Annotated in this window: 42 protein-coding genes; 21 read left to right on the forward strand and 21 right to left on the reverse strand. The window is 72.3% G+C overall.

The window, feature by feature from the left end:
- The 4 genes from sucB to J7E97_RS27880 form a co-directional block, all read left to right on the forward strand.
- A partial coding sequence (gene sucB, locus J7E97_RS27865; protein WP_215032794.1) for a 2-oxoglutarate dehydrogenase, E2 component, dihydrolipoamide succinyltransferase occupies window positions 1–1,000 on the forward strand: 1,000 nt, incomplete at its 5' end.
- A gap of 262 nt (window positions 1,001–1,262) precedes the next feature.
- Window positions 1,263–1,886 (forward strand): GntR family transcriptional regulator, encoded by a 624-nt coding sequence (locus J7E97_RS27870; RefSeq protein WP_215032902.1) that lies wholly within the window; start codon window positions 1,263–1,265, stop codon window positions 1,884–1,886.
- A 235-nt stretch (window positions 1,887–2,121) separates the two neighbouring features.
- Window positions 2,122–4,806, forward strand: a complete 2,685-nt coding sequence (gene aceE / locus J7E97_RS27875) for a pyruvate dehydrogenase (acetyl-transferring), homodimeric type (protein ID WP_215032797.1) — start codon at window positions 2,122–2,124, stop codon at window positions 4,804–4,806.
- A gap of 263 nt (window positions 4,807–5,069) precedes the next feature.
- Window positions 5,070–5,591 carry a DUF4240 domain-containing protein gene (locus J7E97_RS27880; protein WP_215032800.1) on the forward strand — a complete coding sequence of 174 codons (522 nt, stop codon included), beginning with the start codon at window positions 5,070–5,072 and terminating at the stop codon, window positions 5,589–5,591.
- A gap of 63 nt (window positions 5,592–5,654) precedes the next feature.
- Here the strand turns inward: J7E97_RS27880 and J7E97_RS27885 are convergent, their stop codons facing one another.
- Window positions 5,655–6,425 (reverse strand): SDR family NAD(P)-dependent oxidoreductase, encoded by a 771-nt coding sequence (locus tag J7E97_RS27885; protein WP_215032803.1) that lies wholly within the window; start codon window positions 6,423–6,425, stop codon window positions 5,655–5,657.
- 86 nt (window positions 6,426–6,511) lie between these two features.
- Between J7E97_RS27885 and J7E97_RS27890 the strand changes: the two genes are divergently transcribed.
- Complete coding sequence (locus J7E97_RS27890) at window positions 6,512–7,165, forward strand: TetR family transcriptional regulator (RefSeq protein WP_215032806.1); 654 nt, start codon at window positions 6,512–6,514, stop codon at window positions 7,163–7,165.
- Window positions 7,166–7,186: 21 nt separating this feature from the next.
- Here J7E97_RS27890 and J7E97_RS27895 read toward each other — a convergent pair whose 3' ends face one another.
- The gene (locus J7E97_RS27895; RefSeq protein ID WP_251055264.1) at window positions 7,187–7,504 is read right to left on the reverse strand and encodes a MazG-like family protein; all 318 of its coding nucleotides are present in this window, start codon (window positions 7,502–7,504) and stop codon (window positions 7,187–7,189) included.
- Window positions 7,505–7,630: 126 nt separating this feature from the next.
- Window positions 7,631–7,912 (reverse strand): hypothetical protein, encoded by a 282-nt coding sequence (locus J7E97_RS27900; protein ID WP_215032808.1) that lies wholly within the window; start codon window positions 7,910–7,912, stop codon window positions 7,631–7,633.
- A 156-nt stretch (window positions 7,913–8,068) separates the two neighbouring features.
- On the opposite strand from J7E97_RS27900, the gene J7E97_RS27905 reads away from it, so the two are divergent.
- A complete protein-coding gene (locus tag J7E97_RS27905) occupies window positions 8,069–10,270 on the forward strand; it encodes a hypothetical protein (RefSeq protein ID WP_215032824.1) in 2,202 nt (733 codons plus the stop codon).
- Window positions 10,271–10,354: 84 nt separating this feature from the next.
- Here J7E97_RS27905 and glnA read toward each other — a convergent pair whose 3' ends face one another.
- Entirely contained in the window at window positions 10,355–11,764 is a 1,410-nt protein-coding gene (gene glnA, locus J7E97_RS27910; protein ID WP_215032827.1) for a type I glutamate--ammonia ligase, read from the reverse strand.
- 185 nt (window positions 11,765–11,949) lie between these two features.
- On the opposite strand from glnA, the gene J7E97_RS27915 reads away from it, so the two are divergent.
- Window positions 11,950–12,417 carry an RDD family protein gene (locus tag J7E97_RS27915; protein ID WP_215032830.1) on the forward strand — a complete coding sequence of 156 codons (468 nt, stop codon included), beginning with the start codon at window positions 11,950–11,952 and terminating at the stop codon, window positions 12,415–12,417.
- Between the two features lie 100 nt (window positions 12,418–12,517).
- Here J7E97_RS27915 and J7E97_RS27920 read toward each other — a convergent pair whose 3' ends face one another.
- From J7E97_RS27920 to J7E97_RS27940, 5 genes are all read right to left on the reverse strand, one after another.
- Window positions 12,518–13,216 carry a DUF4191 domain-containing protein gene (locus tag J7E97_RS27920; RefSeq protein ID WP_215032833.1) on the reverse strand — a complete coding sequence of 233 codons (699 nt, stop codon included), beginning with the start codon at window positions 13,214–13,216 and terminating at the stop codon, window positions 12,518–12,520.
- A gap of 10 nt (window positions 13,217–13,226) precedes the next feature.
- Window positions 13,227–13,424, reverse strand: coding sequence for a hypothetical protein (locus J7E97_RS27925; protein ID WP_214950030.1), 198 nt, complete (start codon window positions 13,422–13,424; stop codon window positions 13,227–13,229).
- A 269-nt stretch (window positions 13,425–13,693) separates the two neighbouring features.
- Entirely contained in the window at window positions 13,694–14,641 is a 948-nt protein-coding gene (gene lipA, locus J7E97_RS27930) for a lipoyl synthase (protein WP_215032836.1), read from the reverse strand.
- A 109-nt stretch (window positions 14,642–14,750) separates the two neighbouring features.
- A complete protein-coding gene (gene lipB, locus J7E97_RS27935; protein WP_215032841.1) occupies window positions 14,751–15,551 on the reverse strand; it encodes a lipoyl(octanoyl) transferase LipB in 801 nt (266 codons plus the stop codon).
- Between the two features lie 88 nt (window positions 15,552–15,639).
- Entirely contained in the window at window positions 15,640–15,942 is a 303-nt protein-coding gene (locus tag J7E97_RS27940; RefSeq protein WP_374224261.1) for a hypothetical protein, read from the reverse strand.
- 174 nt (window positions 15,943–16,116) lie between these two features.
- On the opposite strand from J7E97_RS27940, the gene J7E97_RS27945 reads away from it, so the two are divergent.
- On the forward strand, window positions 16,117–17,556 hold the full coding sequence (locus J7E97_RS27945) for a regulator (protein ID WP_215032844.1): 1,440 nt from the start codon (window positions 16,117–16,119) through the stop codon (window positions 17,554–17,556).
- 120 nt (window positions 17,557–17,676) lie between these two features.
- On the opposite strand, the gene J7E97_RS27950 is transcribed toward J7E97_RS27945, so the two are convergent.
- The 3 genes from J7E97_RS27950 to J7E97_RS27960 all read right to left on the reverse strand — a co-directional run bounded on the left by J7E97_RS27950 (window position 17,677) and on the right by J7E97_RS27960 (window position 20,947).
- Window positions 17,677–18,936 carry an NAD(P)/FAD-dependent oxidoreductase gene (locus tag J7E97_RS27950; RefSeq protein WP_215032847.1) on the reverse strand — a complete coding sequence of 420 codons (1,260 nt, stop codon included), beginning with the start codon at window positions 18,934–18,936 and terminating at the stop codon, window positions 17,677–17,679.
- 207 nt (window positions 18,937–19,143) lie between these two features.
- Complete coding sequence (locus J7E97_RS27955; RefSeq protein WP_215032850.1) at window positions 19,144–20,046, reverse strand: TIGR01777 family oxidoreductase; 903 nt, start codon at window positions 20,044–20,046, stop codon at window positions 19,144–19,146.
- Window positions 20,047–20,260: 214 nt separating this feature from the next.
- The gene (locus J7E97_RS27960) at window positions 20,261–20,947 is read right to left on the reverse strand and encodes a VIT family protein (RefSeq protein ID WP_374224264.1); all 687 of its coding nucleotides are present in this window, start codon (window positions 20,945–20,947) and stop codon (window positions 20,261–20,263) included.
- Between the two features lie 161 nt (window positions 20,948–21,108).
- On the opposite strand from J7E97_RS27960, the gene J7E97_RS27965 reads away from it, so the two are divergent.
- Window positions 21,109–22,263 carry a PP2C family protein-serine/threonine phosphatase gene (locus J7E97_RS27965; RefSeq protein ID WP_215032914.1) on the forward strand — a complete coding sequence of 385 codons (1,155 nt, stop codon included), beginning with the start codon at window positions 21,109–21,111 and terminating at the stop codon, window positions 22,261–22,263.
- Window positions 22,264–22,276: 13 nt separating this feature from the next.
- Here J7E97_RS27965 and J7E97_RS27970 read toward each other — a convergent pair whose 3' ends face one another.
- Window positions 22,277–22,540 (reverse strand): hypothetical protein, encoded by a 264-nt coding sequence (locus J7E97_RS27970; protein ID WP_215032853.1) that lies wholly within the window; start codon window positions 22,538–22,540, stop codon window positions 22,277–22,279.
- 106 nt (window positions 22,541–22,646) lie between these two features.
- On the opposite strand from J7E97_RS27970, the gene J7E97_RS27975 reads away from it, so the two are divergent.
- Window positions 22,647–23,018, forward strand: a complete 372-nt coding sequence (locus J7E97_RS27975) for an ArsC/Spx/MgsR family protein (protein ID WP_215032856.1) — start codon at window positions 22,647–22,649, stop codon at window positions 23,016–23,018.
- A gap of 108 nt (window positions 23,019–23,126) precedes the next feature.
- Here J7E97_RS27975 and J7E97_RS27980 read toward each other — a convergent pair whose 3' ends face one another.
- Window positions 23,127–24,050: a ketopantoate reductase family protein gene (locus J7E97_RS27980; RefSeq protein ID WP_215032859.1), complete on the reverse strand. Its 924-nt coding sequence runs from the start codon at window positions 24,048–24,050 to the stop codon at window positions 23,127–23,129.
- Between the two features lie 160 nt (window positions 24,051–24,210).
- Between J7E97_RS27980 and J7E97_RS27985 the strand changes: the two genes are divergently transcribed.
- Window positions 24,211–24,792 (forward strand): hypothetical protein, encoded by a 582-nt coding sequence (locus tag J7E97_RS27985; RefSeq protein ID WP_308346823.1) that lies wholly within the window; start codon window positions 24,211–24,213, stop codon window positions 24,790–24,792.
- 187 nt (window positions 24,793–24,979) lie between these two features.
- Here J7E97_RS27985 and J7E97_RS27990 read toward each other — a convergent pair whose 3' ends face one another.
- Window positions 24,980–25,924, reverse strand: a complete 945-nt coding sequence (locus J7E97_RS27990) for a Gfo/Idh/MocA family protein (RefSeq protein ID WP_374224265.1) — start codon at window positions 25,922–25,924, stop codon at window positions 24,980–24,982.
- Between the two features lie 295 nt (window positions 25,925–26,219).
- On the opposite strand from J7E97_RS27990, the gene glnII reads away from it, so the two are divergent.
- Together glnII and J7E97_RS28000 are read left to right on the forward strand one after the other, a co-directional pair.
- Window positions 26,220–27,239, forward strand: a complete 1,020-nt coding sequence (gene glnII, locus J7E97_RS27995) for a glutamine synthetase (RefSeq protein WP_215032862.1) — start codon at window positions 26,220–26,222, stop codon at window positions 27,237–27,239.
- A gap of 444 nt (window positions 27,240–27,683) precedes the next feature.
- On the forward strand, window positions 27,684–28,286 hold the full coding sequence (locus J7E97_RS28000) for a winged helix-turn-helix domain-containing protein (protein WP_215032865.1): 603 nt from the start codon (window positions 27,684–27,686) through the stop codon (window positions 28,284–28,286).
- 122 nt (window positions 28,287–28,408) lie between these two features.
- Here J7E97_RS28000 and J7E97_RS28005 read toward each other — a convergent pair whose 3' ends face one another.
- Window positions 28,409–29,914, reverse strand: a complete 1,506-nt coding sequence (locus J7E97_RS28005) for a PepSY domain-containing protein (protein WP_215032867.1) — start codon at window positions 29,912–29,914, stop codon at window positions 28,409–28,411.
- Between the two features lie 79 nt (window positions 29,915–29,993).
- Complete coding sequence (locus tag J7E97_RS28010; protein ID WP_215032870.1) at window positions 29,994–30,698, reverse strand: hypothetical protein; 705 nt, start codon at window positions 30,696–30,698, stop codon at window positions 29,994–29,996.
- A 65-nt stretch (window positions 30,699–30,763) separates the two neighbouring features.
- On the opposite strand from J7E97_RS28010, the gene J7E97_RS28015 reads away from it, so the two are divergent.
- The 7 genes from J7E97_RS28015 to J7E97_RS28045 all read left to right on the forward strand — a co-directional run bounded on the left by J7E97_RS28015 (window position 30,764) and on the right by J7E97_RS28045 (window position 37,775).
- A complete protein-coding gene (locus J7E97_RS28015; protein WP_215032873.1) occupies window positions 30,764–31,405 on the forward strand; it encodes a rhomboid-like protein in 642 nt (213 codons plus the stop codon).
- A 60-nt stretch (window positions 31,406–31,465) separates the two neighbouring features.
- Window positions 31,466–32,314, forward strand: a complete 849-nt coding sequence (locus J7E97_RS28020) for a tyrosine-protein phosphatase (RefSeq protein WP_215032876.1) — start codon at window positions 31,466–31,468, stop codon at window positions 32,312–32,314.
- A 73-nt stretch (window positions 32,315–32,387) separates the two neighbouring features.
- On the forward strand, window positions 32,388–34,313 hold the full coding sequence (locus tag J7E97_RS28025; protein ID WP_374224262.1) for a hypothetical protein: 1,926 nt from the start codon (window positions 32,388–32,390) through the stop codon (window positions 34,311–34,313).
- A gap of 52 nt (window positions 34,314–34,365) precedes the next feature.
- Window positions 34,366–35,268, forward strand: coding sequence for a metal-dependent hydrolase (locus tag J7E97_RS28030; RefSeq protein WP_215032879.1), 903 nt, complete (start codon window positions 34,366–34,368; stop codon window positions 35,266–35,268).
- Window positions 35,265–36,320: a PDR/VanB family oxidoreductase gene (locus J7E97_RS28035; RefSeq protein ID WP_215032882.1), complete on the forward strand. Its 1,056-nt coding sequence runs from the start codon at window positions 35,265–35,267 to the stop codon at window positions 36,318–36,320. Before J7E97_RS28030 ends, J7E97_RS28035 begins: the two co-directional genes overlap by 4 nt.
- 69 nt (window positions 36,321–36,389) lie before the next feature.
- A complete protein-coding gene (locus J7E97_RS28040) occupies window positions 36,390–37,118 on the forward strand; it encodes a TetR/AcrR family transcriptional regulator (RefSeq protein ID WP_215032885.1) in 729 nt (242 codons plus the stop codon).
- Between the two features lie 120 nt (window positions 37,119–37,238).
- Entirely contained in the window at window positions 37,239–37,775 is a 537-nt protein-coding gene (locus J7E97_RS28045) for a GNAT family N-acetyltransferase (protein ID WP_215032888.1), read from the forward strand.
- Between the two features lie 86 nt (window positions 37,776–37,861).
- Here J7E97_RS28045 and pulA read toward each other — a convergent pair whose 3' ends face one another.
- Together pulA and J7E97_RS28055 are read right to left on the reverse strand one after the other, a co-directional pair.
- On the reverse strand, window positions 37,862–43,351 hold the full coding sequence (gene pulA / locus J7E97_RS28050) for a pullulanase-type alpha-1,6-glucosidase (protein WP_374224263.1): 5,490 nt from the start codon (window positions 43,349–43,351) through the stop codon (window positions 37,862–37,864).
- Window positions 43,352–43,391: 40 nt separating this feature from the next.
- The gene (locus tag J7E97_RS28055; protein WP_215032891.1) at window positions 43,392–45,170 is read right to left on the reverse strand and encodes a carbohydrate-binding module family 20 domain-containing protein; all 1,779 of its coding nucleotides are present in this window, start codon (window positions 45,168–45,170) and stop codon (window positions 43,392–43,394) included.
- Between the two features lie 793 nt (window positions 45,171–45,963).
- Here J7E97_RS28055 and J7E97_RS28060 point away from each other — a divergent pair.
- The gene (locus J7E97_RS28060; protein WP_215032894.1) at window positions 45,964–46,407 is read left to right on the forward strand and encodes a DUF2867 domain-containing protein; all 444 of its coding nucleotides are present in this window, start codon (window positions 45,964–45,966) and stop codon (window positions 46,405–46,407) included.
- On the opposite strand, the gene J7E97_RS28065 is transcribed toward J7E97_RS28060, so the two are convergent.
- Together J7E97_RS28065 and J7E97_RS28070 are read right to left on the reverse strand one after the other, a co-directional pair.
- Window positions 46,355–47,401, reverse strand: coding sequence for a LacI family DNA-binding transcriptional regulator (locus J7E97_RS28065; RefSeq protein ID WP_215032897.1), 1,047 nt, complete (start codon window positions 47,399–47,401; stop codon window positions 46,355–46,357). The genes J7E97_RS28060 and J7E97_RS28065 overlap by 53 nt on opposite strands.
- The coding region (locus tag J7E97_RS28070) for an alpha-amylase family glycosyl hydrolase (RefSeq protein ID WP_215032899.1) at window positions 47,386–48,198 on the reverse strand (813 nt) is incomplete at its 5' end. The genes J7E97_RS28070 and J7E97_RS28065, both read right to left, overlap by 16 nt.

Genomic DNA, 48,198 nt, shown 5'->3' on the forward strand with positions numbered 1-48,198 from the left:
CGCTCCGGCTCCGGCCGCCCCCGTGGCCCCGGCCGCGCCCGTCGCCCCCGCCGCCCCGGTTTCCGCCGGTGACGAGGGCGCGTACGTGACCCCGCTGGTGCGCAAGCTCGCCTCGGAGTCCGGCGTCAACCTGTCCTCGGTCTCGGGCACCGGTGTCGGTGGCCGCATCCGCAAGCAGGACGTCCTGGCCGCCGCCGAGGCCGCCAAGGCCGCTGCCGCCGCCCCGGCTCCGGCCGCTGCCGCTCCCGCCGCCAAGGCTCCGGCCGCCGCGGTCTCCGAGCTGCGCGGCCAGACCGTCAAGATGACCCGCATGCGCAAGGTCATCGGCGACAACATGATGAAGGCCCTGCACTCGCAGGCTCAGCTCAGCTCCGTGGTCGAGGTGGACATCACCAAGATCATGAAGCTGCGCGAGAAGGCCAAGGCCTCCTTCCTGGCCCGCGAGGGCGTCAAGCTCTCGCCGATGCCGTTCTTCGTCAAGGCCGCGGCCCAGGCGCTGAAGGCCCACGCGGTCGTCAACGCCCGGATCAACGAGGACGAGAGCACCATCACCTACTTCGACTCGGAGAACATCGGCATCGCCGTGGACTCCGAGAAGGGCCTGATGACCCCGGTCATCAAGGGTGCGGGCGACCTCAACCTGGCGGGCATCTCCAAGGCCACCGCCGACCTGGCCTCCAAGGTCCGCGGCAACAAGATCACGCCGGACGAGCTGTCGGGCGCGACCTTCACCATCAGCAACACCGGCTCGCGCGGTGCGCTGTTCGACACGGTCATCGTGCCCCCGAACCAGGTCGCCATCCTGGGCATCGGTGCCACGGTGAAGCGCCCGGTGGTCATCGAGACCCCCGAGGGCACGAACATCGGCATCCGCGACATGACGTACCTGACCCTGTCCTACGACCACCGCCTGGTGGACGGCGCGGACGCGGCCCGGTACCTCTCGGCCGTCAAGGCGATCCTCGAGGCCGGCGAGTTCGAGGTCGAGCTCGGTCTCTGACGAGACCGAGAGGATCCAAACGAGGTCGACCTCGGCCTGTAAGGCTCTGCGCGACAGCGACTGCCGCACACGGCGCCCCCGCCCGGACACGTTCCGGGCGGGGGCGCCGTCGTCGTACGCTGGGCGCTCGCGCGGGCCCCTGTAACCAGCCTCACCCTGCGCCCCTGACCAGGAACGCATCGCGACGACCGGCGCCGCCGTATTGTCTACGCATCAGGCCCCGCGTGACCCTGCACACCCACCAGGAGATGAAGCCCCGATGATCACCCCACCCGTCGTGCACTCGCTGCGCGAGCAGATCCGCGAGCACATCGTGGAGGGGATCGTCAGCGGGCGCTGGAAGCCGGGCGAGCGGATCGTGGAGCGCCGGATCGCCGTGGAGCTGGAGGTCAGCCAGACCCCCGTGCGCGAGGCCCTGCGCGAGCTGGAGACGCTGCGGCTGATCGAGTCGGCGCCGAACAAGGGCGTCCGCGTACGGAACCTGTCGGCGGCGGACCTGGAGGAGATCTATCCGGTCCGGGCGGGCCTGGAGCAGATCGCGGCCGAGCTGGCCGCGCCCCGGCTGGCGGCCGACTGCACGGCCCTGGAGCCGCACGTGGCGGCCCTGTGGGAGGCCGACCGCAGCGCGGACGGCACGGCCCAGGTGCGGCACACGGTGGGCTTCCACCGGGAGCTGGTGCGGGCGGCCGGCAACAGCGTGCTGCTGCACACCTGGGAGTCGCTGGGCATCGAGGTCTTCACGGCCCTGTCCATCCGGTGGCTGGGAACCGTCCAGAAGTCCTACGCCGAGGAGCACGAGGCCCTCGTACAGGCCTTCCGGAACCAGGACCCGGACATCGGGCTGCTCGTGAAGCGGCACGTTCTGGGATGCGCTCCGCGGGCTTGAAGCCTGCGACAAAACATGCCCGGCTCGTCCCGATTTGCCCGGCACCGGGTGCCTGTTTTCCTGGCACCCGGTGCCGACTTTCGTCATATGGACGTTTCTTCGTCACTTTCATTTGATCGATCATCGATCAGCGCCTTACAGTCATCCGCGGACCCCACCCGGGTCCGACGACCCTGTCCTGCCCGTCAGGGATTTCTTCACCACCTCTCCTTTGTCCGGAAGGCGGCGCACACCGATGTCCGACCCCGTAGGAAAGCTTCCGAGCGAGCTCGACCAGCTCCCGGACCGCGACACCGAGGAGACCGCCGAATGGGCGGCCTCCCTCGACGCCGTCGCCAAGGCCGCCGGTACGCGCCGCGCCGAATACCTGCTCCGTCGCACCCTCCAGCACGCCGAGGCCGCCGGCCTCGCACTGCCGAAGCTGCTCGAGACGGACTACGTCAACACCATCCCCACCTCCGCGGAGCCCGAGTTCCCCGGTGACGAGGCGATGGAAGCCCGGATCACCGCGTGGAACCGCTGGAACGCGGCCGCCATGGTGACCCGCGGCTCCAAGTACGGCGTCGGCGGCCACATCGCCACCTTCGCCTCCGCCGCGTGGCTGTACGAGACCGGCTTCCAGCACTTCTTCCGCGGGAAGGAGGCCGACGGATCGGGCGACCAGCTCTACATCCAGGGCCACGCCTCCCCCGGCATCTACGCCCGCGCCTTCCTCGACGGCCGGATCTCCGAGCAGCAGCTCGACAAGTTCCGCCAGGAGGCCGGCGGCAACGGCCTGCCGTCCTACCCCCACCCGCGGCGCCTTCCGTGGCTGTGGGAGTTCCCGACGGTCTCCATGGGCCTCGGCCCGCTCTCCGCGATCTACCAGGCGCGCTTCAACCGCTACCTGCAGAACCGGAGCATCAAGGACACCGCGGGCTCGCACGTCTGGGCCTTCCTGGGCGACGGCGAGATGGACGAGCCCGAGTCGACCGCCGCCCTGGCCCTGGCCTCCCGCGAGCAGCTCGACAACCTGACCTTCGTCATCAACTGCAACCTGCAGCGCCTCGACGGTCCGGTCCGCGCGAACTTCCGCGTGGTGCAGGAGCTGGAAGCCCAGTTCCGCGGCGCCGGCTGGAACGTCATCAAGTCCCTGTGGGGCTCCGCCTGGGACGAGCTGTTCCAGCTCGACACCACGGGCGCCCTGGTGCGCCGCCTGCGCGAGGTACCCGACGCGCAGTTCCAGACGTACGCGACCCGCGACGTGGCCTACATCCGCCAGCACTTCTTCGGCGCCAACGCCGAGCTCGTGCAGCTGGCCGGCGTGCTGTCCGACGCGAAGATCGCCGAGTGCTTCCACACCTCCCGCGGCGGCCACGAGCCCCGCAAGGTGTACGCCGCGTACAAGGCCGCCCTGGAGCACAAGGGCGCGCCGACGGTCATCCTCGCGCAGACCGTCAAGGGCTACACGCTGGGTGCCGGGTTCGAGTCGAAGAACGCGAACCACCAGATGAAGAAGCTGACGGTCGACGAGTTCAAGGACATGCGCGACCTCCTCGGCCTGCCGATCCCGGACAGCGCCTTCGCCGACGGCCAGGTCCCGTACGGCCACCCGGGCGCGAACAGCCCCGAGGTGCGGTACCTGAACGAGCGCCGCGCGGCCCTCGGCGGCCCGGCCCCGGCCCGCAAGGTCAAGCACGTGGCCCTGCCGGCCCCGGCGGACCGTTCCTTCGCCCCGCTGCTCAAGGGCTCCGGCAAGCAGGAGATGGCCACCACCATGGCCTTCGTCCGGCTCGTCAAGGACCTGATGCGGGACAAGGAGACCGGCAAGCGCTGGGTGCCGATCGTCCCCGACGAGGCCCGCACCTTCGGCATGGAGTCCCTCTTCCCGTCGGCCGGCATCTACTCGCCGCTGGGCCAGACGTACGAGCCGGTCGACCGCGACCAGCTCATGTACTACAAGGAAGCCAAGGACGGTCAGATCCTCAACGAGGGGATCACCGAGGCCGGCGCCATGGCCGACTTCATCGCCGCCTGCACGTCGTACGCGACGCACGGCGAGCCGATGATCCCCTTCTACATCTTCTACTCGATGTTCGGCTGGCAGCGCACGGCCGACCAGATGTGGCAGCTCGCCGACCAGCTCGGCAAGGGCTTCATCGTCGGCGCCACCGCCGGCCGCACCACGCTGACCGGCGAGGGCCTGCAGCACGCCGACGGCCACTCGCACCTGATCGCGTCCACGAACCCGGCGTCGCTCAACTACGACCCGGCCTTCGCGTACGAGATCGCGGTGATCGTCAAGGACGGTCTGCGCCGGATGTACGGCGAGAAGCCGGAAGACGTCTTCTACTACCTGACCGTCTACAACGAGCCGAAGGTGCAGCCCGCGATGCCCGAGGGCGTCGAGGAAGGCATCCTCAAGGGTCTGTACCGCTTCAACACGGCGGCCGACCTGGCGGAGGCGGCCCCCGCCGCCGATGCCCCGAAGATCCAGCTGATGGCCTCGGGTACGGCGATCCACTGGATCCTGGAGGCGCAGAAGCTGCTCGCCGCCGACTGGAACGTGGCCGCCGACGTCTGGTCCGCCACCTCCTGGGGCGAGCTGCGGCGTGACGCGCTGGAGTGCGACGAGGCGCTGCTGCGCGGCGAGCTGCGCACCCCGTACGTCACCCGCGCGCTGGAGGGCGTCACCAGCCCGGTGCTGGCCGTCTCCGACTGGATGCGTCAGGTCCCGGACCAGATCAGCCAGTGGGTGGAGCAGGACTACACCTCGCTGGGTACGGACGGCTTCGGTCTGTCCGACACCCGTGAGGGCGCCCGCCGCCACTTCGGTGTGGACGCCCAGTCGATCGTGGTGGCCGCGCTGGCCCAGCTCGCCCGCCGCGGCGAGGTCCCGGCGTCCTCCGTCAAGGAGGCGCGGGAGCGCTACGGGCTGTAAGGGCTGGGGCCCGTACGGCTGAGTGACCGTGAGGCGGTCCGTCCCCTGGGGGGCGGACCGCCTTTCGCGTGCACGGGGGGCGACTCGGGTCCGATCCGAGGCCGGTCCGTCTCCGGTCCGGTCCGAGCCTCCGGTCCGGTCCGAGCCTCCGGTCCGGTCCGAGCCTCCGGTCCGGTCCGAGTATGCGGCCGTGCGGGGGCGTCCACCGGCCTTTCGTGGCACGCGCGGTGGCGGCGCGGGGGCGGACCCGTGATGCTTGAGCGGTGATGGACGAGACGGAGTTCTGGGAGATCGTCGACCGTACCCGCGAGGCCGCCGATGGCGACCCCGAGGAGCACGCCGAGCTGCTCGTGGAGCGGCTGGCGCAGCTCGATCCGGACTCCGTCCTGGACTTCGCCCGGCACTTCGAGTCGCGGTACAACCGGGCGTACACCTGGGACCTGTGGGGCGCGGCGTGGGTGCTGCTGGACGGGGCGAGCGACGACGCGTTCGACTACTTCCGGTGCTGGCTGATCGGCCAGGGCCGGGAGGTCTTCGAGGGCGCGGTGCACGATCCGGACCACCTGGCGGAGCTGCTCGGGGAATTCGACGAGGAGATCGACGGGGACGGCGAGGAGCTGGGGTACGCGGCCGACGAGGCGTACGAGCAGCTGACCGGGGCGGTGGCGCCGGAGCTGGGCGTCCCGCTGCAAGCGGCGGAGCCGGAGGGTACCCCGCTGGACTTCGAGAACGAAGCGGTGCTCGCGGAGCGCTTCCCCCGGCTGTGGAACCGCTTCAGGGCCTGAGGCCCGGGCGGGCGCTGCCGTCGCCGTTCCCGGCGGGCCGTGCCGGGCCGGCTGACCGGCCGGCTAGTAGTGCGTGCCGCCGTCTATACGGATCTCCGTGCCGGTGATGAACGCGCCGTCCTCGGAGCCCAGCATGGCGACGACTCCGGCGACGGTCTGCGGGCCGGCGAAGCCCTGACCGAGGGCCGGGGCGAGCTTCGCGAAGAGGCTCCAGTCGGTGTCCTCGGGCAGGCCGGGGCCGTTGCCGGTGGTCATGCCGCTCTCGATGGAGCCGGGGGCCACGGAGACGAAGCGCAGGCCCTGCTTGCTGTACTCGGCGGCCAGCGCGTGGGTCATGGACTGGATGCCGCCCTTGGTGGCCGCGTAGGCGGACATGTAGGGGTGGGCGAAGGTCGCCGAGGTGGAGCTGAAGTTGACGACGGCCGGCTTGTCGCCTTCGAGCAGCGCCGGTATCGCCTCGCGGATGACCAGGAACGTACCGGTCAGGTTCACCGCGATGATCTGGTTCCACGATTCGAGCGTGGTCTCGTGGGTGTGCGACGAGCGCAGGATGCCCGCGGCGTTGACCAGCACGTCGAGCCCGCCGAGGGTGGCGACGGCCCAGGCCGTGCCGGTCTTGACGGCGGCCTCGTCGGAGATGTCGAGCACCGCCGTGGTGAGGCGGTCGGCGTGTCCCTCGGCGGCCGCCCGCTCGGCGGTGATCTTCAGGCCGGCTTCGTTGACGTCCACGGTGTGGACGCGGCCGCCCTCGGAGAGGATGCGGTGCACGGTGGCCTGGCCGATGCCGGAGCCGCCGCCGGTGATGAGGACGCGACGTCCTTCGTAACGGTTCATGAGGAGCAGCGTACTCTGCGCATGACACGTTTTGCCAGACTGTCAAAGCACGCATCCCGCTCACGGTCTGAGGGTAGGCTTCCCCCGTGAGATCCCCTCGCCCGTACTCCCCGCAGCCCGGCCCCGGAGCCCAGTCGCTGAACGAGCGCCGCAAGGCCGCCACGCAGCTCGACATCGCCCGCGCGGCCTGCGAACTGTTCGCCGAGCACGGCCCGGACGGTACGACCGCCGAAGACATCGCCCAGCGCGCGGGTGTCGCGCTGCGCACGTTCTACCGCTACTTCCGCAACAAGCAGGAGGCCGTGGCCCCGCTGCTCGCGGTCGGCGGCGACGTCTGGCGCGCCCTGCTCGCCGAGGAAGACCCCGGCAGCCCGCTCGCCGCGGCCCTGGAACGCGCCGTCACCCGCTCCCTCGCCGACCCCCAGGCCCTCGACGAGGGCCTGGAGGTCACCCGCGGCCTGCTCCGCGCCGCCGCGACCGACGAGACCCTGCGCGCGGTCTGGTACCGCGTCAACCAGGACTCCGAGGAGCGCCTGGTGCCGGTCGTCGCCCGGCTGGCCGGCCAGGAGGCCGACACCCTCGGCGTCCGCCTCCTCGCGGCGGCGGCCACGGACGCGATCCGCATCGCCCTGGAACTCTGGTCGGCCACGGACGCCCCGCCCTCGGGCCCCGGCTCCCCCTCCGAACTGGCGGTCCGCTGCCTGCGCGACCTCACGGGCGCGATGCCCTTGCTGCGCTGAGGCGGGCCCGGCCGGCTCGGCTCACAGGAAGCGCTGCGACTTCTCCCTGAGGTGCTCCGCCAGGTAGGCGGGAGCGTCGGGCCTCATCCGGGCGAGGGCGACCATCGCCGTGATGATGACGTCGGCGACCTCCGCCTCGACGTCGCCCCAGGTGTGCGAGTGGCCCTTGCGGGGATTCGTACCCTTGGCCCCGATGACCGCCTGAGCCGCCTCCCCGAACTCCTCGCCGATCTTCAGGATCTGCAACGTCACGCTCTCCTCGCGCCCCATCCCCCGCTCCCGGTCGTGCACGTCGAACCGCGCCGCGAGCGCCCCGATGGTCTTCCACGGATCTTCCATGATTCGAAATTAGCGGGCCCGTCCGCCTCGCACGCCTATAACGCCGAAGCCCCCGCCGCCTTCCCGAGAAAGGGGCGGGGCTGGCCTCTCGGGGCCACGAACCTCGCAAGCCGTCCCGTACGAGCCTCAGGCGCGCAGCAGGCCGATCGCCGCGATGCCGATCCCCATGCTGGTCGCGAAGACCGTCCCGCCCGCTTTCGTCGCATCCCGAGCGCCGCCACCCTGCATGAAGACGATCAGCGCACTGCCCAGTGCGAGGGCAGCGGACGTCAGCGCCACGATGATCAGCCAAATGGCGACTGGCGTTCCGCTTGAGGAGGTGTTCATGGTGTGCGCCACTCGGCTTTCGGGAGGCTTCGCCGTATCCGGCGAAATCGCGATTGGATTTTCCAACTCTCGCATCGCCAACGACTCGATCCATACTCCAAGGCGCAATCTGCTCCACATTGATGAAGTAAGTCAATCCATGACCGAATGTGATCGATTCCATGAATCGCCTCCCTCTTCATCATTTGCCTGCGCATCATAAATCTCAAGTTATCGATCGAGAGCGCAGGGGATACCGTGAGCTCAGCCGCCCAGTCCGAACCGAGCCAGCAGGCACCGTTCCCGCTTCCCCCTTCGCTGGAAGAGCAGGCCGCGTGGGTGGAAGCCGTTCTCGCCACACCAGGGGTCAATGTGCCCCGCGAGGCGCTGGAGAACATGGCGCCCTTCCTGGTGAGACCAGCAGATATTCTGACTGATCCGGATGAGAAGGGTACCCGGCGGATCAAGGATGCCGCCCTCCGGAACGTGCGTTCGGATTCTGGAGAAATGCTGACCGTCGTCGTGCGGATGCACGGCGCGGGCGGCAGCGTCTGGGAGCACAACGAGCGCATCAGTTCCGAGTGGCATTCGGCGGCGAATCCAGCGATCCCCCGGGAAGGGCATTACGCGCTCCCCCAGGTCACCCCCTTCGTCAGGGTCACCACGGCGGGCCGCGAGAAGACTTTCGCCGCAGTCGAGATGGTGACGGACAGCAGGGAATCCTTGACCGCCAGCCTCGACAAGGCTGCCGCCGCTCTGGCGCTTCAAGACGGGCGCCGCACCTTCAACCTGCGGGAAGACCTCGTCCTCAACGGACAAAAGGAGCCCGGCCTCTACATCGCCCAGCACATTACGATCCGAGAAGATGCCCTACTGGATCGCGACGGCGCCCCCCTCCACCCACAAACCCACTGGCAATGGATGGCGGTACGCGGAAACAACCGTACGAAGCAGCGGCATGAGATCTTCGGAATCAGCTCGGCCGAGGTGGTCACGGGCGTCTCCGTGAAAAACATCGGCGGCGTCGGCGAGAAGGTACTCTTCGACGCCAACGAATGGCTGCCGCAGCTCTCCCGGCTCCTGAACGAGGAGTTGGCCAAGGAGGGGTCGGCGGAGGCCGAACCGGAGTCGCGCGCGTTCCGTGCCGTCCGCGTGGCGGTCGTCGAGGCCCATCTCGTGATCGGCTGCCCCACACCCAGCCGGCTGTACCGAATCGCACAAATGAGCAATAGGCACGACCACGTGCACCCGCCTTTGGAATTCACTCCGAACGATCGCAGCCGTGCGCTCGGCCGCAGCGTGCTCGGCTCCTACGTGGCCGAAGGTTTGCTCGATGAGAAGACAGCAGAGGTGCTTTCGGGATCAGCGCCGGTCACCGACTTGCCCCAGTGTGCCGAAATCGTCAGCGTAAGCGAATTGCGAGATATTCGTTCGATGATGCTGTTGGCGGAGCTGTTCCCGAAAGAGCGACGCAAGCAGCTCTTCATCAGGCGAGCCCTGAGCGAAGCGCCTCCCTCCCAGCTGAGCGCGCCGGAGATCAACAGGCGAGCCCGGGCGTGGTCGGCCCTCACGTCCGAGAGCTATCCCTTTCCGTGGAACCCCAGGATCGGCGAGGTGTTCCAGCTGGGCGAGATCCGAGAGGGAATCAAGGTCTCGGGGCGTCCCCTGAAAGAACTCCTCCGTTGCGCGGACAGCGACGCCGAGGCCCTGGAAGAGCTCATCGCCTACCGCGCCGCCCACTGGCTCGCAGCCTTCGACATCATCGATGCCGACCGGGGGTCGCTCACCGGACAGAAGACGGAAGACGACTTCGGGGTCAAGGCCGACCGAGTGCGGCGAACGGTCCGCAACAGTCTGAACGCCATGCGCAACCATCCCGAGAAGGCCGTGGGCGTCCTGCGGGAGCTGGCTTCGGCCATGGACGACGGTGACCGGAAGCCGCGCAAGGTCGGGCTCTCCGGTGAACCCCTCATCGAGCCGATGTCACGCGCCTGGTTCAACCGCGAGTTCCCCAAGGAGTCCGGCACCCGGACCCAGACCCAGACGCCACGGCGCAGGACACCACCCCCGCCTTCCGCGCCCCCGGAAGACGACGGCACCCTGTTCGCCGACGAGGCCACGGGATCGCCCCGGCCGACGGACGCCTCCCCCGAAGCGCAGCGCACCGGGCCCTCGGCCGGCGGGGCGGAGGCCACCGGACCGGCACCGCACCCGGGCCCCGGAGGGCCTCGCGGGTCCGATGCCCCGCACGAGGTGCTGCGGCGGATGCGTCAGCTCGCGACCGACACGGTCGCCTTGAAGGAGCTGGTGGACCTCCTGGTGGATGCCACCGCCGCGGGAGCCGGTGACCATCCGCTGACGAGGGCGGAAGCCGACACCTCGGCCCAGCTCCTCTTCGCGGCGAGCACCGACCTTCGGGGAATGGTGCCGCACATGGACAGACTGGCGGAGCCCTCGTAGGAATCCGGACCCGGACGCACGGAGCCCCGGCCCTCTCGGTGGAGAGGGCCGGGGCTCCGGTGGTATTCCTACCCGCGCTACGGCTTAGAGGTCGAAGTAGAGCTCGAACTCGTGCGGGTGCGGGCGCAGCGCGATCGGGGCGATCTCGTGGGTGCGCTTGTAGTCGATCCAGGTCTCGATCAGGTCGGGGGTGAAGACACCGCCGGCCAGGAGGTACTCGTGGTCCTCCTCGAGGGCCTTGAGGACGTCCTCGAGGCTGGTCGGGACCTGCGGGACGCTCGCGTGCTCGTCCGGGGAGAGCTCGTAGAGGTCCTTGTCGATCGGCTCCATCGGCTCGATCTTGTTCTTGACGCCGTCGAGGCCGGCCAGCAGGAGGGCCGCGAACGCCAGGTACGGGTTCGAGGACGGGTCCGGGGCGCGGAACTCGACGCGCTTGGCCTTCGGGTTGGAGCCCGTGATCGGGATCCGCATGGCGGCGGAGCGGTTGCGCTGCGAGTACACCATGTTGACCGGCGCCTCGAAGCCCGGGACCAGGCGGTGGTAGGAGTTCACCGTCGGGTTGGTGAACGCCAGCAGCGACGGGGCGTGCTTGAGGATGCCGCCGATGTAGTAGCGGGCGGTGTCCGAGAGGCCGGCGTAGCCGGTCTCGTCGTAGAACAGCGGGTCGCCGTTCGCCCACAGCGACTGGTGCACGTGCATGCCCGAGCCGTTGTCACCGAAGATCGGCTTCGGCATGAAGGTCGCGGTCTTGCCGTTGCGCCAGGCGACGTTCTTCACGATGTACTTGAAGAGCATCAGGTCGTCGGCCGCGGCGAGCAGCGTGTTGAACTTGTAGTTGATCTCGGCCTGGCCGCCGGTGCCGACCTCGTGGTGCTGGCGCTCGACCTGGAGGCCCTGGGCGTCCAGCTCGAGGGAGATCTCGGCGCGCAGGTCGGCGAAGTGGTCGACCGGGGAGACCGGGAAGTAGCCGCCCTTGTAGCGGACCTTGTAGCCGCGGTTGTTCTCCTCCGAACCGGTGTTCCAGGCGCCGGCCTCGGAGTCGATGTGGTAGAAGCTCTCGTTCGCGGTGGTCGCGAAGCGCACGCTGTCGAACACGTAGAACTCGGCCTCGGGGCCGAAGTACGCGGTGTCGGCGATGCCGGTGGAGGCGAGGTACGCCTCGGCCTTCTTCGCGACGTTGCGCGGGTCGCGCGAGTAGGCCTCGCCCGTGATCGGGTCGTGGATGAAGAAGTTGATGTTGAGCGTCTTGTCCTTGCGGAACGGGTCCAGGCGCGCGGTGGAGATGTCGGCACGCAGCGCCATGTCGGACTCGTGGATCGCCTGGAAGCCGCGGATCGAGGAGCCGTCGAAGGCCAGCTCCTCGTTCGGGTCGAACGCCCGCCCCGGGATGGTGAAGTGCTGCATCACACCAGGCAGGTCACAGAAGCGGACGTCGACGAACTTGACGTCGTTCTCCTCGATGTACTGCTTCACTTCGTCGGCGTTCTTGAACATCCAACTCCTCCTACTCCCGACCCCGGGGCAGGGGCGGGCTTTATAGCTAGTGGTGCGCCAGTGCGGTGCCGCACGCTGACCCGACCATAAGCAGACGGGGTTTCTCAAGCATGACCCATTTGTTTCGCACAAGTTAACCAGGCCCTCGGCGGAACGGCGCCGAGCAGCACCGGTACCGTGTTCGCGTGGACAAGAGGCAAGCAATCGGATCCTGGCTCTCCGGCCCCCGCGAGACCGCCGAGCAGATGGGCGTCGACTTCGGATACCCCGGCAAGCAGCTGGGCCTGCCCCGGCAGGGGCCCGGCTCGATCGCCCGTTCCGGCCGCCGCTTCGGCGCCCTGGCCATCGACTGGCTGGCCTGCCAGCTCATCGCATACGGGCTGGTCACCGGCCGCGACTGGAACGCCGCGGGCAACTGGACACTGGCCCTCTTCGTGGCCCTGAGCATCCTGACGGTCGGCACCGTGGGCTTCACCCCCGGGAAGCGGATCGTAGGCCTCCGGGTCGTCTCGCAGGACGGCGGCCGGCTCGGCATCGGCCGCGTGGTGCTGCGCACCGTGCTGATCGCCCTGGTGATCCCGGCTCTGGTCTGGGACCGCGACGGCCGCGGCCTGCACGACCGCCTCGCGCGCGCCGTCCAGGTCCGGATCTGAGACACGACGCACACGCGGGTACGACGCATACGCCGGTACGACGCACGGGAGCCCCGAACCATCGGTTCGGGGCTCCCGTGCGTCGTATACGAAAAGCTGGTCAGCGCATCTTTCCGCCGCGCGGCATGCGCATCCCCTTGGGCATCGGGCCCTTCGGGATGGGCATGTTCGAGAGCAGGTCCCCCATGGCCCGGAGCTTGTCGTTGACCTGGGTGATCTGCGGGCCGGAGAGCACGCGGGGCAGCTTCAGCAGGGTCGTACGGACCTTCTTGAGCGGCACCTCGCCCTCGCCCGTGCCCACGATGAAGTCGTGGACCGGGATGTCGGGCATGATCCGGGCCAGCTTCTTCTTCTCGTTCGCGAGCATCGGCTTCACCCGGTTCGGGTTGCCCTCGGCGATCAGGACGACGCCCGCCTTGCCCACGGCACGGTGGACGATGTCCTGCTGCTTGCTCATCGCGACGGCGGGGGTGGTGCTCCAGCCCCGGCCCACGTTGTCCAGCACGGCCGCGGCCGCGCCCGGCTGGCCCTCCATCTGCCCGAAGGCAGCCCGCTCGGCCCGTCGTCCGAAGACGATCGCCATCGCGAGGAACGCCACCAGGAAGCCCAGGATGCCCAGGTAGACCGGGTGGCCGATCAGGAAGCCGATCGCGAGAAAGACACCGAAGGTGACGATTCCCACGCCCGCGACGATCAGACCGACCTTCGGGTCGGCCTTGCGCGTCATTTTGTACGTCAGGGCGATCTGCTTCAGTCGCCCGGGGTTCGCAGCAGTCTCTGCGTTTGACTTCCTCGCCATGGAGCGAAGTTTACGTGGCCTTCTCGGTCCGGGTCGCCGCGGCCTCGAGTACGTGCTCGGTTTCGACCCGGTCCTTGGCCCTGCGGCGGTCTTCGAGGACCGCCGTCCAGGCGTTGCGGCGGGCACCGCTCATGAGCAGCGACTCGATGCCCCGGAAGGCGTCGGTGAAGGACGGGATGGCGATGGCGCGTACGGGCGCGGCCTGCATGATGTCGATCCCTTTCACGGAGCTCACGTCGGTGGCGTGCGGGGCGGAGCGGTCGGTACGGGGTACTTCGCGCACCGGCGCGTGCGCGGAGGTCTGCGCGGGGTCGTGCGCGGTGCGTGGAGCTATCGTCACTGATTGGTGTTACCAGGGAGTGACCGGTCGGTCAAACAGTGATGAAACATTTACGCGGCCCGCCGGGCTCTTCCGGGAAAGAGCCTAGGGGCCGCGTCGATGCGGTGTTACCTACGAGTAAGACTTTGTGCGCGACTTCACACAGTGCTGCGCTTCTCCATCGCCTGCTGGTACAGCCGGCCCGCGCGGTAGGAGGACCGGACCAGCGGCCCGGACATCACGCCGGAGAAGCCGATCTCCTCGGCCTCCTGCGCCAGCTCCACGAACTCGGCCGGCTTCACCCAGCGCTCGACGGGGTGGTGGCGCGGCGAGGGCCGCAGGTACTGGGTGATCGTGATGAGCTCGCAGCCCGCCTCGTGGAGGTCGCGCAGCGCCTGGGTGACTTCCTCGCGCTCCTCGCCCATGCCGAGGATCAGGTTGGACTTGGTGACGAGGCCGTAGGCCCGCGCCCGCGTGATGACGTCCATCGAGCGCTCGTAGCGGAAGCCGGGGCGGATCCGCTTGAAGATGCGCGGCACCGTCTCGATGTTGTGCGCGAAGACCTCGGGGCGGGAGGCGAAGACCTCTTCCAGCAGCTCCGGGACCGCGTTGAAGTCCGGGGCGAGCAGCTCGACCTTGGTCTGGCCCGCGGCGCGCTCCGCCGTCTGCTGGTGGATCTGGCGCACGGTCTCCGCGTACAGCCACGCGCCGCCGTCCGCCAGGTCGTCGCGCGCGACGCCCGTGATCGTGGCGTAGTTCAGGTCCATCGTGACGACGGACTCGCCCACGCGGCGCGGCTCGTCGCGGTCCAGGGCCTCGGGCTTGCCCGTGTCGATCTGGCAGAAGTCGCAGCGCCGGGTGCACTGGTCGCCACCGATGAGGAAGGTGGCCTCGCGGTCCTCCCAGCATTCGTAGATGTTCGGACAGCCGGCCTCCTGGCACACCGTGTGCAGTCCTTCGCCCTTCACCAGGGCCTGCATCTTGGTGTACTCGGGACCCATCTTGGCCCGGGTTTTGATCCACTCGGGCTTGCGCTCGATGGGGGTCTGGGCGTTACGGACCTCGAGGCGCAGCATCTTGCGTCCGTCGGGTGCGACTGCGGACACGACCGGCTCCCTGTGACTTCGATTCTTCGGCGCCCACCAGGGTACGCCCGTAATTTCGTACGTTCTTACGTCGGCCAACCTGCGGGCGGCCGCACCCATTCCCGCGCCGCTACGAGCCCACGGCGGGCTCCGTCTCGCGGGGCCGCAGCTCCGCGTGCTCCAGTACGTCCTTCAGGTGCCGCTCGATCACCGGCAGCACCTCTGTGATGGTGATCTCGCGGCCCAGTTCGTACGAGAGCGAGGTCACACCGGCGTCCCGGATCCCGCAGGGGACGATCCGGTCGAACCAGGTGTTGTCCGGGTTCACGTTGATCGCGAAGCCGTGCATCGTGACGCCCTTGGCGACCCGGATGCCGATGGCCGCGAGCTTGCGGTCCTCGCGGCGCTGGCCGGCGTTCGACGGGGCGTACTCGGGGCCGTTCAGACGCGGGTCGAACTCCTCGTCCGCCAGGCGCGGGTCGAAGTCCAGGGAGAGCCCGCCGATCTTCGGGCGCTCCTCCACCGGATCGCCGAGCACCCAGACCCCGCTGCGCCCCTCGACGCGGGTGGTCTCCAGGCCGAATTCGGCGGCGGTGCGGATCAGCGCGTCCTCCAGGCGGCGGACGTGGGCGACCACGTCCACCGGGCGGGGCAGCTTCATGATCGGGTAGCCGACCAGCTGGCCCGGACCGTGCCAGGTGATCTTGCCGCCGCGGTCCACGTCCACGACGGGCGTGCCGTCGAGCGGCCGCTCGCTGTCGGCGGTGCGCCGGCCCGCCGTGTAGACCGGCAGGTGCTCCAGCAGCAGGCAGGTGTCCTCGATCTCGTCCGCGAAGCGGGCCGCGTGCACCCGGCGCTGTTCTTCCCAGGCCACCGTGTACTCCACGGCCTCCGGTCCGAAGCCCAGACGGACAAACCCAAGCTCAGCCACCGCGGTGCCTCCTCGTTGAACCTGCCGTCGAACGTGCTGTGTGCACGTATCACACCAGGCAAGGGTACGGCGGCCCGCTCCCGGGCCGTCAGCCGCCCGGTCCGGGCCCCCGCGGGGGCCTCGCGGGCCGCCTGCCGCCCTTCGCCGGCCGGTCCGGGTCCTCGTCCGCCCGCGGCAGCCGCCGGTGCCCCTCGGAGTGGTCGTTCACCCAGCCGCAGACCCCGCAGGCGTAGCGCCCGTCGAGACCCGCGATGTACGTCCCGCAGCGCCGGCACTCCGCCTCGGTCAGCTCGGGGGCCGGGAGCGGCGCCGTGGACTGTGCGTAGCTGCCGTCGCCGTCGAGGCGCTCGGAGCTGCCGGGGGGATGCTCCCCGGTGGGCCGGCGGGTCATGGGCCGCAGCGTACGCGGGTGGAGGGGGTGGGTCCGTAAAGAGCCATACCGGTTCTGCACACGATCGGATGAATGTGGGGCAGAGGGGGCGGTGTGGGCGGAGTTCGCCGCTACATTCACGCCGTTCACAGGGGCCGGGACTCCGGTCCGTCGCGTCAGGAGACCGTGGAGCCGATGACGGAACGACCTGCCCAGCGTGTCCCCAACCGGCAGCTCGCGGCACTGATCGCCGAGGCCGGGTTCTCCAACGCCGGGCTCGCCCGCCGCGTGGACCAGCTCGGTCTGGAGCACGGTCTCGACCTGCGGTACGACAAGACCTCCGTGACGCGCTGGCTGCGTGGGCAGCAGCCGCGCGGCACCACCCCGGCACTGATCGCGGAAGTGTTCACCCGGCGCCTCGGGCGGCGGCTGTCGGCCCAGGACCTGGGGCTGGACGCGTGCGCCCCCGTGTACGCCGGGCTGGAGTTCGCGGCCACCCCGGAGGAGGCCGTCGACATCGCCAGCGGCCTGTGGCGCAAGGACTCGGGCTCGCACGCGGAACTGCGGAAGATCGCCTTCACTCCGGCCGGGCTGGTGGTGCCCAGCCGGGACTGGCTCATCGGCCGGGCCGACGAACGCGTCGGCCGGGGAGCGGACCAGGCCGCCGCCCGGATCCCGGCGCAGGGCCGGACCTCGGTGCCCCGCCAGCGGCAGATCGACCGCGGGCCCGGTCAGCGGGTGACGGGCGGTGACATCGCGGCGCTCAGATCGGTCAGCGAGCTGTTCCGCACCCTGGACCACGCCTACGGCGGCGGCCACGCCCGCCAGGCCCTGGTGCGCTACCTGGAGCACGAGGCGGAGCCGATGCTGCGCGGCACCTACGGGGAGAACACCGGGCGCCGGCTGTTCTCCGCCGCCGCGGACCTGACCCGGCTCGCGGGCTGGACCTCGTACGACATCGCCGCGCACGGGCTCGCCCAGCGGTACTTCGTGCAAGCGCTGCGGCTCGCCCAGGCCGCCGCGGACCGGCCGTACGGGGCGTTCGTGCTGATCACCATGAGCCGGCAGGCGGTCTACCTCGGCCACGGCCGGGAGGCGGTGCAGCTGGCGCGCGTGGCCCAGCAGGGCGTGGGCTCGGGCCCGCCGCCGGTGGTGCAAGCGCTGCTGCACTCGGCGGAGGCGCGCGGACACGCGGTGCTCGGCGAGGTCAGGGCCGCGACGGCGTCCCTGGTGCGGGCCGAGCGGGCCCTGGGCGCGGCCCGGCCGGGGGACGACGTGCCGCACTGGGCGCGGTGCTACGACGAGGCGCAGCTGGCGGACGAGTTCGGGCACTGCCACCGGGACTTGCAGCAGTACCGGGCCTCGGCGCAGCACGCGGAGCGCTCGCTCCAGCTGCGGTCCCCGGCGTACGCGCGCTCGCGGCTCTTCTGCCGGGTGGTGCTGGCGACGGCCCGGCTGGGGCTGGGCGAGCTGGACCAGGCGTGCGCGCTGGGCGCGGAGGCGGCGCAGCAGGCGATGGAGATGCGGTCGGTGCGTGCGGTGGAGTACGTACGGGACTTCGAGCGGCGGCTGGAGCCGTACCGGGACGCGTCGGCGGTGCGGACGTACCGGGACCGGGTGGCCGCCTTGTCGTGACCCCGCGGACCCGCTGCCGGGGCGCTGCGCGGGCTCCGCGACTCGATCTCCCCCGGTCTGCCGCCCGGAGGCTTCCCCCGGCGGGGCCGGACGCGTCGTCCGGCCCCGCCGGGGGGTGCCTCAGGCCGCCACCGGGAGCGCGGCCCGCGGTGCGGCCGGGAGCGGGATGCCGAAGTCGCGCAGGACGGCCCCGGAGGCGCGGCGGGCGGAGCGCAGGGCGCCCTCGACGGTGTTGGTGTCCCGGTGGTCGCCGCACACGTACAGCCCGGCCAGCACCCGGACGGGGCGGCGGGTGTCCTGTGGCGGGGGCATGGCGGGCACGGCTTCGGGGGTGTGGTGGACGGCGAGGAGCTCCCAGTCCCGGGTCGAGGTCTCGTAGAGCCGGGCCAGGCGCGAGGCGACCGTGCGCGCGGGCGGCGGCGGGCCGAGGACGGTGGTGGTGACCAGGCTGCGGCCGGACGGGGCGCGCGTCGGGTCGACGGCGCTCATCACGGCGGTGTGGGCGACGGGCCAGTCGGGGTCGCCGTCCAGCAGCAGCGAGCCGTCCCAGGGGAGCGGCCCGGCGCCGGTGGCGGTGGCGTGGTGGATGACGGTGACCTGGTGGAAGCCGGGCACGCGCAGCCCCGGGAGCAGTTCGGCGGCGGCCCGGGCCCCGGTGGCCAGGACGACGGAGCGGCAGCTGAAGTCGCCGTGCTCCGCGGTGGTCACGAGGTTGGTGGCGACGGAGCGGACGCGGACCCCGGTGCGTACGGTGCCGGGCGGCAGCGCGGCGGCGAGCAGCCCGGGCAGGGTCGCCGCGCCGCCCTCGGGCACGGCGAGGCGGCCGCGGGCGAAGGTGCGCAGGGCCAGGTCGGCGACGCGGCTGGAGGTGGTGAGTCCGGGATCGCGCAGGAGCGCGGCGAGGAGCGGGCGCAGCGTCGTACCGAGGCTCCTGGAGCTCAGGGCGGCGTGCGCGGTGCGCTCGGGGCGGGCGAGGAGGCGCTCCTCGGGCAGGGCGGCGAGCCGCGCGAGGGCGGCGCCGACGCGTGCCTGATCGAGGGAACCGCTGGTCAGGGCGCGGGCGGGGGTGAGCGCCCCGGCGCGGAGCGTCCGGCCGTCGGCGTGGACGCGGGCCCCGGGCGCGAAGGGCCGCAGGACGAGGCGCTCCAGGCCGGGGGTGCGGGCCGGCTCGGTGTAGGCGGTGTTGAGGAACTGTCCGATCCGGTCGAGCCGGAAGCCGTCCACGGTCTCGGTGGCCATGCGGCCGCCGGGGTCGTCGGCGCTCTCCAGGACGATGACCGTGACCCCCGCCGCGATCAGGTGGTGTGCGGCCGAGAGCCCGGAAACTCCGGCTCCCACGATGACTACGTCCGCATGGTGTGCGTGTGCGCTGTGGAGCACGTGCCCCTCCCCGAGGTCGGCCCGGCTGTGTGGGGATCCTCCTTCCCCCAACCGACTCCGGCGGAACCAGAGTTGGGCGGCCCATTACCGCCCGGACGGTCAACTCCGGTCGCACACCGGTCGCATTCGGCTCACGTACGGTCGCACGCGGACAGCGCCGTGCTCCCCCTCCGGGCCCCCTCAGGGCCCTCGGGCCCCCCTGCCGGGCTAGGCCTCGGAGGCCGTCAGGGCGGCCCTGATCGACTCGTCGATGCCGGGGTGACGGAAAACGAAGCCGGACTCCAGCAGCCGGGTCGGCAGCACCCGCTGACTGCCCAGCACGTCCTGGGCGAATTCGCCCAGCACCACGCGCATGACGGGAGCCGGTACGGCGAACAGCGCCGGCCGGTGCAGGACCCGGCCCATGGCGGCCGTGACCTCGCGGTTGGTCAGGGGCTCGGGGGCGGTCAGGTTCACCGGCCCCCTCATGGCGGGGTTGTCGACGAGGTACCGCAGGGCGGCGATCTCGTCGTGCATCGAGATGTGCGACCAGTACTGGCGGCCGTTGCCGAGCCGGCCGCCGATGCCGGCCTTGAAGATCGGGAACAGCTTCCCCCAGGCCCCGCCCTCCGCCGCGACGACCAGCCCGGTACGGGCGAACACGGTCCGGACCCCGGCGTCCCGGGCGGGGGCGGCCGCGGCCTCCCACTCGACGCACACCTCCGGCAGGAACCCGGTTCCCGCCGGAGCGCTCTCGTCGACGGGCCGGTCACCCGTATCGCCGTAGTAGCCGACGGCGGTCCCGCAGACGAACACCTCGGGCGGCTCGGCCATGGCGGCGACGGCCCGCGCCATGGCGGCCGTGCCCTTGACCCGGCTGTCGCGGATCTCCCGCTTGTACGCGTCCGTCCAGCGGCGGTCCCCGACCCCGGCGCCGGCGAGGTGCACGACGGCTCCGCAGCCGGCGAGTCCGGCGGGGTCCACGTACCCCCGCGCCGGGTCCCACCGCGCCTCGTCCGGGGCGGCCGGCTCCCGCCGCACGAAGCGGACGACTTCATGGCCGTCGGCCCGTAGATCCCGCCCGAGGGCGCTGCCGATGAGGCCGGTGGCACCGGTGAGTGCGATACGCATGCCCTCATCCTGCCGCCTTCTCGACGCGCCGACCCCACGCCTGGGCCGGGCGGCCCTCTCCCGCTGCGCGGGGCCTGTCCCCTCCCCGCCCTTCCACCGTTCCCAGGGCTCCGCCCTGACCCGTAGAGCCCGAGCTCCGCCCTGGCCCCCGGGGCTCCGCCCCAGACCCCGCGCCTCACACGCCGGCGAGGCTGAAATGGAGCGGGCCGGAGCCTCAGGAAGGAGCCGAGCCCAGCCAGGTGCCCACCGCGTAGGTGACGGCCATGGCCAGGGCGCCGCCGGCGACGTTGCGCAGGACGGCGCGGCCGGCCGGGGCCCCGCCCAGCCGTGCGCTGAGCACCCCGCACAGCGTCAGGGCCACCAGCACCCCGCCCGCCGTCACCGGCACCCGCCAGGACGGCCCCGGCAGGACGATCGCCAGCAGCGGCAGCAGCGCCCCCACCGTGAAGGCCACCAGGCTCGCCAGCGCCGCGTGCCACGGGTTCGCCAGCTCGTCGGGGTTGATCCCCAGTTCCACGCGCGCGTGCGCGCGCAGGGCGTCCCGCTCCGTCAGCTGTTCCGCGGCCTCCCGCGCCACCTCCCCGCTCAGCCCGCGCGCCACCAGCAGCCCCGTCAGTTCCTCCAGCTCCTCTTCCGGCGACTCCGCCAGCTCCCGCCGTTCGAGGTCGAGCGCCGCCTCCTCGGAGTCCCGCTGGGAGCTGACCGAGACGTACTCCCCGGCCGCCATCGACAGCGCGCCCGCCAGCAGGCCCGCGACCCCCGCCGCCAGGATCGCCTGGCGCGAGGTCGTGGCCCCGGCGACGCCCACGACGAGGCCGGCCGTCGAGATGATCCCGTCGTTCGCGCCGAGCACCCCCGCGCGCAGCCAGTTCAGCCGCGTACTGATCGCCGCGCTCTGCACACCGCCGCTCCCGCCGACGCCCGTACCGCCACCACTGTCCACCGTTTCCGTCACGCCCCCCACTGTCGTGCCCCGCGCCCGGCAGGGCCACCCGGCGTGCGCGCGGTCCGCGCCGGTACCAGGGTGGAGGAGTGAGACGCGAACGCGAGGAGCCGGGCTGGATGCGCGGTGCCCCGCCGCCGCGCTGGGCCCGGTTCGCGCCCGCGGCGGCGCTGGTCGTACTGGTCCTCGCGCAGCGCCTCACACCGGGCGACGTGGAACTCGGCTACTTCCTGGCCGGGCTCCCACCGGTGGCCGCCTTCGCCTACGGCGCCGCCGGGACGGCCGTCTTCGCCGGCATCGTGCTCGTGCTCCTCGGCATGCCGGGCATCGCCGTCGCGCACGCCCGGGGCTCCGATCTCGCCACCGTCGCGGTCATCGGGGTGCTCAGCGTCGTCGTCGCCTGGGTCCGAAAACGCCGGGACGCCCAGCTGGTCAGCGTGCGCAGCGTCGCGGAGGCCGCCCAGCTCGCCGTCCTGCCGCCCGTCGCCGAGCGGGTCGGGCGGATCCGCTGCTCCGGCCTCTACCGGGCGGCCCAGCGCGGGACCCTGGTGGGCGGCGACCTGTACGACGTACGGGTCGGGCCCTTCGGCGTGCGTGCGGTCGTCGCCGATGTCCAGGGCCACGGCCTGGCCGCCGTCGGTACGGTGGCCTCGCTGCTCGGCGCCTTCCGGGAGGGGGTCCTGGACGACCCGGAGCTCTCGGCGGTGGCGGCCCGGCTGGAGCGGCGGCTGCTGGCGGACGCGGCGGCCAAGCCGGTGGAACACGCGGAGTTGTTCGTCACGGCGGTGCTGATGGAGTTCCCGCCCGGGGCCGGCTTCGTACGGATCGTGTCCTGCGGGCACCCCCCGCCCCTCCTGCTGCGCGGCTTCGTGGCCTCGGAGCTCGACGTGCCCCCCGGCCCTCCCCTCGGTCTCGGTCTGGCGGGCGCGGGCGCCCCGGCCCGGCCCGCCGAGCTCCCGGTCCTTCCCGGGGACCGGCTGCTGATGTACACGGACGGCGTGACGGAGGCCCGCGACGCGGCGGGGTGCTTCTACCCGCTGGCCGCGCGCGTGCCCGTACTGGCCTCGGACGCGGCGGGGCTCGCCCGGGCGGTGTGGCGGGACCTGGAGTCCTTCACCGGGGGCGGGCCCCGCGACGACGTGGCGCTGCTCGTGCTGTCGCCCGAAGAGGAGCCGGACGGTACGGGGCCGCACGCCGTGACGACGGCTCCGGGACGACTGCTCCGTGAGGAGACCCCCGCGGCGGAGGCCCCCGAGACGGGCGGGGAGGGGTAGGAGTGCTGTCTGCCTACGCCGCTTCGCGGATGAAGGACCGGACCATCTTGCAGGTGACGTTGGACGGCCGGCGGATGCCCGTCCGGACCGCCATGGTGCGGATCTTGCGGTTGGTGGCGCGCTGGACGTCATACGTGCCCGAGTCGAGGAGCGATATCGCCAGCCGCATCGCCTTCAGCCCCCGGTTGTGCCTCTCGTACCACTCGCGGGGCAGCCCTGCGGGCAGCGGCTTCTTCTTGATCTGCTCGATGGTGTGCGTGGTCATGGCAGTGGCCATCTACAGCCTCCGAACTGGTGGTTGGCGTCCCGTCGTTCTTCCTTGATTTTACCGGGGACCACTGACAAAGGCCCTGGCCAGGCACCGCTTCGATAGGCTTCCGGGCATGGAGATCTGGATCAATCCCGCCTGTTCGAAGTGCCGCAGCGCACTGACCCTGCTCGACGCGGAAGGGGCCGAGTACACCGTCCGCCGCTACCTGGAGGACGTCCCCTCCGAGGCCGAGATCCGCGAGGTGCTGGGCCGCCTGGGCCTGGAGCCGTGGGACATCACCCGTACCTCGGACCCCCTCGCCAAGGAGACCGGCGTGCGGGAACTGCCGCGCGAGGAGACCGAGGCGGCCCGGCAGCGCTGGATCAGCCACCTCGCGGCGCATCCCAAGCTGATCCAGCGGCCGATCATCACGGCGGAGGACGGCACGGCGGTGGTGGCCCGCACGGACGAGGCGGTACGGGACGCCCTGTCCCGCAAGGCGTAGCCGACCGCGACCGGCCGCCCCATCCCGTCAGCCGGCCCCCACGTCCCGTCAGCCTTCACCCCGTCCGTCCAGGCCCGTCCCCCGGGCCCCGGTCCGGGGCTCCGGACCCTATCCGCCCGCCACGCGCCGCTGGTGCACGCGCAGTTGCAGGGCGGCGAGGTCGAGCAGCGGGGTGGGCACGGCGAGGGCCCGGGCCCGGGCGGCCAGGTCGCCGAAGACGTGCTCGACCTCGGTCGGATGGCCGGCGACCAGGTCCCGGTACATCGAGGGGGTCAGCGGCGACTGCGGTGTGGTCAGCGTCCGGGCGGTGAGGGCGACTTCGGACTCCGGCACCGGATGTCCGGCGGCGGCGGACACGGCGGCCGCCTCCGCGAGGACCGCGAGGCCGAACTCGCTCCCGCCCGGCACCGCGTTGACCTCGCCGACGGCGCCGCGCGCGAGCGAGGTCACCGCCACCAGGGTGGTGATGAAGACCCACTTGTGCCACATGGCGGCCACGATGTCCGGCACTTCGGGGGTGTCGATGCCCGCTCCGGCCAGGACCTCGCGCACGGCGTCCACGCGCGCGGAGGGCCGCCCGTCGCGCTCCCCCGTGAGCAGCACGGTGGGCGGGGCCATCCGGACGATGTCGCCGTGCTCGTTCAGGGTGGTGACCACCTTGGCCACGCCGCCGAGCACCGGCGCGTCGCCGAAGCGGCCCGCGAGGTGGTCGAGATGGGCCATGCCGTTGAGCAGCGGCACGATCGCCGTGCCGGGGCCGACCGCGGGAGCGAGGTCGCGGGTGGCCGCCTCCAGGGCCGTGGACTTCACCGACAGCAGGACGAGGTCGTACGTCCGCGTCAGCGCGTCGGCGGTGACCAGCTGCGGGGCGAGGGCGATCTCCTCCCCCGGCCCGGTCACCCGGAGCCCGCGTGCGCGCAGGGCCGCGGCCCGCTCGGGGCGCACCAGGAAGGTGACGTCCCGGCCGGCCCGGGCAAGGCGCGCGCCGAAGTATCCGCCCGTGGCGCCGGCTCCGACCGTCAGGATTCTCATACCGGCTTCAAGTCCCCCGCACTTCACGGTATTCCGCCCTCCCGGCCGTCCGCGCTCCGCGCGGAAGCCCCGGCCGTCGGCGCCGCGGCCCCTCCGCACCTCGTAGGGTGGGGTCAGCGCCAAAGTGGTACGTACCGCACCAAAGGACCCGTGACCCGTCGTGACCGATCAGCAGCACCCCCGGCCCGCCGCCCCCGAGAGCCCCACCGCCCACGACGTCCCCACCGCCCCCGCCGCCCCCACCACTCCGCTGCTTCCGCCGCCCCGGCGGGGAGCCGACTGGATGTTCGGCGGGGTGTACGGGACGGTCCTCGCCTCCGGGCTGCTCGCCGCGCTCGACCAGAAGGGCGGGGACTACACGCCCTTCTACGACGCCAGCTGGGTCCTCGTGACCGCCGCCACCGCCGGGCTCGCGCACGGGTATTCCCACCACATGGCCACCCACCAGCCCGGTTCGGCCGGGCACCGGTGGCGGCTGCTCGTGCGGGCGCTGTGGAACGAATGGCCGATGATCGCGGCCACCCTGCCCACCGTCCTGCTGCTGTTCGTCGCCGGGCTCACCGGCTGGGACTCGCACGGGGTGACGGCCGTCGGGCTCGGCCTGAACACCGCGATGCTGTTCGCCTGGGGCGCCTTCGTGGCCGTCCGGGTCGGCTACAAGCTCGCCTCCGCACTCCTGATCGGCATGGCCGACGCCACGATCGGACTGGCCATCATCGCGGCCAACGCCCTGATCAAGTAGGCGGCCGCGCACGCGGGAGCGGCGCCCGGCCCCCGCGCGACCACCCTCGCGGAGGCACCCGTCCTCGGGGAGGCAGCCACCCTCGCGTTGGCGCCCGCCCTCTCGGAGGCACCCACCTCGCGGAGGCAGCCACCCCAAGGAGGCACCCACCCCGAGGAGGCGACCACCCCGGGGGAGGCGCCCGTCCTCAAGGAAGCAGCAGCTGCTCCTCCGCCTCCGCCAGGATCTCCGTCAGCCGTGCCCCGAACTCCGCCCCGCGCTCGTCCGGCACCCCGGTGCGCGCCGCGGCGAGCAGCGCGTCCAGGGCGCGGCCGTAGGCGCCCGGGACGTTGCCCCACTCCGGCAGGCCGAAGACGCCCTCGGCCCCGCGCACCTCCAGGCCCACCCCGGCGGCCGCGCGCGGGGAGCTCAGGCTGAGGACCGCGGTGCTCGCCGCGCCGGAGGTGTGGCGCAGGGCGAGCTGGACCACGTCGGAGGGGCCCCGGGTGGCGCTGACCGAGGTGACGTCGCCGAGTACGGGAATGAGTACGGACAATGCGTGCGGGCCCACGTCCCACAGTCCGCCCTTGGCCTTGCGCCAGGGCGAAGCCGCGTAGGCACTGGGCTCCCCGTCGGGCGGGAAGACCGCGCCGAGCCAGTGGGCGGCGCCGGTGAACCACCCCGAGCGCTCCGCCTGCTCCGCGACCCAGCCGGCGGTCGGCTCGGCGAAGCGGAGGGTCAGGAAGACCACCGAGGCGACCCGGTGTTCGACCACGGCCCCGGCGACGGCGCGGGCGGCCTCCGCGGTGGTGGCCACGGGCTTGTCGAGCAGCAGGTGGCAGCCGGCGGCGGCCGCGCGCACGGCGAGCGGGGCTTGCACATCGGGCGGCAGGGCGAAGGCCACGACGTCACAGTCGGCGAACAGCGCGTCGGGGTCTTCGTACACCTTCACGCCGTACTCGGCGGCCAGCTCGGCCGCGGCTTCGGGCCTGCGGCCCCAGACTCCGACGAACTCGGAGCCGGGATGCGCGGCGAGGGCGGGGGCGTGGGTGCGGTGGGCCCAGGGGCCGGTACCCAGCAGTCCGACACGGGGAAGGGGCCCGGAAGCGGCCTCCGCGGCGGCCTCTCCGGCGGGCGTCAAATCATACGAAATGCTCACCTGCCCAGTCTGCCCCACCCGGACGGGTGTCCTGTCGGCAACCCGCACAAGGGCGCCCACCTGCGGGGTAAACCTCGGTAACACGGGGTTCACACGCGGGCAACGGAAGAGAAATCGCGAGCGGGCACGCTGCGGTCTACACCGCAGAACGAATCCGCAGCACGCGAAGCGCGGAACGCGAGGCGGTACACCACCGCACGACGCAACCGCACGACGCAACCGCAACCGCACGCGCGACCGCAGCACCCGCAGAGTCTGCGCCGGAGCGACGCACCGAAGGATGGGGCCCGTGAGCTACAAGGCTGAGTACATCTGGATCGACGGAACCGAGCCGACGGCGAAGCTGCGCTCCAAGACGAGGATCCTCGGCGACGGCGACGCGCTGCCGATCTGGGGCTTCGACGGCTCGAGCACCAACCAGGCCGAGGGCCACGCCTCCGACCGTGTGCTGCAGCCGGTCTTCTCCTGCCCCGACCCGATCCGCGGCGGCGACAACGTCCTCGTCCTGTGCGAGGTCCTGAACATCGACATGACCCCGCACGAGTCGAACACCCGCGCGCAGCTGCGTCCGATCGCCGAGAAGTTCGCGGGCCAGGCCCCGATCTTCGGCATCGAGCAGGAGTACACCTTCTTCGACGGCACCCGCCCGCTCGGCTTCCCGGTCAACGGCTTCCCGGCGGCGCAGGGCGGCTACTACTGCGGCGTCGGCTCGGACGAGATCTTCGGCCGCGAGATCGTCGAGAAGCACCTGGACCACTGCCTCGCGGCGGGCCTGGCGATCTCCGGCATCAACGCCGAGGTCATGCCCGGCCAGTGGGAGTTCCAGGTCGGCCCGGTCGGCCCGCTGGAGGTCTCCGACCAGCTGTGGATCGCGCGCTGGCTGCTCTACCGCACCGCCGAGGACTTCAACGTCTCCGCGACGCTGAACCCGAAGCCGGTCAAGGGCGACTGGAACGGCGCGGGCGCGCACACCAACTTCTCCACGAAGGCGATGCGCGAGGGCTACCCCGCGATCATCTCCGCGTGCGAGTCCCTGGGCGAGGGCAGCAAGCCGCTGGACCACGTCAAGAACTACGGCGCCGGCATCGACGAGCGCCTGACGGGGCTGCACGAGACCGCCCCGTGGAACGAGTTCAGCTACGGCGTCTCGGACCGCGGCGCCTCCGTCCGCATCCCGTGGCAGGTGGAGAAGGACGGCAAGGGCTACATCGAGGACCGCCGCCCGAACGCGAACGTCGACCCGTACGTGGTGACCCGCCTCATCACGGACACCTGCTGCACCGCCCTGGAAAAGGACGGCCTGGTCTGACCGCGCCCGCACCCCACACTCCCGAAGCCCGTCGAGCCCCACGGCCCGGCGGGCTTCGCCACGTCCCCAGGGCCAGCCACCCGGGCCTGACGGGTTGTCGGGATCGCCATGGTCCGTTCACGGGCGGGTTTCGGAATATGGGATTTCGATCCATGACGTGAGACGGGGTCTGCCTCAGGGTCGGTGCGTCTGCTTGAATGGGGGCATGGCCAGCCACCCGCACACCTCGACCGGTCGCAGCGACCTCGAGCCGTTCTGGCCTTCCCGTCAGGACCACGATTTCGACCGGGTGTGTTGCCGCGCGAAGAACGCGCCGGCCCTCTAAAGCCTCCGGGATCTCGCAAACGACCTTCGCCCGAGGCCTTCGGTCTGCGCGGTACGACAAAGACGACGCCTGTACGCACGTCTCCTGCCGACCACTCCGCGTGAAAGAGCCGACCACTCATGACGAACGCCCGTTCCTTTGCTTCCGCCACCTCCGCTGCGACCGCTGCGACCGCTCCCCCGACCTACCCGGCCTTCCCGCCCAGTCCGCGTCACCGCCTGCGGGCCGTGGACCGGGACGAGGTGGCCCGTGTCGTGGACCTGCTCCCGCCCGGCGCCACCTGGCTGCCCGCCCCCCAGCACACCCTGCCCAGCCTGCCGGGGCAGCCGCCGATGGTCGGCTACCTGGTGCTCGTACCGGCCGACCAGCAGCCGCCGATCGCCTTCGCCCCGCACTCCGTTCCGACCGCGACGGCCCCTGAGACCGCGCCCGTCACCGGGGACGCCCTGGTCCGCATCGACCCGGCGCAGCGCACGGCCGAGGTGGACGGCCAGGTGCTCGACCTGACGTACCTGGAGTTCGAGCTGCTCGCCCACCTGGTCGCGAACCCGCACCGGGTGCACAGCCGGGACCAGCTGGTGACCACCGTCTGGGGCTACGGACACGTCGGCGACGGCCGCACCGTCGACGTCCACGTCGCCCGGCTGCGCCGCAAGCTGGGCGCGTCGCACCGCGGCGCGATCCAGACCGTGCGGCGTGTGGGGTACAAGTACGCCCCCTGACCGAGCCGTTGTGACGACGGGCCCGTACTCACGAGGGGAGTACGGGCCCGCTCCGGTTCATCACACCGGGCCAACTGGTGCGACTTCAAGGGGTGTCGCTGCCCCGGCCCGCAGCCGGAGGCCTACGCCTCCGCGCCGGCCCCGGCCAGGCGCCGCGCCGCCGCGAGGCCCAGCAGCAGGTCTGCCGCCAGGAACACCAGCAGGCTGATCCCGAGCAGCGGTACGAACCAGCCCACGAGGGCCGTCACCGCGGCCAGCGGCAGCAGCGCCGTCACCGGCAGCCGGCGCCACGCCCCGCGCGGCCGCGCGCGGCCGACCGACAGCTTGCGCTCCTTGGTCGGGCGGCGCAGCCACCACATGCGGTAGCCCCAGACGACCATGAACATCAGCAGGACCGCGAGCGCGGCCAGGGCCAGCTGGTTGGCGACACCGAAGGTCAGGCCCATGTGCAGGTCGATCCCGAAGCGGGTCAGCTTGGCGAGCAACGGGTAGTCGGCGAAGCGGAGTTCGTCCATGACCCGGCCGTCGGCCGGGTCGACGGAGACCGCGTCCAGGTGCACCGGCACCTGCTTGTCCTGCTCCTTGACCACGTACCCCTTGCCCTGGGCGGGCAGGGTGATCCGCAAGGACTCCGTGACCCCGGCGGCCCGCGCCACCGCCAGCGCGCCGTCGATGCCGATGGCGTCGGCCGGGACGGGCACCGTCTGCGCGCCGTCGCCCGCGCCGTGCCCGGCGTGCTCCCCGCCGGCGTCGGCGGCCGGGGCGCCGGCGACCTTGGCGGAGACGGCCGGGGTCGCGCCGCCGAGGCCGTCCTGGAGCCGTCCGATGTGCTCGCCGGCGTACTTCGACCAGGTCAGGCCGGTCGCGGAGAGGCCGACGAGGCCGACGGCGATCCAGACGCCGACGGATCCGTGCCAGGACAGCGTCTTGCGCCGGCCGGTCGACTTGCGGTCCGGAACGACCAGCGCCGCCTTACGGGTGCGCCTGCGGCCGATCCACAGCGCGAGCCCGCCCAGCGCGACCACCCACAGCCAACTCGCGGCGAGCTCGCTGTAGTTCCGCCCGACCTCCCCCAGCTGCAGGCTGGAGTGGAACTCGCTCAGCCAGGCCCGCAGCGGCAGCGCGTCACCGGCGGTGGTGAGCGTTCCGCGCACCTCGGCCGTATACGGATCGACGAACACGGTGAGGGTCTCGCCCTCGGCGAGTCCCGGGCTCGTCAGGATCACCCGGGTGGTGTCCCGCGCTTCGGGCGCGGGCCATACGGCGGTCACCGAGCCCTGCGGCGCGGCGTTCTTGGCCGCGTCGACCTGGGCGCTGAGCGGAAGGGCGCTCGCGCCGACGCGCTCGACCGTGAGCTCGTCGGCGTAGACGATCTTCTCGGCCTGCCAGGAGCCGGCGTAGAGGAGCCCGGTGGTGGCGGCGACGAACAGCAGCGGGGCTATCAGCACCCCGGCGTAGAAGTGCAGGCGCAGGAGCAGCGGCCGCAGTGCGGCCCAGGCGTCGGGCCCGCGGGTTTGCGTTCCGGCTTGCGCACTGGTTCGCGTACCGGTGTCCGTACCGGCTTCCGCGTCGGTTTCGGGTGCGTCGGAGTCCGCTGCGCGGGCTCCCGGGACCTCGTCGAGAGACATGGGTGTCCTAGGTGTTGGCGAAGACATGGGTGACGGGCCCCAGGTCTCGCCCCCTCACCGAGGAGGTGCGCCGTGCAGGTCAGGCGCGGGCAGGACGGCCGGGGGCCGAGATGCGGATCCGTCCGCGCGCGGGCGGCCCGCGCCGCTCGGCGGTGTGCGCGTGCACGGCCCCGCGCAGGGTGCGCGCCCGCGCGCGGGCGGCCGGGCGACGGAAGGCGGGCACCGGCTCATTGGGGGCGACGCGCCTCCACAGCAGGGCGAGCACCCCGGACAGGGGCCGGGCGGCGATCAGGGCCCCGGCCGCGAGGACGGCGGCGAGCCGGAAGACGGCCGCCTCGCCCCAGGCCAGCCACGCCGCGCAGAACAGCCCGGCGAGGACGTGGGCGGCGATCATGCCGAGGCCGTCGTGGGCGTGGCCGGCCGCCATCCCGCTCATGCCGGTCATCCCGCTCGTGCCGGCCATGCCCATGCCCATGCCGCCCGCGACTTCCGCCTCCGCTCCCGCGCCCGCTCCCGCCACGTGGTGGTGGCGGGCGGACGCCGAGAAGGCGAAGTGCAGGACCGTCTGAACGCCGAGCAGGGCCCCGGCGATGGGGAGCGGTCCACGGCGGTGCCCGGCGCCGAGCCGGGCGAGCCCTCCCGTCAGCACGAAAGCGAACAGAAGCCCCAGTCCGGGAACATCCGTACCGGACATGTACGAATGCCCCAGCGCACCCAGTGCGACCGCCACCGCCGCGAAGAGCGCGGCCCGGACGGCGCGCAGCGGCGCGGGGCTGTGTGTCATGACCAGGGCATGGTGCCACGGGCCCCTTTGGCGCTCAACGCGCCGGGGTATCCGATCATGGCCGGATGAATCCACTGCCGTTGACAGTGCCACTGGGCGCGATGTACACGGGCGGGGTCCAGCTGGGCGCGTACGCCCTGGAGCGGCTGGATCCGGCGGCGCGCGAGCGGCTGCTGCGCGCCTGCTCGACCAATGCCGACAACCTCGACGCCGGCCGCTGGGAGACCCTGGCGCTCAGCGCGCTGCTGGTCGAGGAGCCGATGCCGCTGCCGTACGCGCTGCTGCTGGCGGCGGCCCTCGGGTACGCCGAATACGCCTACGGGGCCTGGTGGACGGCCGCCGCCTTCCTGTTCGGGCACACCGCGGCGACCCTGCTGGTGTACGGCTTCCTGCGCAGGTCTGCCGGTCCGCGGACCCGGCGGGCGGTGGACGTGGGAACCAGCTACGGGCTGGGCACCGTCCTCGGCGCCCTGACCTCGGCGCTGCCGCGCGGGCCGGTGCGCACCGCCGCCCGGGCGGGGCTGGTGGCGCTCGCCGTGCGGCCGCTGCTGCGGCGGGGGCGGACCTTCACCGACGCCGGCCACCTGGTGGCGCTGGGGCTGGGCCTCGGGCTCTCACTGGCCGCCGATTGTCCTTCCGGGGAGGGATCTCCGAAAATCAGAGGGATGACACGCGTCACCCAGCGCGCGACGTCCGCAGTCGTTTAGTCATTGAGTTCTCTGATCATTCGATTTCCGAATGCCACCGCCACCGCTGGAGCCGCCACGATGACCGCCACCACCGCCACGACCGTCGCCAACCTCCGCGACCTCGGCGGCACCCCGCTCTCCGGCGGCCGCACGGTCCGCCCCGGCCTGGTCCTGCGCTCCGGCCAGCTCGACCGGCTCGACCTCGACGCCGACCCGGCGGTGGCCGCGCTGGGCATCCGTACGGTCCTCGACTTCCGCACCGACACCGAGCGCGTCGACCACCCCGACCGTCTGCCGGCCGGCGCCCGGCTGCTGATAGCCGACGTCCTGGCCGACAAGATGAACGCCGACGGCGCGGGCGGTGCGTGCGGCGCAGGCGGCGCGCGCGGCGCCGACGCGGGCCCCGGGAAGATCCCCGCCGCGCAGCTCAAGGACCTGCTGTCCGACCCGGTGGTCGCCGAGGAACACCTCGGCGGCGGCAAGGTCCAGGCGCTGTACGCCGGCGTCTACCGCTCGCTGGTGAGCTCCGGCTCGGCGCAGGCCGCGTACCTGCAGCTGCTCACCGAGCTCGCCGACCCGCAGGCGGGCCCGCTGCTCTTCCACTGCACGGCCGGCAAGGACCGTACGGGCTGGGGCGCCACCGTCGTCCTGTCGCTGCTCGGCGCGGACGACGAGACGCTGATGAGCGAGTACCTGTCGGTGAACCCGGCGGTGCGGATCGCCTTCGCCCCGATGATCGAGGGCTTCACGGCGGCCGGCGGCGACCCCGACCTCGCGCTCGCGCTGATCGGCGTCTACCCCTCGTACCTGAAGGCGGCGCTGGACGAGGTGAACACGCGCTACGGCTCGATGGAGAAGTACGTGCGCGAGGGGCTCGGCGTCCGCGACGAGACGGTCGAAGCGCTTCGCGCCCGGCTCATCGCCTGAGCGGTGGCCGGATCAGCCGAACGCGTGCGCTGGCGACGGGTGACCATCGGACCATTCGCTCGTTCTGCTGAACGTGACTGCGCCGGATACCGCCACCCGCCCCCTTTCCCCCGATGTCGAGCAGGCCGAGGCCGCCATCGTCGAGCACTATCCGCGGCTGGTGCGGCTCGCCTACCTGGTGCTGCCGCCCTCCCTCGGCCGCAACCGCCGGGTGCTCACCGCGCACTCGCTGGCCCAGCGCGCCCTGCCGCGCGGCCGCCGGGACGGGGCGGCCGCCCAGGCCGCGGTGCAGGGCGGGGTCCCCGGGCAGCGCGGCGGGGCGGGCCCCGAGTCCGGGTACGCCTACGTACGCCTGCGCGTGCTGCGGTCCGCCCTGGAGGCCGGGATCCCGCTGACGTTCCGCGCACTGCCCCGGCGGGCGCAACTGCCGCCGCTGCTCCCCCAGGTGTGGGGGCTGCGACTGTTCCCGCGCTCGGGCGGCGCCGAGGAGCTGGCCCTCGACCAGTGGCTGGCCACCCTCGACGGGCCGGGCCGGGCAGCCTGCGTCCTGCGCGCGCTGGAGCGGCTGCCCGAGCCGGAGGTGCTGCGGGTCCTGACGGAAGCCGGGGTCGCGAATCCGGCCGCCGCCGTCGCGGAGTCCGGCGATCCGGCGACCGACGAGCTGTTCTCCTCCCCCGAGTTCGACCCGTGCGTGCTCCAGGCCCGGCCCACGGACCTGCTGCGCCGCCGCCGGCTGGTGCGGGCCGGGATCGCCGCCGGGGCCGCCCTCCTGGTGTGCGGGGCGCTGCTCGCACTGCCCGGCGGGGGCTGGGGGGCCGACGGGGCGGCCGCCCCGCCGTACGCGAAGAACGCGGCGGCGGAGCAGGCCCTGGATCCCGGGCAGCTGGTCCGGGCCGACCCGGCCCTGTGGCGCACGTCCTCCCGTACCGACTACTCGGGCTGGCCCGCGCGCGGCGACCGGGTCGGCGACACCGCCCTGCTGCGGCGGGCGCTGGCCGTCTGGGCCCGGCCCGGCCGCTCGGTCGTCGTCTCGGCCACTCCCGGCACCCCGTCGGGACCGCCGATGGGCCCACCGCAGCTGCTGTTCGCCGGCACGGTCGACCAGGCCGTCGTGGTCCTGCTCTACGACGGGCTCCGCGTGGCCCGGTACGCCGAACCGCGCTCCGGCACCGAGATCGCGGCCCTGGACTTCGCCCGGACCGACGGCGCCTCGGCGGACACGGCGACCGCTCTCGTCCTCAGCCGGGTCGACGGCAACGTCCGCTACCTGACGGCGCCGTGGGTGACGGGTGCGGCGCTGCGGGACCTGCTGAAGCCCACCGGTGCCCCGGCCGAGCTGAAGCTGACGGCGGACGGAATGACCCCGCCGGTGCCGAGCCCGGCCCCGGAGGGCGCCTGCACCGGCTGGAACGCGCTGGCCCTGACCGGCGAGGGCGGGACCCGGCTGATCACCGATCTGGGCGAGCTGACCCCGGCCCGGCTGACGTCGGGCGCGCCGGGCGCCGAGCGGAACGTGACGGAGGGCGCGGAGCTGGGCGAGTGGTCGCGGATCGCGTGCCTGCTGCCGTCGGTGCGCTCGCACGGGGTGCGGACGGTCAACGCGTGGACGTACGCGAAGCAGCCGCTGCCCGAGGGCGACGGCACGGCGACCTGGCTGTGCACGCGGGCGGAGACCTGGCAGGGCACGGCGGACCGGGTGCAGGCGCAGTTCCTGGCCCCGGGGGCGCCGCTGGCAGCGCAGGCGGCGAAGGCGGAGGGCTCGCCGGCGTGTGGTGCGCGGGAACCGCGGGTGCTGGCCGGGGTGCTCTGGAAGTCGAAGGCCGGGCAGTGGTACGTACTGGCGGCCGGCAGCGCGCAGTTCGCCTCGCTGACGGTGGGCGGCGGCCAGGTGAGCGGGGTCGCGGTGGGCAACCGGCTGGCAGTGAAGGCTCCGGCGGGGGCGCAGGTGGAGCTGTCGGGCAAGCTGACGGACGGATCGAAGGCGGGCGTGCTGCGGTAGAACTCCGCGCAGAGGGGTTTCCCTCGGCCTTACCCATCAGTACATTGACGGCATGTCTAATACGCCGCCCGCGTCGCCCGCCCCCGTGGCGTCGGAACACATAGACCTCAACGCCCGGAACGTGTCCTTCGCCTGGGAGGACACCCCGCTCCACTGGCTGCCCGGCGACCCCTTCGCCAACCACACGATCAACGTGCTGCACCTGCTGCTCCCGGCGGGCGAGCGCTGGTTCGTGCACGTCTACAAGCAGGTGCTCCCGTACATCACGGACGAGCGACTGCGCGCGGACGTGATGGGGTTCATCGGCCAGGAGGCCATGCACGCGAGCGCGCACGACGACGTGCTCCCCCACCTCAAGCGGTTGGGCCTGGACCCGACGCCGTACACGGCGCAGGTCGACTGGCTCTTCGAGAAGCTGCTCGGTGACCGGACGCTGCCGCCGGGCAGGGCGCGCAGGTGGTGGCTGATGGAGCGCGTGGCGATGATCGCGGCGATCGAGCACTACACCGCCTTCCTGGGCAACTGGGTGCTCAACGCCGAGGAGTTGGACCGGCGGGGCGCGGACCCGGTGATGCTGGACCTGCTGCGCTGGCACGGCGCGGAGGAGGTCGAACACCGGTCGGTGGCCTTCGACCTCTTCATGCACCTGGACGGCAGCTACCGGCGCCGGGCGCGGACGTGGGCCACCGCCTTCACGGCGCTGGTCTTCCTGTGGCAGCGCGGATCGCGGTACTTCATGGAGCACGACCCCGAACTGCCGCCCGGCTCCAAGGCCTCGGTGGGCCAGTTCTACCGGGCGGGGCGCAAGGGCACCCTGCCCTCCACGGGCGCGATGCTGAAGTCGATCCCGACGTACCTGTCCCGCACCTACCACCCCTCCCAGGAGGGTTCCACGGCGCAGGCCGTCGCCTACCTGGCCTCCTCCCCCGGTGCCAACGGAGGTGTCCGCGCATGAGGCGAAGCACGGCGGTGGCGGTCGGGGCGCTGGCGGGCGCGGCGTGGCTGGCGAAGCGGGCGGTCGGCAGGCGCATCGACGGCGGGTCGCCGCTCTGGCCGCTGCCGGCGCTGGAGAGCCCGGTCTCGGGGTACTCGCCGCGCCGGTGGATACCGGCCCTGATCGTGTCCCGCACGGAGCCCGCGGACGGCGTCCTGTGCCTGACGGTGCAGTCGCCGGACCTCCCGGACTGGGCCCCGGGCGCACACGTGGACGTACAGCTCCCGTCGGGTCTGGTGCGCCAGTACTCCCTGTGCGGCGACCCTTCCGCGCGGGGCAGCTACACGATCGCGGTCCGGCTGGTCGAGGACGGCCGCGGCGGCTCGCGCGAGGCGCACGCCCAGCTGCTGGAGGGCGCGGAGCTCTCCCTCCGCCCGCCCCGCAACCGCTTCCCCCTCCTGCCGGCCCCCGCGTACGCCTTCGTGGCCGGCGGCATCGGCATCACCCCGGTCCTCCCGATGCTCCGGGCCGCCGAGGCCGCGGGCGCGACCTGGACCCTCCTGTACGGCGGCCGTTCGCGCGCCTCGATGCCCTTCCTGCCGGAACTCGCCGCCTACGGGGACCGGGTCACGGTCGTACCGCGGGACGAGGCCGGCCTCCCCGACCTCTCCCCGCTCTCGGCGACGGGCCCGGACACCCTGGTCTACTGCTGCGGCCCGGCCCCCCTGATGTCCGCGGTCGAGGCGGCGGCCCCGGCGGGCGTCCCGGTCCACTTGGAGCGCTTCGCCCCGGCGGCCTCGGGGAGCGGCGCGAAGCCCTTCACGGTGGAACTCCACCGCTCGGGCCGCCTCATCGAGGTGGCGGCGACCGAATCCGCCCTCACCGCCGTCCGCCGCGAGCTCCCCAACACCCCGTACTCCTGCGAGCAGGGCTTCTGCGGCACCTGCCGACACCGGGTCCTGTCGGGCGACATCGACCACCGCGACACCCTCCTCACGGACGGCGAACGCGAGGACTCGATGCTGCTGTGCGTCTCCCGCGCGGCCTCGGACCGCCTGGTCCTGGACCTGTAGGCCGACCCCCCAACGGAACCGGCACCTCCGGGGCAACGGCCCCGGCAGGCGGCGAAGTAGGGTGTCCGCATGACAACCGGGGTGCGGCGCAGGATGGGTGTCGAGGAGCGGCGGCAGCAGCTGATCGGGGTGGCGCTGGAGCTGTTCAGCCACCGGTCGCCCGATGACGTGTCCATCGACGAGATCGCGGCGGCCGCGGGGATATCGCGGCCGCTGGTCTACCACTACTTCCCGGGCAAGCTCAGCCTGTACGAGGCCGCGCTGCGCCGGGCGGCGGACGAGCTCGCGCTGCGCTTCGTGGAGCCGCGGGAGGGTCCGCTCGGGGCGCGGCTGCTGCGGGTCATGGGGCGCTTCTTCGCCTTCGTCGACGACCACGGGCCGGGGTTCTCGGCGCTGATGCGGGGCGGGCCCGCGGTCGGCAGCAGCCGGGCCAACGCGATGATCGACGAGGTGCGCCAGGCGGCGTACGAGCAGATCCTCGCGCACCTGGGGGTCGACCAACAGGCCCCGCCGGCCCGGCTGGAGCTCGTGGTCCGCTCGTGGGTGTCCCTGGCCGAGTCGACCGCGCTGATCTGGCTGGACGGGCGGCGGATCCCGCGCGCCGAGCTGGAACTGCAACTGGTGCACGATTTCGCGGCACTGGCCGCGGTGAGCGCCGCCTACGACGCGCAGATGGCGGGCATCCTCGTACGGATCCTCGTGGACGAGCCGGCCGACGGGCCGTTCGGGGAGCTGGTGGGGCGGCTCGTGGCCCTCGTACCGGCCTCGGTGAAGCCGGGCGTGCCCGCACAGCTCTGAGCGGCACCGAACGGTGCGGGGGCCGGGCCGGGGTGACCGGTGCCCGGCCGCGCCGGGCAGGCCCGTGCGAGCGCCGCCGGGCCGCCGATTCTTGATCAACTGCCGGGCCATAATGCCTGCATGATCATTGACGACGGGATCTTGTTCCGGCAGGCGGAGGAGAAGGACACCGGCACACTGGTGGCCCTGTATGACCAGGCCGCCCGCTGGATGGTCCGCCAAGGGATCGAGCAGTGGAAGCCCGGGGAGAAGGACTCCGCGCACTTCGTCGAGAAGATGCGCCAGGGCGAGGTGTGGCTCGCGTCGGACGACGACGGCCACGCCGTCGGGGCGTACGAACTGTGGTGGTCCGACGAGGACGCCTGGGGCGTTCAGCCGCCCGTCGCCGGCTACGTCCACCGGCTCATGGTGGAACGCGAGAGCGCGCCCGTCGGGGCCGGCCGGCGGCTGCTCGAACATGCCGAGCGGCGCATCGCCAGGGCCGGTCTCGAACGGGCGCGGCTGGACTGCGTCTCCACCAACCCCCGGCTGCTCGCGTACTACCAGGGTGCGGGCTACCGGGTGGTCGGGGAGTTCCCCCACAAGGAGGCCAAGGACGGGCGGGTGTACGGGGTGATCCTGCTGGAGAAGCGGCTCGACCGGCTCACGCTGGTGTGAGCCGCCCCCGGACCGGAATCAGCGCGGCGCGGACGGCCCGGCGCGGACGGCCCGGCGCGGGGCCGCCCGGCCCGGCGGCCTCCGGCTCAGCCCCGCCTGAAGACCGCCACCGTGCGGGCGGGCGTCGTGAACCCGCCCGTCCGCGCCTCGTACGCCGCCCCCTTGACCGTGGCGTCCGCGCCCGAGGCCTGGACCGGGTGCAGGGCGTAAGCCGTGCCCGCGAGGGCGGCGACGCGCTGGGTCTGCGCGGCGGGCGTGGCGTTGAACACCACGACCAGGTCGCCCAGGGCCATCGTGATCACGCCCGGGGTCTCCTCCGGCCCGGACAGCGGGAACGAGAGGCGGGACTGGACGGCCTCTGTGGTGGCGAGGCCGAAGGCGGGCTCCGTCGTACGGATCTTCAGGAGGTCCCGGTAGGCGGCCGAGGCTCCCGTGATGTCCGCGCAGCCCGGCGCCGGATCCCCGGCCAGCAGCGGCTTGGCGTACGGCCACTTCGAGCGGTTGTCGGCGGCCGGCGGCAGGCCCCGGCCGAAGCCGTTGCCCTCGCGGCAGTCCCAGTGGATGGCGTTGAACCAGTCGCCGCTGTCGAAAGAGTTGCGGTCCAGCGACTTCGAGCGCAGCAGGTCCGTGCCCGCCTGGGAGAGGGACGGGCCCTGGGACAGCGCGGCCACCGACATCGCCAGGACCTGCGCACGGGCCTGGTCGGCGGTCGAAGTGCCCTGCGGCAGCTTGTACTTCAGGGCGTCGAACAGCGACTCGTTGTCATGGGCGTCGACGTAGGCGAGCGCGTCGCCGGGCGCCGCCGCGTAACCGGCGGGGGCGCCGTTGTAGTCCACCTCCGAGCCCTTGATCCGGCGGCCGGTGGAGTCGGTGAAGGCGTACGCGGCCAGGTTGCCGGTCAGCCCGACCTTGATCAGGTCCTGATCGTGCAGGAGCCGGGTGCGCTGCTGCTCCCGCGTCCCGTTCGCCGGGGAAGCGTTCGGCGCGGTGAACAGGCCCGACGCGAAGCCCTGTACGCGCGGGTCCTCGTCGAAGGGACCGCCGCCGCGCACCGCGTCGCGGGCCCGGTCGGAGAAGGTGGCGATGCCGGTGCCGGCCATGTTCTGCTGGGTGGCCTGGACGAAGCGGGCGTCGTTGGCGACCTCCCCGAAGTTCCAGCCCTCCCCGTAGAGGACGATCTTCTTCCCGTCGACCCCGTCCTTGGCGAGGGTCAGCGCGTCGAGGGCGGCGCGCACGGCCAGGATGTTGTCCTTCGGGTGGTGGCCCATGAGGTCGAAGCGGAAGCCGTCGACCTTGTACTGCTTGGCCCAGGCGACCACCGAATCCACCACGAGGCGGCCCATCATGGCGTTCTCGGGCGCGGTGTTGGCGCAGCAGGTGGACGTGGCGACGGAGCCGTCGGCCAGCAGCCGCTGGTAGTAGCCGGGGACGATGCGGTCCAGGACGGACTTGTCGGACTGGCCGGAGGCCACGGTGTGGTTGTAGACCACGTCCATGACCGTGCGCAGGCCCGCCCCGTTCAGGGACTGCACCATGCGGCGGAACTCCACCGTGCGGGCGGTGCCGTTGGGGTCGCTCGCGTACGAGCCCTCGGGGACCGTGTAGTGCAGCGGGTCGTAGCCCCAGTTGTACGAGTCCTTCGCGGCCGCGGCGGCCACGCAGGCCTGCTGCTCCTCGGAGTCGGGCGCGTAGACCTTCAGGTCACAGGACGGCTCGGTGCGGTCCGCCGCCTTCTCCGGGATGGTCCCGATGTCGAAGGCGGGCAGGAGGTGGACGTAGGAGGTCCCGGCGGCGGCCAGGTCGCGCAGGTGGCGCATGCCCGCCGAACCGGTGTCGGTGAAGGCGAGGTACTGACCGGGGTGGGTGGTGGTGCGGTCGGCGACGGAGAAGTCCCGGACGTGCAGCTCCTGGATCTGCGCGGAGACGAAGGGGGCGGGCGCGGGCTTCTTCAGATCGCGCCAGCCGGGCGGGGCCAGCTTCGGGTCGGCCAGGTCGACGGCCAGGCTGTGGGTGGAGTCCGCGGTCAGGGCGGTGGAGTAGGGGTCCGTGACGAGGTTGCGGACCACCTGGCGGGTGCTGGGGGCCCACACGGTCACGGCGAAGCGGTACGGCTTGCCGGTCCAGGAGCGCTCGCCGCGCACCGACCAGACGCCGGTGGCGTCGTCGCGGCGCATGGGGACCGTCCGGCCGCCCCCGCCCCCGTCCCCGCCGTCGAATTCGAGGGCGACCTGCTGGGCGGTGGGGGCCCAGACGGAGAGCGTGGGGCGGCCGTCCTTGAAGACGGGGCCGAGGGGGGCGGTGTTCGCGTACAGGTCGTCGAGGACCCCGGCGAGCTGGACCCCGGTGGCCGCGAGGACGGCGCCGTTCGCGGCGCGGGCGCTCGCGACGAGCTGGCCGCGCAGGGCCTCGCGCACCCTCTCGCGGTCGCGGGGATCGACGGTGAAGGCGGTGACGGGGGCCAGGTGCGGGAACCGCTTCTTCTGGTCCTCGGTGAGCTGGGTCTTCGACAGGCGCAGCCACTGCGCCGCGTCCGCGCCGGTCAGGACGCCGCCCTCGGCGGCGATCCGGCCCTCGCGGGAGGCGAGGAGCTGTACGGAGGCGGCGGCCGCGGGGGCGTTCCAGGCGAGGGTGCCGCGGTCGATCCAGACCGCCTCCGCCTTGGTGAGGTCCAGGGCGGCCGAGGAGCCGGCGGGCTGCGGGAGGAGGTAGGCGGGCCGGCCGGCCAGCATCCAGACCTCGTGGCCGGTGGCCTTCAGGTCCAGGGACTGGTCCGAGGGGAGGTCCTTGGCGTCACCGTTGTGGAGGACGTAGCTGAGGCTCGTGGCGCCGGGGGCGAGCGGGACCTCGTAGACGGCGCCGTAGGAGTCGGTGCGGACGGGGAGCAGCGGCTTGGACCATTCGGTCGGCGTCGCGGCGCCGGTCCACACGTGCAGGCCCCAGCCGTCGTGGGCCCCGTCGGGGCGCTGGTAGTGCAGGACGGCCTTCGTCCCGTCCTGCGGGGGCTGGGCGGGGCGTTCGGGGCGGGGGGCCTCCTTGCCCTGGTCGAGCCAGATCTCGCCCGTCTTGGTCACGTCGATGGTGCGGTCGGCGGCGACGTCCTTGTTGCCGTCCTTGTCGATGACGAGGTAACCGACGCTGCTCGCCCCGGGCTTGAGCTTGACGTACGCGAAGGCGCCGTAGGCGTCGCGGCCGGTGAAGCCGTGGCCGGCGGGCCAGGGCGTGGCCTCGCCCTCGGCCAGGTCGCCCCAGGCGTAGAGGCGCCAGTCGGTGTAGTCGCCGTCGGGGCGGTTGTAGTGGACGACGGCGTAGTCGCGCTGGGTGGCGGTGGGGACCTCGGCGGGCGGGCTCTGCCCCGCGGCCGATGCGGCCAGGGCGCTCGCGGTGCGGCCGGCCGGGTCGATGACGACGGCCTTGTAGCGCAGCGGGGTGCCGGCGGCCACGGTCGCCCCGATGTGCTGGGTGACCTTGTACGGGGCGTGGTCGGCGGAGCCGAGGACCTGCCAGGGGCCGTTGCCGGTCTGGGCGGCGAAGACGACCCGGTTCAGCGGGTCGCCGGTCGCGGTCGCGGAGAGCTCGACGGTGCCGGTGGCGCCCGGGGCCGGTGCCTTCAGGGTGAGGGCGGGGCCGGCGGTGGAGGCGGCGGGCTTGGCGGTGGAGGCGGCGGTGGCGGTCGGAGCGGTCGCCTGGAGGACCACGGAGCCGAGGGCCGGGACGGTGACGGCGAGCTTCCCGGCGGCGGAGGCGCGCAGGAGCGCGGCGCCGTCGGCTGCTGCTGCTCCGTAGAGGGTGCGGTACCGGGCGCCGGCCGGGGCGTCGAGCTCGATGGTGCGGGGCTCGGTGCCGTTGTTGGCGGCGACCAGGTACTCGGTGCGCGTGCGGGGGTCGGTGCGCTTGTCGGTACGGCTGGCGGTACGGCTGTCGGTGCGGGAGAAGGCGTAGACCGAGCCGTCGGAGAAACGTTCACTCTGGACACCGTCGCGCAGGGCCGGGTGGTCCTTCGTCAGCTTCGAGAGAGCACTGACCTGCTTGTAGAGCGGGTGCTCCGGATCGAAAGCATCGCTCGCGTGCGTGCGCACCGTTCCGAGCTGGTCGTCGTCCAGGTAGTCGGCCACCTGCGAGGCGAAGAGCGGCTGGCGGGCGTCCTTGTCGCCGCCCGCGCCCGTGAACCCCTGCTCGTCGCCGGAGTAGACCACCGGATTGCCGCGGGAGAAGAACATCAGCTCGTTGGCCAGCCGGTACCGGTCCAGCAGCTCCTGCTCCCCCGCCCCCGGCCGGTCCTGCTTCAGGAAGGTCCCGAAGCGCCCCATGTCGTGGTTGCCGAGGAAGGTCACCTGCTCGTACGCGTTCGCCTTGTCGGTCGTGTACCGGTAGTCGTCGCCGAAGACGGACGCCAGGCGCCCGGCCGCCGCGCCCTGGGAGGCGTAGGAGCGGATCGCCTCCTGGAGCGGGAAGTCGAGGGTGGCGTCGAGGCGCCCGCGGGTCACGTAGGGGGAGGTGACGGCGGTGTCGGCCGAGTAGACCTCGCCGAACATGAAGAAGTCCTTGCGGCCGTGCCGGCCCGCGTACTCGTCGAGGGCCGTGGCCCACTGCGTCCAGAACTCGGTGTTGACGTGCTTGACCGTGTCGATCCGGAAGCCGTCGATGTCGAAGTCCTTGACCCACTTCTCGTAGATCTTCTCCATCCCCTCCACCACCTCGGGACGCTCCGTCCACAGGTCGTCGAGGCCGAAGAAGTCGCCCTGGCCGGAGGACTCTCCGGCGAAGGTGGAGTCGCCCCGGTCGTGGTACATCGTCGGGTCGTTGAGCCAGGCCGGGGACTTGAGGTTCTTCTTCGCCTCCGGGACGAAGGGAGTGCGGGGGAAGGAGTCGGCGTCGGTCTTCGGGAACGCGGCCTTGCCGCCGGCTCCGGCGCGGGCGGCGTAGTCGGCGTCGTCGAAGGGAACGCCGTCCTTGGTCAGGTAGGGGAAGGCGCCCTTCGAGAGGTACCCGTACGAGGCCTCGCGGTAGTCGACGACGTCGGCGGTGTGGTTGGTGATGACGTCGAAGAAGACCTTCATCCCCTTCCCGTGCGCCTTGTCGATCAGGCGCTCCAGGTCGGCGTTGGTCCCGAAGTGCGGGTCGACCTGCGTGAAGTCGGTGATCCAGTAGCCGTGGTAACCGGCGGAGACGTCGGCCCCCTTGCCCTGCACCGGCTGGTTCTTGAAGATCGGCGCCATCCAGATGGCCGTGGTGCCGAGCCCCTTGATGTAGTCCAGCCGGTCGGTCAGCCCCTTGAGGTCCCCGCCCTGGTAGAAGCCCTTGTCCGTCGGGTCGAGTCCGGTCTCCAGCCGGGAGCCGGTCAGGCCGCCCCGGTCGTTGCGCGGGTCGCCGTTCGCGAACCGGTCCGGGAGCACGAAGTAGAACTGCTCCCGGGTCAGGTCGTGCCGCGCGGGCTCGGCGGCCAGCTTGCCGTCCGAGGGCGGGGCCGGCGGCGCCTTGGCGGCGGCCGCCGCGGTGGCGGGGAGGGCGGGCAGGAGCGTCACGGCCAGGGTGGCGGCGAGCACTCCCGCCGCGCCTGCGAGGGCGGGGCGTATCAAGGCGGGTCTCCTTGGGTGCGGGACGGGGGCGGACGGGAGGTCAGTTGCGCCAGGTGTCGGTCAGCGTGACCTTGCCGTTGGCGGGGACCGTGGCGGAGCGATTGGCTCCGCCCTCCCAGGTGACGTTCCCCGCGCCGTCCTTGCGGACGTACTTGTACGCGAAGACCGTGCCGGGCGGGAGCGGGACGTCGAGCTTCCAGACGGGGTAGGCGGCCGGGTCGAGCTTGAGGGCGCCGGCGGTGTTCCAGCCGCCGAGCTCGGTGCGGTCGCCCGTGACGTAGATGTCCTGGCCGAGGGAGGTGGTGGCGTTGACGGCGAAGGAGGCTCCGGACGTCGCGGTGGGGGTCGCGGTGGGCGTGGGTGTCGGGGTGGAGGTGTCGCCGCAGCTCCGGGCGCCCACGTGCAGGGCGACGGCGGTCCCGGCGCCGAGGGTGGCGCTGAACCGCCCGCCGGAGTCGACGGTGACCGCGCGGCCGCTCTGGACGTCGCAGTAGCCGCCCGCCGGGAGGGAGGTCTGGAACGTCCGGGTCAGCGCCGAGGCCTCGTGGTTGATCGCCACGTACGCCTTGGCTCCCCGCCCGAAGGCGATCTGGTCGCCGCCGTTGTCCCACCAGTCGGTGACGGCCTGCCCGCGCGCGGCGTTGCGGAAGGCGACCATCGAGGAGATCTCGCGCCAGGAGTGCTGGCACTTCCAGCCGTCGGCATAACAGGCGTTGACCTTCCCGCCGTTGGGCGGGCCCGCGTCGCGGTCCGTCCACTCGTAGCCGGAGTGCACGTCCGGGGAGCCGTAGGGCCAGGCCAGCATGAAGACGCTGGCGAGGGTGTAGGAGGAGCCGTCCTTGTAGTTGAGGGTGTCGCCCCCGCGCTCGGTGTCGTGGTTGTCGACGAAGACGGCCGACTGCGCGCTCGGCATGTAGCCCCAGGCTTCGCCGAAGTTCTTCAGGTAGGAGAGGTTCTCGCTCTGGAAGACCCGCTTGAGGTCGCGGCCGTAGCGGAACTCCTGCACGTCGCCGTTGCCGAGGTACTCGGCCGGCGAGACGGCCTCGCCGGCCCCGTGGATCGCCTCCTGCTTCCAGTAGGCGCCCGGGTTCGTGAGCCGGGACTTGATGTTGGCGAGGTCGGCGGCGGGCATGTGCTTGGCGGCGTCGATCCGGAAGCCGTCGACGCCGAGGGTGAGGAGGTCGTTGAGGTAGCCGGCGATCCGGCCGCGCACGTAGTCCTCGCCGGTGTCGAGGTCGGCGAGCTGGACGAGCTCGCAGTTCTGGACGTTGGCGCGGTCGGTGTAGGTGGAGATCGCCGCCCGGCAGTCGTCCATGTCGGCGCCGGAGTACAGGCCCGGGTAGTTGTACTTCGTGTACGAAGTACCGCCGGTTCCGGTCCCGTCGGACGCCGCCATGTGGTTGACGACGGAGTCGGCGACGACCTTCACCCCGGCCGCGTGACAGGCGTCGACCATCGCCTTGAAGGCCGTACGGTCACCGAGCCGCCCGGCGATCTTGTAGCTGACGGGCTGGTACGAGGTCCACCACTGGGCGCCCTGGATGTGCTCCTGCGGCGGCGAGACCTGGACGTACCCGTACCCGGAGGGCCCGAGGCTGTCTCCGCACGCCTTGGCCACGGAGTCGAACCGCCACTCGAACATGACGGCGGTGACGTCCCTGTCCCCGGGCGTGGCTGCGAATGCCTGCGGGGCGGGGCCGGCGACACCGACGGCCAGGGCGAGGGCGGCGGTCAGGGCGACGGCGGCGGTGGCGGTGGCGGTGGCGGATACGGGAAGCAGCGCGGCGGCGGCTCTGGCGACGCGAGCGGGACTGAGCATGCGGCGTTCCTCCTGGCGGAGAGGCACTCGACCGGGGGGGGTGGGGTGGGCCGAGTTGGGGATTGCAGCGACCGTAGGTGCCCGGAGGGAGGGCTGCAAGACTTTGCGCAAGAGATTGCAGAATTGTTTCGGGGAGGGGTGGGGGGCTGGCGGGGGTGTTGACTGCGACTCGCGAGGCTGGGGCTTTCGCTGCGGCCTGGCGGGTGCGTTGACGGTCCCTGGGGGCGTCCCGGAAGTCCAGCGTCCTTCCGGGGCGGGCCGGTCCGTCAAGAGCGCTCCCTTCGGTCGCGTCGCTGCGCGATGGCCTTCGGCCCCTCTTGACTGACCGACCCACCCCGGAACGCCACAAGCCTTCCGGGATCCCCCCGGGGGGATGGCCTGGGGGTGACAGACGGAGGCACGGCCGGATCACAGCCCTCAATGCCACGGTCCCGCCGGTCAGCCGCACCCCAGCCGCTCAGGACCCCCCCGCCTGCCCGGGGCCGGGGGCGCGGGACCCCCGGAACACCCACACGGGGCCCATCGAGGCCCCTTCCCGGCGCTCCGCCCGCCAACCCGCACAACAGGACGACAAGAGCACCGTCCCATGCCTTGAGGCGCGTCAGATCGCTACACAGTCGCTCTCGGCATAGCGACTGACCGCCGTTAGGGGCGGGCTGGGCATCGGGACGGGTGGGTGTGCGGTAATGGAGGCGGATGGCGACGAGGGGGCTGGGCGATGAACAGAACGGTTCGCAGACGAGTGGTGCCGGTTGTCGGGACTGCGGGCGGGAGTCTCGGGTCTTATGACCACGTGGACGCGGTGGCGGTCGACGTGGCGCCCGGAACCAGCGCCGTGGAATTCACGCGGGTGATCTTCACGGGAAGTCCCCTGTGGATGGGCCGACTTATGGCCCTTCGTGACAAACTGGTCGCCCCGTTCGGCCTGCAGGTAAAGGAGCGGGGAAAGGCGGCCGCGACCCGGATCGAACCGGGTGTGAAAAGGGGTCCGTTCCGCATCCTGTCCGTCACAGAGGACGAAGTCCTCTGTGGGGACGACGACAAGCACCTCGACTTCCGCGTCTCGTTCGCCGTGCGGCCCAAGACGGACGGGCCAGGCTCAGAGGGCGTCTGCACCACGGTGGTCCGTTTCAACCGCCCCATCGGACGCCTCTACTTCCGCACCATCGAGCCCTTCCACCACCTCATAGTGGCCACCCTCCTCCGCCCCCGACACCCCCCGGCCCCTGCCCCGTAGATCCCCTGACCACCAGTTCCGGCTGGAAGACGTACTCCGTGCGCTGGACCGGTGTGCCGGCCACCGCTTCGAGGAGGGCGCCGACCGCCGCCGTGGCCATCGCGCGGACCGGTTGGCGGACCGTGGTCAGCGGCGGGTCCGTGAAGGCGATCAGCGGGGAGTCGTCGAAGCCGACGACCGAGACGTCCTCCGGGACCCGCAGGCCCCGCTCGCGCGCGGCGCGGATGACGCCGAGGGCCATGGGGTCGCTGCCGCACACGATGCCCGTGCAACCGCGGTCCAGCAGGGCTCCGCCCGCCGCGTGGCCGCCCTCGACCGTGAACAGGGTGCGCTGGATCAGGCCTTCGGCCTTGGCCGAGGGGAGGGCGGCGACGAAGCCCGCCTCCTTACGGGCGGACGGCACGTAGCGCGTCGGCCCGATGGCGAGGCCGATCCGGCGGTGGCCCAGGTCCTCCAGGTGACGGACGGCCATCTCGGCCGCCGCGCGGTCGTCCGGAGAGATGAAGGGCGCCTGGACCCGCTCGTTGAAGCCGTTGATCATGACGAAGGGAACGCCCCGGGCGGCGAGCCGCTGGTAGCGGGAGGGGTCGGCGGAGGAGTCGGCGTGCAGGCCGGACAGGAACACGATGCCCGTGACCCCGCGCTCCTCCAACTGCTCCACCAGCTCGTCCTCGGTCGCCCCGCCCGGCGTCTGCGTGCACAGCACCGGCGTGTAGCCGTGCCCGGCCAGCGCCTGCTCTATGACCTGGGCGAATGCCGGGAAGATGGGGTTGGTGAGCTCGGGGATGAGCAGCCCGACCAGCCCGTTGCTGCGCCGCCGCAGGCGTACGGGGCGCTCGTAGCCCAGCAGGTCCATGGCGGCCAGCACCTTGTGACGGGTGCCGGACGCCACGCCCGCCTTGCCGTTGAGGACACGGCTGACGGTCGCCTCGCTGACCTCGGCCTGCGCGGCGATGTCCGTCAGCCGGGGCGGGGTGGTCACCCCTGCCACCACACCGCCGTGTCGGGTGCAAGGACGTTCGGGTCCGCCAGTGCGGAGCTCGCCAGCAGGACCGTGCCCGGCGCGGGTATCCGTACCGGTTCGGCCGTCGTGTTGACCGTGCAGGTGAAGTCCCCCCGGCGGAAGGCCAGGACGCCCTCGGGGGCCTCCAGCCACTCCACCGCGTCGCCCGCGCCCAGCGCCGGGTGCGAGCGGCGCAGTCGCAGTGCGGAGCGGTAGAGCTCCAGGGTGGAGTGCGGGTCGCCGCTCTGCGCGGCGACGCTCAGTGCGGCCCATTCGGCGGGCTGGGGGAGCCAGCTGCCACCGTCGCCGAAGCCGTACGGGGCGGCCGAGCCCGACCACGGGATCGGTACCCGGCAGCCGTCGCGCAGCCCGTCCTGGCCGGAGCCCCGGGCGAACGCCGGATCCTGGCGCACCGAATCCGGGAGGTCCAGGACCTCCGGAAGGCCCAGCTCCTCGCCCTGATAGACGTACGCCGACCCGGGCAGCGCCAGCATCAGCAGCGCGGCCGCCCGCGCCCGGGCCAGACCCACCGCCCCACCCCCGTACCGGGTGACATGACGGACCACATCGTGGTTCGACAACACCCACGTGGTCGGCGCACCGACCGGGCGCATCGCGTCCAGCGACTCGTCGATGGTGGCGCGCAGCGCCCGCGCGTCCCATCCGGTGTTCAGGTAGTGGAAGTTGAAGGCCTGGTGCAGCTCGTCGGGCCGCAGGTACAGGGCCGTCCGGTCGGCGCTCGGGGTCCGCCCCCCGGCGCCGCCGTTACGTTCGCCCGCGCCCTCGCC

Origin of the sequence: Streptomyces sp. ISL-66, assembly GCF_018614135.1 — a bacterium.
Lineage (GTDB): Bacteria > Actinomycetota > Actinomycetes > Streptomycetales > Streptomycetaceae > Streptomyces.

What these genes read in the sequence shown, in the direction of transcription:
- aceE (WP_215032797.1), top strand. Translation starts at nt 2,122, where the DNA reads ATGTCCGACCCCGTAGGAAAGCTTCCGAGCGAGCTCGACCAGCTCCCG.
- J7E97_RS27885 (WP_215032803.1), bottom strand. Translation starts at nt 6,425, where the DNA reads ATGAACCGTTACGAAGGACGTCGCGTCCTCATCACCGGCGGCGGCTCC.
- J7E97_RS27895 (WP_251055264.1), bottom strand. Translation starts at nt 7,504, where the DNA reads ATGGAAGATCCGTGGAAGACCATCGGGGCGCTCGCGGCGCGGTTCGAC.
- glnA (WP_215032827.1), bottom strand. Translation starts at nt 11,764, where the DNA reads ATGTTCAAGAACGCCGACGAAGTGAAGCAGTACATCGAGGAGAACGAC.
- J7E97_RS27920 (WP_215032833.1), bottom strand. Translation starts at nt 13,216, where the DNA reads ATGGCGAGGAAGTCAAACGCAGAGACTGCTGCGAACCCCGGGCGACTG.
- J7E97_RS27925 (WP_214950030.1), bottom strand. Translation starts at nt 13,424, where the DNA reads ATGCAGGCCGCGCCCGTACGCGCCATCGCCATCCCGTCCTTCACCGAC.
- J7E97_RS27940 (WP_374224261.1), bottom strand. Translation starts at nt 15,942, where the DNA reads ATGACCCGCCGGCCCACCGGGGAGCATCCCCCCGGCAGCTCCGAGCGC.
- J7E97_RS27945 (WP_215032844.1), top strand. Translation starts at nt 16,117, where the DNA reads ATGACGGAACGACCTGCCCAGCGTGTCCCCAACCGGCAGCTCGCGGCA.
- J7E97_RS27955 (WP_215032850.1), bottom strand. Translation starts at nt 20,046, where the DNA reads ATGCGTATCGCACTCACCGGTGCCACCGGCCTCATCGGCAGCGCCCTC.
- J7E97_RS27965 (WP_215032914.1), top strand. Translation starts at nt 21,109, where the DNA reads ATGCGCGGTGCCCCGCCGCCGCGCTGGGCCCGGTTCGCGCCCGCGGCG.
- J7E97_RS27970 (WP_215032853.1), bottom strand. Translation starts at nt 22,540, where the DNA reads ATGGCCACTGCCATGACCACGCACACCATCGAGCAGATCAAGAAGAAG.
- J7E97_RS27975 (WP_215032856.1), top strand. Translation starts at nt 22,647, where the DNA reads ATGGAGATCTGGATCAATCCCGCCTGTTCGAAGTGCCGCAGCGCACTG.
- J7E97_RS27980 (WP_215032859.1), bottom strand. Translation starts at nt 24,050, where the DNA reads ATGAGAATCCTGACGGTCGGAGCCGGCGCCACGGGCGGATACTTCGGC.
- J7E97_RS28000 (WP_215032865.1), top strand. Translation starts at nt 27,684, where the DNA reads ATGACGAACGCCCGTTCCTTTGCTTCCGCCACCTCCGCTGCGACCGCT.
- J7E97_RS28005 (WP_215032867.1), bottom strand. Translation starts at nt 29,914, where the DNA reads ATGTCTCTCGACGAGGTCCCGGGAGCCCGCGCAGCGGACTCCGACGCA.
- J7E97_RS28010 (WP_215032870.1), bottom strand. Translation starts at nt 30,698, where the DNA reads ATGACACACAGCCCCGCGCCGCTGCGCGCCGTCCGGGCCGCGCTCTTC.
- J7E97_RS28015 (WP_215032873.1), top strand. Translation starts at nt 30,764, where the DNA reads ATGAATCCACTGCCGTTGACAGTGCCACTGGGCGCGATGTACACGGGC.
- J7E97_RS28020 (WP_215032876.1), top strand. Translation starts at nt 31,466, where the DNA reads ATGACCGCCACCACCGCCACGACCGTCGCCAACCTCCGCGACCTCGGC.
- J7E97_RS28030 (WP_215032879.1), top strand. Translation starts at nt 34,366, where the DNA reads ATGTCTAATACGCCGCCCGCGTCGCCCGCCCCCGTGGCGTCGGAACAC.
- J7E97_RS28035 (WP_215032882.1), top strand. Translation starts at nt 35,265, where the DNA reads ATGAGGCGAAGCACGGCGGTGGCGGTCGGGGCGCTGGCGGGCGCGGCG.
- J7E97_RS28040 (WP_215032885.1), top strand. Translation starts at nt 36,390, where the DNA reads ATGACAACCGGGGTGCGGCGCAGGATGGGTGTCGAGGAGCGGCGGCAG.
- J7E97_RS28045 (WP_215032888.1), top strand. Translation starts at nt 37,239, where the DNA reads ATGATCATTGACGACGGGATCTTGTTCCGGCAGGCGGAGGAGAAGGAC.
- J7E97_RS28055 (WP_215032891.1), bottom strand. Translation starts at nt 45,170, where the DNA reads ATGCTCAGTCCCGCTCGCGTCGCCAGAGCCGCCGCCGCGCTGCTTCCC.